We start from the raw sequence: 45531 nt of genomic DNA on the forward strand, positions 1-45531 counted from the left end.
TTGTGAGGCTGAAACGACCTTTGACTACATGCTTTCAACCCGAGCCTACATTGAACAATACGGCAAACCTCTAGCCTTTTATAGTGACAAGCATTCGGTTTTCAGAGTTAATCAGAAATCCAGGCAAGACAGCCAGATTACGCAATTTGGGCGGATTCTGAATAATTTGAACATCGATATTATCTTTGCCAACTCACCCCAAGCCAAAGGTCGTGTGGAACGTGCCAACAGAACCCTTCAGGACCGTCTGATCAAGGAGATGCGCCTGGAAGGCATCGGTTCGATTGCAGAGGCCAATATATGGTTACCCTGCTTTATTGAGCAGTTCAATCAGAAGTTCACCAAATGTGCGCGAAACTCAAAGAACCTGCATCGGCCATTAAGCGAATCTGATCTTGAACTGGATGATATTTTTACCTGGCAGGAACCGCGTAAGGTCACCAAGAATCTGACCCTGACCTATGACAAGTGTATTTATATGCTTGAACCGACAGAGCTGAATCATAAGCTTGTTGGGCAATACATTTCATTTCTGGAGTACCCGGATGGTACTGTGGCAATCATGCATGAAGGACGGAAGATCAACTATAGCGTCTTCAATAAACTGGCTGGACTACAGCAGAATGATGTGGTTGAGAATAAAAGATTAGGTTCGGTCCTGGCCCATATCCAGCAGCAACATGAGGAATTGGAGAAACAGAATAAACGTTCCCGTCTCAAGAAAAGTATGCCGAGTCGTAAAGCTCAGAAAGTTGTTATTGAACAAAGAAATTTAAATCCTGTGCTTGACTCTTGTAGTTAAAAACAGGACATTTTAAATGGTTTATCGCATAGACATTTTAATTGGTGAATAACAGAAAAAACCTAGGCACTGGTCTAGGTCTTAAATTTTAAAAAATACATAAAAATTAATATAATAGTCTCAACATTTGCCTATTGTGACTTGTTTTAACTCTAATGAATCATCAAATTCAAAATGTAAATAGTTATCAAATATTCTGTATTTAAGCCAACTGTCACCTTCTCTTTCGGGGGGGGGGCCAAATAGATTGGCTACAGATTGCTTCGTACTTTTATGATTAATACCTATAATCAGATCTTCTAAAAACGGGTATAAGTAATATTCTTCATTCTCTTTGACTTAGATAAAAATGGTATCTAGTATTTGATGTTCATTAAACCTGAACGTAACCCCTCTCTTAAAAATTGCCAATAGAATAGCTTTTCTCCACCGAAATTAGTCTCTAATGAGTCAAACTCACTTGCAACAAGAATAACTGCTTTCAAAATATCTGAACTTGACTCTTTAGTTCCAAGACAGGATACAAAAATCTCTACATCACCTGAAAAATTCACTTATTACATACCAATCAAAATCTTCTTTATTCTTTGGTTTTATCATATTTAAAGTGAAATCTCTGATTCAAAATTAAAATTTTCAAAAGCTGCATCTATTTAACATAAAATCTCTTATACGAAATGAAGAAGCCTAGACCTAATATCTAGGCTTTAAATTAAAGGACACAAGTTAGATACGACTCTTTGTCCATCTATTTATGAGATTTTGCATCCATAATCATAAGAATATACATCTATCCAACATTCATCTCATCCTCGCGTTTTTTAAATCAATAAAAAAGTACTTTTACAGCATTCACATGCATTTTCTGCTGAATTTAGAGCGTATTAAACCCAATCATCAACATATATTTTTTCAAATCAATCAAAGACAAAACCAAATATTCTCAATATGATAAAAAAATGCGTCAATTAAAGTTGAAGAATATGAATAGCAAGACAACAAGACAGATACTCGTCACAGGCGCGACAGGCTATATTGCCAGTTGGGTCATCAAAAATTTACTCGAATTAGGGCACACGGTACATGCCACAGTTCGTGATCTAAATAAAACATCAGGATTTGCACATCTCGAAAAAATTGCAACTGATACAACTGGCACTTTAAAACTGTTCCAAGCCAATTTATTAGATGAGGGTGCATTTGATTCAGCCATGCAAGGTTGTGACATTGTGATCCACATGGCATCCCCTTTTGTAGTGACCAACTATAAAGACGCAATAAAAGACATTATTGAGCCGGCTATTTTAGGCACTGAAAATGTACTCAACAGTGTCAATATAACAGAATCTGTACAACGTGTTGTCGTGACTTCAAGCATCGCATCAACCTATGGTGATGCCATTGATATTCTACAGACCGAGCATAATGAATTTGATGAATCGCATTGGAATACCTCCAGTTCAGAAACTCATCAGCCTTATCCATATTCAAAAGTGATGGCTGAGCGCAAAGCATGGGATATGCAAAAAGCACAGCAACGCTGGGATTTGGTTTGCGTAAATCCAGCCTTAGTGATGGGCCCTTCATTAACAGCATTGACTCAGTCTGGCAGTGTTGAGGTTTTACAGCAGTTTGCCAATGGTATGACTTTGGCCGGTGTTCCACCAATGTGGAATGGAATTGTCGATGTCCGTGATGTCGCCGAAGCGCACGTACAAGCAGCATTAAACCCTAAAGCATCAGGTCGTTTTATCATTAGCGGTGGTACTTTAAGTTTATTAGAAATGGGGAAAATATTACGCTCGCATTTTGGTAATAAATTTCCTTTTCCACGCAATACCTTACCGAAGTTTGCCTTTAAGGCATTTGGCCCTCTTGCCGGCTTCCCTCGTAAATTTGTTGAACTCAATATGGGCTACCCAATTTACTTTAATGCAGATAAGAGCAAGAAAGAATTAGGGATCGAATACCGTGATATTCAAAACAGTGTGGTTGAGCATTTCCAACAACTCCTCGATGACGGTGTGGTGAAGCAATATATTCCGTGAATCACTCATCAACAAAAAAGCCACCTTGAATAGGTGGCTTTTTATATTAAAAAAACTAATCTAACTTAGAAATCAAAAGTCACACCAACTTTATAGGTACGTGGACCACCCACTAAGGCATAACCTGAGTTGAATGTACCTTCCCAATATTTCTCATCAGTCACGTTATTAACATTGGCTAAGAATGTAGTATTTACACCACCCAAATTGGTTTTATAACGCGCACCTAAATCTAAGATTGTATAGTCTGGTAGTTTAAGTGCATTGGTTTCATTTAAGTACTGTTCACTCACATAGTTTGCACGCGCATTCACATTCAAACCATCCACATACGGTACTGCATAATCTAAGCCAAGCGTTGCGGTAAAGTCAGGAATACCATATACCGAATTACCTTGATTAGTTACACCATTTTTCACCGCTGCTTTGGTATATTCAGCATCGATATAAGCCAAACTACCCATCAGATTTAGACCTGTATAAATCTCTCCTGAAAATGCCCATTCCACGCCACGTGAACGTGTTTCTGCATCATCTGTGGTAATTTGATTGATTGTACTATTGGGTTGACCATCAGAATATGAAGATACCATGGTCGATGGTTTTTCAATTTGATAAAGGGCAAATGTATTTAACCAAGAACCTGCTTGATATTTTGCACCCAATTCATATTGTTTGGTTTGGAATGGCGCAAAGGTGACATTATTGTTGGCATCTGCAACGTTATTCACCGTTACCCCTTCAGAAAGTCCCTCTACATAGTTTGCATAAATAGAAAGATTCTCACCAAAAGGTTTAACCACGACACCTAAGCTTGGCGAAATTTTATCATCTTGATAGCCAGTCTTTCTTTGTAAATTCTTGGTATCGATATCCTGATAGCGTGCACCAACAATCAGCTGCAATTTATCATTTAACATCGAAATCTGATCAGACACCGTATAGCTGACATATTTATTGTCTAAGTTTGGTTGAACCACAGGATAAGCTGAAGGCATACCGATAGTGGTGTTAGGATCATATAAATTGGTTGACTCAATATTCTCTTGCGTCGCTTTCACATGCTGATCTGTTTCTTTGGTCAAGTAGTCAGCTCTTACATTTAAGGCATGTTTTACAGCACCTGTATTAAACTTATATTGGAAACCTGTATTGGCTGATGTAATCGACTCAGATGACCCTGTACGATAGTACTGTGAAGTAGCATGACCATCAGCTTGCCCTACGATAAGACGCGTACCAAAAATGTGTCCGCTATAGGCCTTTTCAATATGCCCTACACCTGCATACACATTTAAATCAGGTGTAAATGCATATTCACCACTTAATCCTACAAACTCACTATCTGTATGACCTTCTAAATTACTAAAATAATTGGTATCGCCTTTAGGCGCATCAAGTACGCCATTATAGATATGACCATGTGCGTCTTTCACGCCGAACGCGACCATTGCAGGTGACCCACCATTACGATCATCACGTACCGCATAGGCATCAAAATTAAGTTTTAACTTATCCGTTGTATAGTCTGCAGCAATTGCACCTGATGCATGTTTATCTTCCATGCCTTCAATAATGTGCTCACCTTGACCATAAGCACCATTCACACGTAGACCAAATTCTTTTTCAGCACCAAAACGTCGCGAAACGTCAAAACCTGATTGGTAAAAACCACCTTCTTCCATTGAAGCTGAAACTTGAGTTTTTTCTTTATCAGCACGCTTTGTTTTAGAAATGACCACACCACCGACCCCACCAGCAGGCGACATACCGGCAACCAGGGCATTCGGGCCTTTCAATACAGTAACCGAATCTAAAAATTCAGTTGGTACACGCCCATAAGGTGCCATACCATACATACCATTCAATGCAATATCATCATGATTGATGTCAAAGCCACGAATATTAAAGTTTTCGTTTAAATGACCTTGGTTAGTTGTAATACGGATACTCGCATCATTTCTCAGCACTTCACCCACGGTGATCGCTTGCTGTTCTTCAATCAGTTTTTCGCTATATGCCGTCACGCTAAATGGCGTATCAACAATTTTTTTATTTCCCAGTGCACCAAGGTCTGTCTGCGCTTTCAATTTTCCATTTGCAAGCTGCTTTTCGGCTGGCACTTCAACTTCAATTGTTTCAAGCACGGTTCGCTCTGCTGCATTTACTACTGCAGATGTACCCACCCCTAAGATCGCGATTGAAATCGCACGGACTAAATGAGTTTTTGGAAAATTGATCATTGTTGAACGCTTAATTTATTTGAATAAGAATCATTATTATATTTATAATAATTCTTAACTGCATTATAAATCCCGATGATTATACTTTTTTAATGAAAAATATAAATATTCATTTTTTATAAATTGTAGATAATACAAATGTAAATAATTGTTTTTTATTGCTTTTATAAAAAAATAAATACAATCTGTGTATGTTCAATTAAAGCTCTTAGGTAAATAAATGATTAATTAATATACAAATAATTTGAATTTTTACATGCTTAATTGCCACATGAATAGATAAATCCTTTTACATTCAAAAGTTAATAACGCATTTTAGTTAGTGCCTGTTAGCCAAATTTAAGTCCCTTTTGCAAATTTAAAAAAAAAGCGACTCAAAAGAGCCGCTTTTTTCTAACCGAAGTTAAACTCAAATTATTGAGCTTGACCAGGTTGAGCCACTACAGTACGGCTACCAGAAATCGTAGCGAATACGCGACGGTTCATAGCACGGCCTTCTTTAGTGTTGTTGTCAGCGATCGGTTGATCCCACGCGAAACCTTGAGTAGATAAACGAGCTGGGTCAACGTTGTATTCGTTAACAAGTGAAGATTTAACAGAGTTAGCACGAGCTAGTGATAAACGTTCGTTTAGAGCACGTGGACCAGTGTTGTCTGTGTGACCTTCGATTTTAGCTGTAGCATTAGGGTATTCGCCTAATTTTTCAGCTACTTTAGCGATTTCAGGTTTGTATTGATCTTTGATGTTTGATTTGTTTGTATCAAAGAACACACGAAGTTCCATGTTAAGATCTTCAGTCAACTCTTGAGGAGCTGGAGCAACTGGAGCAACTGGAGCTACAGGAGCAACTTCAACTACAGGAGCAGCAGGTTTCAAGTGACCGCCAAGAACTACGTTAAGACCAGCTAAAGCTGTGTAGTTCCAGAAATCTTCATCGATGTTGTAAGTAGCACGAGCTTCAGTACGTAGAGATAAAGCATCGTTTAAGCGCCAGAAAGCACCTAGACCAGCATTACCCAAAGTACCTTCTTCAGTAGTACCACGGTCAGCACCTAAACCACGAGCAGCAGCTTCGTCAAATTTGTATTTGTAGTGACCAGCACCCAACAATACATATGGCTTAACTTTGCTGTCATAGTTTTTAGTGATCAAATCAGAAGTAGCATAGAAGTTACCATTGATTTGAGTTTGTTTGTATTCGCTGTCAAGCGGATCAACATCACCTTTAACTTGGTTATATTCAGCTTCGAAACCTAACCATGGAGTTAATTCAACACCAAGTGCTGCACCAACAAACAAGTCGTCTTGTAGCTCAGGACTTTCAGTTAAGTTACCGCGGCTGTTGTTGTGTTGAGAATCTTGGAAAGTGTAACCAAGCATTAATGGAGTAACAGTTACGCCTGCGTTTGCAGCTGCTAAAGGAGCAGCTACGAGCATTGCTAATGCAATACGACTCATTTTCATGGATTTATCCTCCAGAGATAACAATTGTTGTTCAAGCTCAAGCCGAAAAATTGGCTATCCTGAGATAGGCTTTCTTATACCCCAGTTTTTTTTTTAAGCTATTCACGCTGAATCATACAAACACTTTATTCTTTTTCCAAGTGCTTGATTAATCTAATCAAGTAAATTATTGACAAAATTACTTACAATTTCCGTTGTAATTCGGTAAATTTTTACTCAATTTTGAGCAGTGAATCGCCTATTGTCACTTGCTATTTTCATTTTAACAGCTTTATCTAAAATTGAGTAATAAAATTCTATACTCAAAATTAATATCGCCATTAAAAACACATATAACATTAAACATATAAAAACAATATTAAATTTTGGATTAAATCAATGCCTTACAATAAAGAAACCGGCTTTACTCTATTTGAACTTTTGGTCTCAATCGCGATTATGGTCATTATCGTGACGATAGCTTTACCACATTTCAACAATTTAATGGCGCAGCGAGAAGCGAATAACATCAAATCGACTATTCAAAATCACAATGCATTCGCACGGGCTCAGGCCACAATTTATCACTCCAATATTGTGATTTGTCCTAGTCTTGACTTTAAACTTTGCCAACCTAACAACTGGAACAGTGGACTGATCATATTTATTGACAGTAATAAAAACCGTCAAGTCGATGCAAATGAAAAAATATTGCTGCAAGATAAACTCAACTTAAAATATGGCGATCTGTCTTGGCGTGGGACTTTACACATTCCGAGCCTAACCTTTCAGGCTAGCTCCGGTTTACCCAATGGTTCAAATGGTAGTTTCTACTACTGTTCGAAATCAAGACTTCAACCGATCCGAGCGGTCTTAAGTCGAATGGGACATATCCGATTTGAAAACCCAGCCAGTTGCTAATTTGAGAACCGGCGAGTCCAAAACAGCCTTTTAAATTTGCTTTATTCCTGTTCAATTTTACTTATACTGCTGACGTATTCAAAAATTAATGTATAAGAAAATGGAGATATGTAATGACTGATATCGTCATCGTGAATGGTGCCCGTACAGCAATGGGTGGTTTTCAAGGGAGTTTAGCCGCTGTCACTGCACCAGAATTAGGCGCAGTTACGATTAAAGCAGCCATCGAACGCGCGGGTATACAACCGACAGATGTTGAAGAAGTCATTATGGGCTGTGTGCTTCCGGCTGGTCTGAAACAAGGTCCTGCCCGTCAAGCGATGCGTAAAGCCGGTCTTCCAGATTCAACTGGTGCCGTAACCATCAACAAGCTGTGTGGTTCAGGTATGAAGGCCGTGATGCAAGCGGCAGATATGATTAAGGCAGGTTCGGCTCAAGTCGTGGTTGCAGGTGGTATGGAGTCAATGACCAATGCCCCTTATGTTTTAACCAAAGCACGAGCTGGCTACCGTATGGGCCACGGTGACGTTAAAGATCATATGTTCTTAGATGGTTTAGAAGATGCAGAAACGGGCCGACTCATGGGTTCTTTTGCGCAAGATATGGCAAATACAAAAGGCTATACACGTGAACAAATGGATGACTTCGCCATTCGCTCGCTTAAACGTGCTCAAACTGCAATTACTGAGGGTTATTTTGCTGACGAAATCGTGCCTGTCACTGTTTCGAGTCGTAAAGGCGATGTGATTATCGATAAAGATGAACAGCCTTTTAACGCCAATATCGAAAAAATTCCAACGCTGCGCCCTGCTTTTGCTAAAGATGGAACGATTACCGCTGCCAATGCCAGTTCTATTTCTGATGGCGCATCTGCTTTAGTTTTAACATCAGCAGATCAAGCTTCAGCAAAAGGTTTAAATCCGCTCGCAAAAATTGTGGCTTATGCATCAAATTCACAGCATCCTTCAGAATTTACTATTGCACCTGTAGGCGCAATTCAAAAAGTTCTAGATAAATCGGGTTGGAATGTTGCTGATGTCGATTTATGGGAAATTAATGAAGCTTTTGCCATGGTCACGATGTGCCCTATTGATGAATTTAAATTAGATGCTGAAAAAGTAAATATCAACGGGGGTGCTTGTGCGCTTGGACATCCTGTTGGTTCTACAGGTTCACGCATTATCTTAACGCTGATCCATGCATTAAAACGTACAGGCGGTAAACGTGGTATTGCAGCGCTGTGTATTGGCGGTGGTGAAGCGACTGCTGTGGCGATTGAATTGCTTTAATCCTCTGCTGACTCCCTTCACAAAGGGCGATTTAGAGGGAATATTCTTTAATCCTCCCCTACCCCCTCCTTTAATAAAGGAGGGAGACTGAAAATCCCTCTGTAAGAGGGATTTTTTATGCTTACATTTTAGACATAAATTGTTCACATACAACTCAGCCAAGGCTCTTAAAATAAATGTCGACATAATAAAAATGGATGACCTTTATGCAGCTCAATCACTACTTGAATTTTCAAGGCAATACCGAGGCAGCCTTTAATTTTTATCGTTCTGTATTTGGTGGAGAGTTCCTCAATGTGATGCGTTATGGTGATATGCCTGCTGAGGAAGGCATTTCACTATCCGATGCAGATCAGCAAAAGATTATGCATATTTCCCTACCGATCAATGAATTTACCGTGCTGATGGCCTCAGATGTCAACGAACAATTCTGTGCGCAATCCAATCAACCCTTTACCTTAGGCAGCAATCACTATATTTCGATTAATTTAGAAAGCAGTGAACAAGCTGAAGCCAAACGATTGTTTGATGCATTGTCCAAAAGTGGCTCTATAGAAATGCCTCTCGAAAAGACCTTTTGGGGTGCACTCTATGGCGCATTTACCGATCAGTTTGGCATTAAATGGATGGTCAATTGCCAGCTTAAAAATGAATAATCACTCATTAAAAGTATTTCGATCAATAAAAAAGCCTCCGAACGGAGGCTTTTTTAATCAATCATGGCACTTAAGCACCAGTTTGATAATGCGCTTGCGGCACTGCAGTTGAAGCTTGATATGGATTGGTAAAATCACCTAAGCCAGCAGCAGCTTCAGCAATATCTTTACCTTCTTTCACTACAAAAGTATCGAAACCTGAACGCTTCATGTAGTTCAACACATCTTTGAATACATCACCTGTTGCACGTAGCTCGCCTTGAAAACCTTGGCGACGTAACAACGCAGCAAATGAATAGCCACGACCATCGTTAAAACCAGCAAACTCGATAAAGATTGCATCTAACTGATCAAGCGGGAATTCATTGGTTTCAGGTGAAGCATCTACCGTTACGAAAAGTGCTTTTTTTCCAGACACATTCGCAAGTTGATCTAACTGCTCAACTGTTAAAACCACGTCACCTTGTGGCAACACACCATCTTCACCAATGACTTGGTAAGTATTGTCTGCAATCGAGCCATCTTTAGAGAGGACTTGTAGTGCTGTATTAAGCATATGCACGCTCCTTAAATGGTTGGATGCCAACACGGCGGTAAGTATCAATAAACTCTTCGCCTTCTGCACGAAGGTCTAGATAAGTATTTAAGATTTCTTCAATGATGTCTGGTACAACTTCGGCTGCAAATGATGGGCCTAAGATGTCACCAATTGATGCATCATGGTCGGCATTACCACCCAAAGTGATTTGATAGAACTCAGCACCCTTTTTATCTACACCTAAAATACCGATATTACCGACATGGTGGTGACCACACGCATTCATACAACCAGAGATGTTCAGATCCAATTTACCTAAATTGTAAATGGTATCTAAGTCATCAAAACGACGTGTAATGGCTTCAGAAATTGGAATCGATTTCGCATTTGCCAATGAACAGAAATCACCACCTGGGCAGCAAATGATATCGGTTAAGAACCCAATATGCGCACGTGCAAGATTATGTTGATCAAGGATTTTCCATAGATCAAACAAATCTTTTTGCGGTACATCTACAAGCGCAATGTTTTGCTCATGTGTGGTACGGAACTCACCAAAGGTATATTTGTCAGCCAAGTCAGCAATCAGGTTCATTTCTTCAACGGTCATATCACCCGGTGCAATACCTGCACGTTTCAAAGAAATCGTAACGATGCGATAACCTTTGACTTTATGTGCATTGGTGTTGATGTTGAACCATTGTTTAAATTTCGGCTCTGCTGCAAATTGCTCTGCAAAATCTTCATCCGCATAATCTTGGTAATCAAATGGTGTGAAGTTCTCATCCATTTTCGCCAAGGTATCAGCATCAATTTTTAACGTTTTGATGGTATGTGCAAATTCAGCTTCCACTTTCTCTGCAAATACTTCTGGTGTTAATGCTTTCACCAAAATTTTGATACGCGCTTTATATTTGTTATCACGACGACCGTGTAAGTTGTATACACGAAGTACCGCTTCTAAATAAGCAATCAAATCTTCACGTGGCAAGAAGTCACGAATAAAGCTACCAATCACTGGGGTACGGCCTAAACCACCACCCACTTTGATTTTATAGCCAATCTCGCCTGCTTCATTTTTCACGATATATACACCGATATCATGGAAAGACGTTGCCGCACGATCAGTTTCTTCCAGTGCTGAAACTGCAATCTTGAACTTACGTGGCAAGAAAGCAAATTCTGGGTGGAAAGTTGACCATTGACGAATCAATTCACACGTTGGGCGTGGGTCAGCAATTTCACCTGCAACCACACCTGCATATTGGTCAGTGGTTGTGTTACGAATACAGTTACCCGAAGTTTGAATCGCATGCATTTGAACAGATGCGAGCTCTTGTAACATATCAGGCACATTTTCTAGTGCAGGCCAGTTAAACTGAATGTTTTGACGAGTAGATACGTGCGCATAACCACGGTCATAGTCCTGAGCCAATGACGCAATTTTACGTAATTGTTTAGAATTCATCAGGCCATAAGGTACTGCAATACGTAGCATCGGTGCATAACGTTGTACATAAAGGCCGTTTTGAAGACGCAGTGGACGGTATTCATCTTCCGTCAATTTACCTGCTAAATAACGTTCCGTTTGATCACGGAACTGTGCAACACGTTCATTAACCAGTTGCTGGTCAAAATCAGTATATAAATACATGGCGTACAGCTAGTAATTTCTATTATAACAATGCACAGCATAACGAGATTTTATCTATCAAGAAAATGCGTTTTTTACATATTTAATAGCGATTTTATTGATAAGACTGTCGCAATTTCACTGATATAGCGGATTCCGGTCATTTACTTTTTATTTATTAATATATTGAATTATTTCTCCATTACTTAGCATAAATTTACATAAAGAATTTAAGCCAATAAAAAGCCCGATAAATCGGGCTTTTTATTTAGCGATGTAAAATCACTTATTTTTTATCTGGTAAAGCATACGCAACAAGGTAATCACCAAGTTTTGTACCAAATGAACCATGACCACCAGCCATGATCACAACATATTGTTTACCATTTGCTTCATAAGTCATTGGAGTCGCTTGACCACCTGCTGGTAGACGACCTTCCCACAAAGTATCACCATTCGTTACATTGATTGCACGGATATAGTTATCTTGTGTTGCGCCTACAAACATGACATTACCAGCAGTCGAGATTGATCCACCAAGACCCGGTACACCAATTTTCACAGCAGGTAATTGGAACAATTTCGGTAAACTGTCACGAATTGTACCAATACGTTTTTTCCAGACCACTTCATGTGTATTTAAATCTACACCCGCAGTAAAGCCCCATGAAGGTTGTTTACAAGGTAAGCCAAGTGGTGACAAGAAGGCTTTGATTTCCACACCATAAGGTACGCCATACATCGGTTGCACGCCTTGTTCAGTACCCGCACCTTTCGCAGTTTGTTCACGGTTTGGATCGGTAGGAATCAACTTAGTGACAAATGGCAAGCCAATTGGATTCATCACAGCAACTTGACGGTCTTGGTTCACCGACATACCACCCCATTCGAATACCCCAAGGTTACCTGGGAATACCAATGTGCCATTTTCAGAAGGTGGTGTATAAATACCGTCGTAGTTTAATGATTTGAAATACACACGACACATCAACTGGTCAAACATAGTGGCACCCCACATTTGTTTATCAGTCAATTTATCTTTTGGTGCTAAATCAAAATCAGAGAATGGTTGAGTTGCAGAATAATGCTCACCTTTAGTTTGTGGACCACGTTTTACAGTTTGTGGAACCGCTTTTTCAGTGATTGGCACAATCGCTTTACCGGTACGACGGTCAAGGACGAATGCATTACCTGTTTTGGTTAAGACATAGATCGCAGGAACAGTATTACCTGATTTATCTTTGATATCTGCCAATGAAGGTTGTGATGGTACATCCATATCCCACAAATCATGATGCGTGGTTTGGAAATTCCAAATTAATTTACCTGTTGATGCATTTAATGCCAACATTGAGTTTGCATAGCGTTCATCTAATGGCGTACGGTGACCACCAAAAATGTCTGGTGTGCCTACACCTGTTGGCACATAAACGATGTCAAGTTTTTCGTCATATGCTAAAGGTGCCCATGCATTCGGTGAGGCTACAGAGTATTTTTGACCTTCGTCTGGCATGGCATTTGGATCTTCCGCCCCTGTATCAAAGATCCACAATAATTCACCGGTATTGACATCATAACCACGGATGACACCAGATGGCTCTTTAGTCGAGAAGTTATCGGTAGTTGAACCGCCAATCACAATGGTTGTGCCAGTAACCACTGGAGGTGAAGTTGGGATATAACCGCCCGGATACGGATAAGGCATATCTTTTTGTAGATCGACTTCGCCGTTATGACCAAAATCACTACATGCTTTACCTGTGTCAGCATTGACTGCAACCAAACGACCATCATTTACAGGCAAGATCACTTTGCGCGGACATTCAGTTGAAGTCGAGCGTTTGTTCTCTAAGCTTTTTGCAAACTGAGTGGTATTTGCTGCGTCAAAATAAGACACACCACGACATGTTAAATGTTGATAGGTATTGTCCGCTTTAAGTTTAGGATCGAATGCCCATTTTTGTTTACCTGTCGCAGGATCAAGTGCAATTAAACGTTGGTGAGTTGTACACATAAACATGTCATTGCCGACTTTAATCGGAGTGACTTGGTTTGTGGTTTCACCTGAGTCATTTTCTGTTGGTAACTCACCTGTACGGAAAGTCCACGCTACTTCTAAATCTTTAACGTTGTCGCTATTGATTTGGGTGAGTGGAGAATAACGTACACCACCTTGTGTACGACCATAGGCAGGCCAATCTTCAGGAGCAATACCCTCAATCGCTTTAGCTGTTTGAGGTTGTGCATTTTTAATTTCACCGTGAATTTCTTGCGGATCATTAAAAATTGAATAGATCATCACGATAATCGCAATCACCAGTGTGCCTGATAATGTAATTTTCGCAGTTTTGCCATTTTCCATACCGCGTGTCACGGCAGGAATCAGTAACCAAAGGCCCAATAAGCCTAAAATATCAAAACGCGGTGCAAGTGCCCAAAAGTCAGAACCTGCCTCCCAAAGTCCCCAAATCACTGTACCCAGCATCAACGCTGCATAAATGTATAAAGAACTGTTTTGAATTTTTCTTAAGTATATTGCTGAAGCCAGCATTAACAGGCCGGCGATAATGTAGTACCAAGAACCGCCAAGGACTGCCAGCCAGATACCACCAATCAATAGAACTAAGGCGAAAATTGCCATCACAACGACGGTAAATGTTCGCATCCCATTTCCAGTAGATGGGTTGCTCATGTTGACCACCTCTATTGTCGAATGTTGTATTTGGTGCGTGAAACACATTCAACACACCACCGTTTTTATGTCGCAAAGAGAAGTTGTTACAAAAACAATTCAAGGGAAAATATCGTAATTTTTCTCAGAATTACCGAATTGCTTTTATAAGAACTCTAATTTGACATCAATTAAAATGCTGTTTGAAATTTGATACCGCCGACCCACGCATTCTCACCATTTTTGTAAGCACCGACGTGACGGATATATTGAATATTTGGACGAATAGTCAGCCAGTTTGCTGCATGAATACCGTAGTAAATTTCTGCGTCATACTCTTCACTTTGTAGACCGCGTGCATCAACGCTGTTATTGGCAATATTGGCATCATTCACATCATCATTGATACTGATACGACCCAAACCAATCGCAATTTCATCCTGAGGACGTGCATCGAATGCACCTTTGTAGACCAAGCCAATGTTTTGCATATCACTCACATTATTGGTGTCTGAGTCATGCACGGTGACATTCACAAAACCACTTAAGCCACGTGAAGCATCGTCTTTGTGTGCTGTCAGTTGTTGTTTCGCCACAATCCAACCACCTTGATGGTGATCTTTTTCATTTATTGGGCTATCAATGACATCGGCATCAGCGGTACTGTAGTAGTAACCTGCACGGTATTCACCCGGAAGCTTTTGTGTCCCCACTTTTGGAGTCCACACTACTTCAGCAGGAATAATCGCACCTTTTGAACCATCGGTACTCAAGTTCCAACCTTTACCACGTTTTAGATTTTCAGGGTTGTATTCATAAACCCCGACTTGTGCGTAGAGTTCAGGCTGAATGTTATATTTCACGCGAGCAGCCCATTGGCTGACTGGCCAGTTGTACCATTGGTCACCGACCCAGTTACCCACTTGTGAGCCACAAAGTGCTAAGTTTTGAAAGTCACAGTCAAAGCTGTTGAAATCTTCACCTTCACCGAAACGACCGACTTTAATATCTAATTTTTGGTCTAAGAATTTTTTCTTGATCCAAAAATCAGTCAAACGCCAAGTTTGACCACGACCCCACACTTCTTGTGTTGCACTTAAATGACCATTTAATGCATCTGAAGTTTGAGACAATGAACGGCCATTACGTTCAGTGATATTGATTTGCGCTTCGGTATCTTTCCAACCCGCAATTTTTTCTAAATCGAGATGTGCCCCGATCGTGAATTGGTCCGCATATTCAGTGCCATGACCAGAAGCATGCTTTGCATCTAACAAAGTGGCTAATTCGCCACCATAACTAAAACTAAAATCGTAACCTTTCTGTTGAAGCGCTGTTCGTTGACCGTTCCAATCACCGAACATCCATGGGCTTTCAGAACTGAAAGCATCTGCAGTAGTTGCCGCTTGGGTTGCTGAACCCGCAAGCATTATTCCGAGGCTAAGATATAAAGATCCAAGTTTACTCACAGCTATTTTCATTTGGAGACCTATATACCAATTGTGTTAATAGTTCATATAATACTCTCACATTTGTATAATTTATTTATTTTTTTGTTAACAACTCTCAATATCTACATAGATGTTTATCTAATTAAGAGATTTTAAAGGTTTTATTGCTTAACTTATCACCTTTTTTTATACCATTCATAACCAATTATCCGCACCTAAAGTTTTACCCACATGGGTATAAATCAATGCTGATCTAGAAAATTTAATCGGACATGCCAGTTGAGTTTGTGTCATTGTGTCGCCTTCTTGTAGCGGAACTTCAACACACCAATGCCGCTCTTGGGCCAATTGTGAATTTAGAGCTTCGTCCAAACTTAAAACTGGTTCCACACAGACATCTTGAGAAGCAAAAATCTTTTTCCACTCAGCCCATGTTTTGGTCAGTATCTTGCTGGCAATTGCATGCTTAATTTCAGTCTGGTCTTGCGGATCAAATGACATGCCTTGCGTCGCTAAAGCGGGTAAATCGAGAATTTGCGCCAATCCATGTAAAAACTGTGGCTCCAAACCACCTATAGACAGATAACGACCATCTTGGGTTCGATAATAGTCATAGAAACTTCCGCCATTCAGATGTGCCGTCTCTGCCGCGGTTACCGCATTGGCAGCCAATACGCCAGCTGCAGCCATATTGTTCAATGCTACGGCACAATCGGTCATGGAAATATCAATATATTGTCCTAAACCACTACGGTAACGCTCAATCACCGCAGCTAAGATGCCAGTAAGCGCATGCATTGATCCACCTGCTACATCAGCGATTTGAATCCCCATCGGTGGCGGGCCACTATCTTGGCGTCCGCTATGACCTGAAATGCCCGATAATGCCAAGTAATTGATGTCATGCCCTGCACGGTCTTTGTAATGTCCGGTTTGACCATAACCCGTAATCGAGCAGTAAATAAGTCGCGGATTAATTTCGGCCAAAACTGCATAATCCAAACCCAAGCGTTGCATGACACCTGGACGAAATTGTTCTACCACGATATCAAAATCTGAAATTTTGGCTTTGATCAATTCAATACTTTTCGGATCTTTTAAATCTAATGCGATGGATTGTTTATTGCGATTTAAATAACTATGCGCGGTGGCTTGCCCATTGGCATAAGGTGGCATCAAACGAACCAGATCGGGACGCGTCGGTGACTCAATATGCACAACTTCCGCACCCATGTCAGCCAAATACAAGGTCGCAAATGGCCCTGGGAGTAATGTCGAAAAGTCGAGTACTTTCAATCCTTTTAAAGCAGCTTCCATGGATATTTTTCTCTAATTGTGTAGATTTTTTATCCATGGTAGAAATATAAAATGATTAAAACAATGTCATGTTCAGCCATTTACCTTGATAGTTTCGGCAATTTACCATGTAAAAATGGCAAAACCGCTGTTGTAAATTGCCATGATTTCTTTTTTTAGCGTCATTTAGGTCAAACATTTGTGAACATTAAAGAGACTGAAGGATTAAACATGAGTCGTGATACGATCAGTATCCATTTCGTCAACGCAGCCTTAACTGGTGTGAGACGTCTCGGCATGGATGTCGAAACTTTATTGTCTCATGTTGGCATTGAGGCTGAACTTCTACGCCAACCCAAAGCCCGTATTTCACCTGAACAATACACACGTTTTATTAAAATGTTGTGGATGGTGACTCAAGACGAACATGTCGGTTTTGATATTCAACCGCGCCGCCTGGGTACTTTTGCCATTATGTGCCAATTGATTATTCATGCAAAAACCCTCGGTGATGCACTCGAATTGTCTTCGCAGTTCTACAAACTGTTTGGTGATGAATGGTCAGTGACACTAGAACGTGATAAACACGAAGCACGTTTAGTTCCTCAAATTCCAAAATCTATGGACCCAGACCATTTCATTACAGAAAGTATGCTGATGATTTGGCATGGTCTCGCTTCTTGGTTGATTGAACGTCGTCTGCCTTTAGAGCGTGTTCACTTCGGTTATGAACGTCCTGAACATGCTGACGAATATGATGCCTTGTTTTTTGCACCTGTCATGCAGTTTGATACACCACGAACTGAAATTACATTTGCAGCGGATTATTTAGATTTACCTATTCGTCAAAACGAAGAAACGCTTGAAGAATTCTTAAAAGCGGCTCCTGCACAGTTATTGGTTAAATTTAAAAATACCAATTCATTAACATCTCGTATCCGTGATGTGCTGAAGAGTCAAATTGGCGAAGAAATGCCAACCTTGAACGATGTTGCTTCAATGCTGTATCTATCGCCGCAAACATTACGTCGTCGTTTAGCCGCTGAAGGTAAGAGCTACCAAGGTGTGAAAGATGCCTTACGTCGTGATGCTGCAATTCACTTATTGCTTAATCCAGACTTAACGCTTGAAGATGTTGCACAGCAAGTCGGCTTTAGTGAAACCAGTACTTTCCACCGTGCCTTTAAAAAGTGGACCGGTGTAACACCAGGCCTATATCGCCAATTACATGGTTATCACTAAGCAATATTCAAAAATAGCATTCTCTAAAACCTGATCTCGATCAGGTTTTTTTATTTCGGAAAATCTGCACGTTGTTTTTGACAAAGCAATGGATCGACGGGCGTGATCACGCGTTTGCCATCCTGTATCCGATACATTTCTGCCTTGGTCACATGATCATTTCGATCATACTCACAGGCTAAACCGCCCGTCCCCTCATCTGAGGGATGAATGCCATAGATCATATAAATATAAAAACCGATCAAGCATACAAAACCTAAGCAGCCTGCAAAAACAAGCCAAGCCAGACCTTTCAACACTCGCTTCACATTTTTATGCATAAGCAGATCTTCAATATGTACTGAATCGATAGCAACTGATCTTAACCGATCCTCGCTTTCAATATGCAGGTTGATTTTTATCTTATTCAGCAGCAAGCGTTGACCAAAAATATCAAACGACTCGCCCGTTCTCATCATTGCACTGGCTTGATTAATCCGTACACTCAAAAAACCAATAAAAATTTATAGATCATAGGGACAGGATTATGAGCGAGGCTTACATCATTGATGCCATTCGCACACCGCGCGGCAAAGGAAAAAAAGACGGTTCACTACATGCCATTAAACCGATTAGCCTACTGACCGGTTTATTGAACGAATTACAAAACCGACATCAATTTGACACCGCTGCAGTTGACGACATTGTACTGGGCTGTGTAACCCCCATTGGTGACCAAGGCGCAGACATTGCCAAAACCGCAGCCATTGCAGCAGGTTGGGACAATGATGTGGCAGGCGTTCAAATCAACCGTTTTTGTGCATCAGGTTTAGAAGCCGTCAATATGGCAGCGCAAAAAGTCCGCTCTGGCTGGGAAGACCTTGTAGTGGCTGGCGGTGTTGAGTCGATGTCTCGTGTGCCAATGGGCTCAGATGGTGGTCCTTGGGCGCTTGACCCTGAAACCAATATGGCTTGTGATTTTATTCCGCAAGGCATTGGGGCCGATTTAATTGCCACCATTGACGGTTATAGCCGAGCAGATGTGGATGCCTTTGCAGCCAACTCTCAGCAAAAAGCCGCAGCAGCTCAAGCCAAGGGTTATTTTGACCAATCTGTCGTTCCTGTTAAAGACAAAGCAGGCGTGACAGTTTTAGCCAAAGATGAATTTATTAAACCAACGACCACAGCAGAAGGCTTAGGCAAGCTCAACCCAAGTTTTGCCATGATGGGGCAAATGGGCTTTGATGCCATTGCCTTGCAAAAATATCCTGAAGTCGGCGCAGTCAACCATGTACACCATGCAGGGAACTCATCGGGCATCGTTGATGGTGCTGCCGTAGTATTGCTTGCCTCTGAAAAAGCGATCAAAGAACAAGGCCTAAAACCGCGTGCCAAAGTGCTTGCCACTGCATTGGTGGGTGCAGACCCAACCATTATGCTGACTGGCCCTGTACCTGCTGCACGTAAAGCCTTAGCTAAAGCTGGCTTAACCATTGATGATATTGACCTATTTGAAGTGAACGAAGCTTTTGCAGCAGTCGTGATGCGTTTTATCACCGAACTCAAGGTGGACCCTGCCAAAGTCAATGTGAATGGCGGCGCAATTGCATTAGGACATCCGCTAGGTGCAACAGGTGCCATGATTTTAGGCACACTGATGGATGAACTGGAACGCCAAGGTAAAAAACGCGGTTTAGCGACTTTGTGCGTAGGCGGCGGTATGGGCATCGCAACGATTATTGAGTTGGTATAAGGAGAATAAAAATGAGCGCAATTCAATTTGAAAAAAATGCCGACAATATCGTCATTTTAACTTTAGATTCTCCAAACCAATCTGCCAACACCATGAATGCAGATTTCCGTGCTGCACTGGCTGAAACGGTAGACAAACTGCAAGCAGATGAAAATATTGCAGGGATTATTTTCCGTTCCGCAAAAAAAACCTTCTTTGCCGGCGGCGACTTAGACGAACTGATTCAAGCTACACCTGAGCATGCGACAGAATTCTTCAATATGATTGAAGAGATGAAAGCCAAACTGCGTTATATCGAAACCCGTGGCATTCCTGTTGTAGCAGCCTTAAATGGTACAGCGCTTGGCGGTGGCTGGGAGTTAGCTCTTGGCTGTCATTATCGAATCGCACTGAATGATGCTAAGGCAAAATTTGGCTTACCTGAAGTAACTTTAGGCTTACTGCCAGGCGGTGGCGGTATTGTACGCATGGTCCGTTTATTGGGTCTGCAAAATGCATTTCCGCTCTTGATGGAAGGCAAACAAATTGGTGTCGAAAAAGCCAAATCATTGGGACTGATTCAAGACACTGCAGATAGCCTTGAAGAATTGATGGACAAAGCCATTGCGTGGGTCAAAGCCAATCCAAAATCACAGCAGCCCTATGATGTAAAAGGCTATAAAATTCCGGGCGGCACACCATCGACTCCAGCGGTGGCGCAAATGCTTGCCATTGCCCCCGCTATGCTACGTGACAAAACCAAGGGCTGTTACCCTGCGCCTGAAGCCATTATGTCGGCTGCTGTTGAAGGCGCTCAGGTCGATGTTGATACGGCGCTCACGATTGAATCACGTTACTTTACTTACCTTGCAACCGGTCAAATTTCTAAAAATATGATCGGCACCTTCTGGCATGGTCTCAACGCTATTAAGTCTGGTGCAAGTCGTCCAAAAGACGTCGCGAAATGGCAAGCCACCAAAGTCGGCATTTTGGGTGCAGGCATGATGGGTGCAGGCATTGCTTATGCCACAGCATCAAAAGGCATTGCAGTTGTACTCAAAGATGTTTCTGTTGAAGCTGCTGAAAAAGGCAAAGCCTATAGCCAAAAACTGCTAGATAAAAAAGTATCTCAAGGCCGTTTAAGTGCAGAAAAACGTGATCATGTTTTAGGCCTGATTCATGCCACTGCAGATGCTGCCGACCTACAAGGCTGTGACTTGATCATTGAAGCTGTGTTTGAAAATGTCGAACTGAAAGCCAAAGTGACGCAAGAAACAGAAACCTATTTGGCAGAGGGCGGTATTTTTGCATCCAACACCTCAACCTTGCCGATTTCAGGCTTAGCCAATGCATCTCAAGATCAAGCTAAATTTATCGGTCTACATTTCTTTAGTCCTGTCGACAAAATGCAATTGGTCGAAATTATTAAAGGTAAAAACACATCGGCTGAAACCTTAGCCAAAGCCTATGACTATGTACAGCAAATTGGCAAAACACCAATTGTGGTGAATGACAGCCGTGGCTTCTTTACCAGCCGTGTCTTTGGCACCTTTGTGCAAGAAGGTTTACGTCTACTGTCTGAAGGCGTACACCCTGCCCGCATTGAAATGGCTGCACTAAAAGCTGGCATGCCTGTAGGCCCATTGGCGATTCAAGATGAAGTGTCTTTAACACTCTCTGAGCATGTTGCGGCCGAGACACGTAAAGCCCTACAAACCGAAGGCAAAGACCTGCCTCGCTCAGGAGCGGATGACGTTATTCAAACGATGATTCATGAGTTTGGCCGTAAAGGTAAAGCTGCGGGTGCAGGTTTTTATGAATATCCTGAAGGCGGTAAAAAGCACCTCTGGGATGGCTTGAGCAAATGGCAGAAAGATAATGCTATTTCTGAACAGGAAATGATAGACCGCTTCCTGTTTGTACAGTCACTTGATACCTTACGCTGCCTAGAAGAAGGTGTTTTGGAGTCGACTGTCGATGGCAATGTCGGATCAATCTTCGGGATTGGTTTTGCCCCTTGGACAGGTGGTGCACTTCAATTTTTAAATCAATATGGTTTGGAAAAAGCGCTCTTGCGTGCCAATACACTAGAAGCAAAATATGGCGAACGCTTCAAAGCACCGAAATTACTGAAAGACAAAGTGGCGAAAGCTGAGCAGATTTAATTATTCATTTTGAGCATGCAAATTTTGCTGTTCAATCACATCAAAAGGAGCTTCGGCTCCTTTTTATTTTCCTTCTCAGTCGCGTGTTTGCAAACAAGCCTAGAATTTACGCGAACTCTCATCAGTTTTATGTTATAAAGTAACAAGTTTTTTGATTTCTTTTTATCCGATTGAGTAGCTTGTTATGACTGATCATACTTCTCCTGAAAAATCACCGTGGGGCTGGAAAGCACTGATTATCTTCTGTATTTTAGGTGCGCTATTCATGGGTATTTTCTGGCTTGCTGTGACCAATGAACCAGATTATATGCCGAGCCAACAGAAAAAAGACAATACTCAACAGCATGCATTTAAAAATGCCCCTGTGATGTCAGAAGAAGCGTTGAAAAAGGCGCAAGCTGATCAAGCAGCGCGTGAAGCTTCTGCGCCGACTGCAGCAGATATGCAGATGACTGAAGAACAACATGCACATATGGATGACATGAGCCCTGAACCTACTGCATCGAATGATCATGGCCACTAAGCTTTGACCTCATCTATATAAAAAAAACGCTTAAAATATTAAGCGTTTTTTTATTTATAGCTGTCCAATTTTACGTATTTAAGCCAAAGCTATATACATATCTTGATGCGGAATACCACAATCTAAATATTCATCACCTTCAACAACAAAACCTAAAGTTGCATAAAACGGTATAGCATGCACTTGTGATGATAGTTTTAAATATTCACGTTGCTCTAATTTCGCTTGTTCGATAATGGCTTGCATCAAGATTTTACCAATACCCTGACCGCGATAGGCCTTTAAAACAGCAACACGACCTATACTGTTATTTTTCAACAAACGAGCAGTTGCAACAGCTTTCATCCCATCATGAACAATAAAATGCAGTGAAATCGCATCTTCTGCATCCCACTCATCCGCGGGCGATATCTGCTGTTCTAAAATAAAGACCTGTTCACGTATCGGTCGAGCTGCAGATGCCAGTTGCTCCCACGGTCCGAATTGAATATTTAACTGCTGCATCCCTTCATCCTTTAGCATTTACAGCCAATATCTTGCTGGTCCCATTGATCATTTAACAATAATTCCAATGAATGCTTTTGAATGCCATACATGTCTTTTAAAGCTTGAATCTGTGCCAATACCGCTTGATCAGGTTCGACATAGTCTGCACGTTTGGTTGCCAAGATCATTTTATTTTTACTGGTATGTTCAAGTGCCACAAATTCAAAGACTTTGGTTTCATAACCATATGCTTTTAATAAAAGTGCACGAATCGTGTCAGTAAGCATCTCTGCTTGCTGGCCTGCATGAATACCAAATTGCAACATCGGTGCAAGTACTTGCGGCGCTTTCAATTGCGGACGCAGTTCTTTATGACAACACGGCGCACACATGATCATTTGCGCATTTAATCGAATGCCGGTATGAATCGCAAAGTCCGTTGCCACATCACAGGCGTGCAGCGCAATCATGACATCTAAGCGCTCAGGCGCATAGGTACGAACATCGCCTTGGAAAAAATCCAGTTGGCTGAAATTCGACTGCTGCGCAACGCTTTGGCAAAATTCCACCATTTTCGGATTCAGCTCAACCCCTGTCACTTTAGGCACTTGTTGGTGTTTTGCTAAATAATCATATAATGCAAAAGTCAGATAGCCTTTACCTGAACCAAAATCTACAACATGCAGAGATTGATCGGTTTCTTTGATCTGGCTTAAAGCACCTGAAAAAATTTCTACAAATTTATTAATTTGTTTCCATTTACGTGCCATGCTCGGAATAATTTGTGCTTTTGCATCCGTAATACCGAGTGGCTGTAAGAAATAACTGTTTTGATCGACATAGCGGTGTTTCGCTCGATCATGTCCTTGCTGCTCCATAGGATTTTTCCCTAAGGCTGGCTGCTTTTTGCTGATGCTTAGCATGGCTTTCTTTTTATTTTTCTTAAGCTGAATTTCTTCATCTAAGGTCATCAGGTTGGCTTGCTTACAACAACTCAATAAACTTTCGACTTGTTGATATGCAGCTGCCATTGGATAGTTTTTGGTGATGTCTTGGGTTTTATAACGATATAAACAACTGAGAAATGACTCACCTTGCAGCGAAATGACTCGCAAGGTCATTTTTTCTAATTTGTCTAATTCACCTTTATACTGACTCAAGATCATGCGATCAAAACGCTGTGTTTCAATGGCTTGCTGAAAGGCTGCTAAAAATTGCTGCTCTTGCGTAGAGGAAGAAGCCAATGATGACATAATATAAACCTAGATAAATTTGCAAAACAATTTTAAATCTTCTTACACCAAAAGCAAAATTGAATTACTATACACTTGTATATTTAAATTATTATAAAAGATACGTTATGAATGCTCCCCACCTTTTAGCTTATGACCCAGCTGAAGAAAGACTGAATTTCTATACCCATGCTTTCGGTGCAGCGTTGTCGGCCATCGCAGGTATCCTACTGATTTTAAAAGGATCATATCTTCCAACTGGAAAATGGCTTGCACTTTGGGTGTATGCATTCAGTATGCTGTTATTGTTTTCAGCGTCGAGTCTATATCACTTCGCAGAATCTCCTGAGCGCCGTGGTTGGTACAAAAAACTCGACCATACCGCAATCTATTATTTAATTGCAGGCACTTATACCCCGTTTCTGGCAATCGCACTGCCTACCGCAAAAGCGCATTATTTACTCATTGCACTGTGGGTTATTGCCGCTATTGGAACACTATTCAAATTAATTTTCATTCATCGTTTTCAAAAGATTTCGTTGATTGCCTATTTGGTGATGGGATGGCTTGCAGTACTGGTAATGGATGATATGCAACGCTTTTTATCTGATCAAGCTTTAACCTACCTGATCATTGGCGGGCTATCTTATACAATCGGTGCATTGTTTTATGCCTTAAAAAAGGTAAGATATACACACGCTATCTGGCATATTTTTGTATTGATAGGTGCAGGATCACATTTCCTGTCGATTTATCTCTACGTGATATAACCCACTGACACTGCATTCTTTAGTGACCCTAATTCCGCAGTCCGTAAGTTGGTATTTCGTATTTTTTTAAGAAATTACGCCTTTTTTAAAAAGATTACGCTTTTAAAACTAAGTTCAATTATTTTTAGTAAGTGTAAGGTCCACCATGGCGTCTTCAAGTGCTGCTGCCACTGAACAGCAACCAACAAATTCAAAATTCCGCGTACTTACAGCAAGTCTTGTAGGTACCACAATCGAATTCTTCGATTTCTACATCTATGCAACTGCGGCTGTAATTATCTTCCCGCATCTGTTCTTCCCTGCAAGTACAGATCCAACAACCGCAACAATTCAATCTTTAGCAACGTTTGCGATTGCCTTTATTGCTCGCCCGATTGGTGCAACATTCTTTGGCCATTTAGGTGACCGTATCGGTCGTAAAGCCACATTAGTTGCCGCTCTCCTCACCATGGGGATTTCTACAGTATGTATCGGCTTGCTTCCAACCTATGCTCAAATTGGTATCGCTGCTCCGCTCATGCTTGCACTTTGTCGCTTAGGTCAAGGTCTGGGTTTAGGTGGTGAATGGTCAGGTGCCGTGCTACTTGCAACTGAAAATGCGCCAGAAGGCAAACGTGCTTGGTATGGTATGTTCCCTCAATTGGGTGCGCCAATCGGCTTTATTCTTGCAACAGGCTCATTCTTGACCTTAGGTCACTTCATGTCTGAAGCTGAGTTTATGCAATGGGGTTGGCGTATTCCATTCATTGCAAGTGCGCTATTGGTTATTGTCGGTCTGTGGATTCGTTTAAAATTACATGAAACACCAGCGTTCCAAAAAGTTTTGGATAAGCAAAAAGAAGTAAATATTCCGTTCAAAGAAGTGATCACTAAGCACTGGGGAATGTTAATTCTCGGTACGATTGCTGCGATTTGTACATTCGTTGTGTTCTACTTAACCACAGTATTCGCTTTACAATGGGGTACAACCCAGCTTGGTTACACACGTGAAGAATTTTTAAAACTTCAACTGGTTGCCACACTTTGTTTCGCTGCCTTCATTCCACTTTCTGCTGTATTTGCTGAAAAATTTGGTCGTAAAACGACTTCGATTGCGGTATGTGTTGTATCTGCATTGTTTGGCTTAGTCTTCTCAAGCATGCTTGAGTCTGGCAGTACTGCGATGGTGTTCTTATTCCTATGTATCGGTCTTGCGATCATGGGTTTAACCTATGGTCCAATTGGTACGGTATTGTCTGAAATCTTCCCAACGTCTGTACGTTACACAGGTTCAGCTTTAACCTTTAACATGGCTGGTATTTTTGGTGCATCTTTCGCGCCATTGATCGCAACTAAACTTGCAACTGGCTATGGTTTATATGCAGTAGGTTACTACCTAACTGCAGCATCAATCCTTTCATTGATCGCATTCTTAATGATTCGCGAAACTAAAAATGATGATGTGAATAATCAGGTTTAATCTGCACATAATAAAAAAGCCAGCACATATTGCTGGCTTTTTTATGTCTCAAATGGAGTCAATGAACTGATGAATACTCTGTAGTTGACAGCATTTTAAATAATTAAATTCATGCATGCAGCTTAGATCCCACTGAGTAGCAATACACATCATCTGTTCCAAAACACTGTCATTCACTCAACTTCAAACTACAAATGTTTCATGGCACGATTCAATTTTATTAACAAAACAAGGTTTGTAGCTCTTCATCAAGAGGAACAGTCACCAAACCGTTTAGCGATAATAAACGGTAGTTTTTGATTAAACCAGCTCGATAATATCAATGGTCGGTGGCACAAGAAAACGGAAAGGTACCCCAACCATGCCCGTACCAACAGTGACAAAGACATCTGCATTGTCATGCTGATATAGCCCTTTTTTGTGGCCTAAAATGGACACTTTTTTCATTACATAATCAGTCAACCATGGCAGTTGTACCTGCCCGCCATGCGTATGACCCGACAACATCAATGGTCGTCCCGGAAGTTTAGGTACCATATCTACGGTATCAGGATTATGCGACAAAATGATCCAAGGCTTATCCTGTGGCAATTCTGGCAAATAGCGCATATCGGCTTTACCAGCCCATAAGTCCCCAACACCTAATAAACGAAACTCATTAAACTCGACCACTTGCCCTTCGATATCCACCACATGATTACTTTCTAATGCATGTTTTAACAGCGCTTGAATAGGCGGACCGGGATATTGCTCATCATGATTACCATTCACCGAATAAATCGGAGCAATAATTTTTTTCAGTACAGCCAGTTCTTCAGCTAACTTATTTTCTGGCTCATAAGTCCAATCCCCTGCAACCACTACCAAATCAGGATTTTGCGCATTGATTTTATCGACGATCATTTTTAACTGACGTTCATGACCCGAAAATAAACCAATGTGTAAATCACCAATTAAAGCAATGCGTACAGGCTTTAATAACTGTCGTGTTTCATGCAATTGATATTGACATTTTTTCACCTGAATCATGTGCGGCTCGATAAATCGGGCATAGCACAAAAGCCCCGTAACAGCACCGACAAAAATCGCTTCATGTAGTGAATAATAGCCACTCCAGCCTGCATAAAAGCTAAAGAAGAATAAAGGGATAAGTAAATACGAAAGATAGAATGCCAACAAATGTACGAAGGCTTTAAACGGATGAATCGTTTCCGTACGCGACTGACTTAACCAAGCTTGAGATATTGCCCAAACGCCCAGCACAGCCAACCCGATATAAAAATACATCACTACGGAATCTAATTCCCACATACATTTGCTCTACAATTTGCCTAACGAGAAAACTCGGTCACTATATTTATCTTTTCACAGCTGACACTTATACTCAAATCAAATTTTTTAGTATGTCTAACAGTATGAACTCAGCTACACCGAAACAGCAAAATTTGCCCTTCATACACAACCACACTAAGGCGGTTTTGCTGAGTTGTAGCCTTGTTTTGACTTTATCTGCATGTAGTACCTTGCCTAAACAGCAAACTCAACCTGTGGAATATGCTTTTAATACCCCGACAGACGATACTAGCCTTGCGAAAATTGTGTTGCCGCTACGGGAACAAAATCCTAACTTAACTGGTTACCATGTTCTATATGACCCATTAGAAGCCTTAGCAGCTCGAATCGAGCTGATCAATAAGGCCGAAAAAAGTTTAGATCTACAATACTATATTTGGGATAACGACAAAATTGGTGCTTTGGCCCTACATGCCATGATCAAAGCTGCTGATCGTGGGGTGAAAATTCGTTTATTGGTCGATGACAACAATGCCAAAAAAATGGAAGGCATTTATATGGCACTCGACCAACATGCCAATATTGATGTCAAACTGTATAACCCGTACCGCTTCCGACATTTCCGCCCTGTCGATATGGTGCTGGATCTAAAACGCATCAACCGCCGTATGCACAACAAAAGCTTTATTGCAGACAATCAAATCGCATTGATTGGTGGCCGCAATATGAGTAACCAATACTATAACGTCAGTGATAATTATCAATTTTCCGATGTCGACGTCATGTTGGTCGGTGCGGCATCCGATGAAATCATCCATTCTTTTGACGAATATTGGAATGATGACTATGCCTTTCCAGTACGCCAATTGGTCAATCCACGCCACTATAGCTTGCGCTTTGACAGTCTCAAACAACAACTCGATGACTATAACCAAGAAGCCACTGTGGTCAATTATTTGGATTTAGCCAACCGTTCACATGCCTTTGATGACTGGCTCAACAATAAAATCCAATTTGACTGGGTTAAAGCCGAAGTGGTCAAAGATTCCCCAAGCAAAATCAAATCTAAGGCTAAAAAAGAAGAGCATCTCAACTTTCAGCTGCTCAACCGTTTAGATAAACCTGAACAAAGTGTCGATATCGTTTCAGCCTACTTTGTCCCAGAAAAAAAAGGGGCTGAACGCCTAAAAAACCTCAGTGCCGATGGCGTGAAAGTCAGAGTTTTGACTAACTCATTCCAGGCCAATGACGTGCCATTGGTTCATGCTTTTTATAGTAAATATCGCCAAGATCTATTGGAACACGATGTTCAACTCTATGAGTTTCTGTCTAGACCTGATGCAGAAAATCTCAATACCAATACCAAAGAGCTCGCTGAAAAAGCTAAAGTCAGTCTGAAGGGCTTAAGCCGTTCGAGCTTACATGCCAAACTGATGGCAATTGATGAAAAACAAGTCTTTATCGGCTCATTTAACTTTGACCCTCGCTCAGCATATTTAAATACTGAAATTGGGGTATTACTGAATAGCCCACGCTTAGCCAAAGCAGTCCACTACACCATGGATGAAAATTTGAGTAAATATGCCTATAAGTTAGTGCTCAATGCAGACCAACAGATCAATTGGAAAATTAAGCTGTCAAATGGTCAAACGCGTATTTATCCACGTGAACCGAAAATCAAGTGGTGGCAAAAAGCAGGGGTGAAATTTATCTCTTGGTTGCCGCTCGAAGGCTTTATGTAAGGATTATGCTGCAAAGGCATCCCCTTGCAGCCTGAATCATTAATTCATTAAGCTTCAACTGGAACTGGTGCTTTAAGGACTTTGGCTTGAAGTTCTGCCAATCCTTGATTCATTTTTTGCTGCACTTCTTGTGTCAGACTGTCAACAGTATGACCTGCCGAATCAATTGCGGGCAATGTCATCAGATGCGCTGTGACTTTCGGCATTTCTAAGACATTTTTGACATGTCGATCAAAGCTAATGTCTCCGACATAGGGCGCAATATTATCGAGTTCACCGTCCTGATTCACATAGCAAATTAAGCAAATTTGGACTGGACGTTCGGCTTCAATTGCCGCACCTAAAATACGACCATGAATTTTTTTAATTTTGCTGCCATCTGAAGTGGTGGCTTCTGGGAAAAAGAGTACCGGCGTATCTTGTTTTAAGAAGCCTGTAATTTGTTCTTTAATTTTAATCGAGTCGCCAGAGCCACGCTTAATAAATAAGGTGCCACCGCCTTTCGCCAATTTACCCAGCACTGGCCATTTTTCAATTTCAGCTTTCGCCAAAAAGAAAACACGTGCTCCAGAACCCAAAACTGCCACATCTAACCATGAAATATGATTACTTACCCAAAGGGCTGGTTGACGTGGAATTTCGCCATGCACTTTGACTTCAAGGTTGAATACTTTGCATAACTTGCGACAAAAATACTGCACATAGCGGGTATTTTGCGGGTTATTCGGGTCTTTATACAATTGATGACGATAAACCAAATAAAAACCCTGCGTCACGGCAACAGCTGCTGCACCGACTTTTTTACAATACAAATAAAATTTTGAAAACACATTAATTTGCGGTGTATTGACGATTTGAGGTTGATTCATAAACGGTTCACTAAAAGGACACGGTGCCACAATTTGGCGTAAATTTTCATCATCATATACCGAAGACAGTTTTTTTGCATTGATCATAAAAACCGAAGTCGAAGATAATATTTTCCCATTTTAATCGTTTTTAAAAATCAAATATTATTTTTATATCGGTTTTAAAGGTTAAAATTATGAATCATTCATATTCAGACAATCCCCCTATTTCTTCATGGCAAGCGTTAAAAGCCATTGCTTGTTTTTCATTGATATATGTGAGTGTGCTTTTCTTATTGGCGCTGAGCTTTCGAAGCTTTCTCTAATTGAATAGCACTACATACAGAACTTAGCCATTAATCCCTCACTTAGATTAACCCTCGCACTGCATTTTCGCCTAAAATGAATCTTTAAACAGGAGTGTGTGCTGAGTGGAAAATTTAAATCAACATCAAGCGAGCGGTGAACGCGTAATTTTAGTCAGTGTGGCAGTACAAATGCTCGCAGACCTTGATGCCGAAGAATTCCACTTACTAGCTCAATCTGCAGGTGCCAATATTCTGCAACATGTGCATGCACAGCGTATCAAGCCTGATGCCAAATTATTTATCGGCTCAGGGAAAGCTGAAGAAATTGCAGAAGTAGTCGCAGAATATGAAGCCGAATTGGTCATCTTTGACCATGCCCTCACCCCTGCCCAAGCACGTAATCTTGAACGCATCATGCGTTGTCGTGTGGTCGATCGTACAGAATTAATTTTAGATATTTTTGCCCAACGCGCACGTACCTATGAAGGTAAATTGCAAGTTGAATTGGCCCAATTACAACATATGGCTTCACGACTGATTCGTAGTCGTGGCGATCTCGATAGCCAAAAAGGTGGGATCGGCCTACGTGGACCGGGTGAAACGCTGCTGGAAACTGACCGTCGGCTACTCAAGCTCCGTATGGGACAACTCAAAGCGAAACTTGAGAAAGTCCGCCAAACACGTATGCAAGGTCGTGTGGCACGTCAAAAAGCTGCTGTTCCAACCGTGTCATTGGTGGGTTATACCAATGCGGGTAAATCGACCTTATTTAATAATTTAGCAAAAAGTGATGTCTATGCAGCAGACCAACTTTTTGCGACACTTGACCCAACTTTACGCCGTCTACATTGGGATGGCATCGGCAACTTAGTTCTCGCAGATACTGTAGGTTTTGTGCGTAATTTATCGCACTCACTGGTCGAGTCGTTTAAAGCCACCTTAGAAGAAACGTTGGAGGCGACCTTATTGTTACATGTCATTGACTCCAGCAGTCCTGACATGATGGAACAAATCGAGGCTGTCGAAAAAGTACTGAAAGAAATTGGTGTCGATGTTCCGATTCTGCGCGTTTATAACAAAATTGATGTCAGTGGCGAAGATCCTAAAATCATCTATGGCAAGCCACATCAGCCGGAACGTGTCTATGTCTCAGCACATAGTGGTAAAGGTCTTCCCTTATTACGCCAAGCGGTTCAAGAATGCTTAATGGGACAGATTCAAAGCTTTGAAGTCCGTCTAAAACCGGCTTATGGCAAATTAAGAACACAACTGTATGCGCTCAATGTGATCCAAAATGAAAGTTATGATGAACAAGGCAACTTAATTTTGCACGTCATCATTGCCCCGCATAAGTTAGAACAACTGATTAAACAGGCGCATTTACCCATCGAAGAAATCTTGGGAACGCGTGCGCAACAATTTCAACGTCCACTTGAAGAATTTGAAATTAAAGACTAAATCGGTTAAAACTTGATTAGTATAATTTTAACGAAAGACAAAAATGGACTGGATCAAGCGCATCGACTGGAAAGCCTGGATAGGCACTATTGCATTAATTATTATTTTCCGTGAAGGCGCGGTCTGGGTCATGAAGCAATTCAATCACCCAGAATTAGGCAATCTAGTCGGTTTGATTAGCCTCTTGATCGTGCTTTCATTTTGGAGAAAATTCAACAAAATTCCAGCCAGTTTGGTCGATACCAATAATAAAATCATGAAAGAAAGTGCCTTTGCCTTCCTACCCATTAGTGCAGGCTCATTGCTAATGATGATGCATTTAGGCGATGAAATTCCGATGTTTTTGATTGTTCTCTTTGTCAGTACCCTCATACCGCTATGGGTCTACGCAAAAATGTCTAAGAAATGGCTATAGGAGAATCAACATGCTTTCAATCATCTCTGGATTCATCATTACCCTGATCGCCTATCTTGTCGCAAAACCTATTAATAAAAAATTACCGCAAATCCCCGTGATTGTGATTGGGATGTTTTTCGTCATTGGTATGCTCTATCTTTTTGGCATTTCCTATGAAAGTTATATGGCACACGTGAATCCACTGTTCAATAACTTACTCGGCTATGTCACAGTGGCCTTGGCCATTCCTTTAGCAGCGATGCGCTACGATGACTTGCCATTAAAAGCCGTGGGCGGGATTTTAGTCTTTGCCAGTATCAGTGCCGTTGCCCTCCCTATGGGGCTGGCTTATTTGCTGCATTTGTCAGATCCAACCATTATGGCTTTTGCTACACGGGCAGTGACCACCCCTATTGCCATCAACATTGCCACGCTGCTGCATTCCCCGATTCCTTTGGTTATTTTGATTGTGATTTTATCAGGGGTGATTGGTGCAGCATTTTCACCCATCATACTTAAAAATATTCATGATGAACGTGCATCAGGACTCGCCTTAGGACTTGCTGCACATGCGATTGGCACAGCTCAAGCTTGGCAGCGCGGCAGCATTGCTGGGCGCTATGCGGCATTTGGCATGGCGGTAAATGCAGTCTTCACAGCAATCTGGTTGCCAACTTTCATACTCTATCTACAAAATATGTGACTGAGCAATCACTTTTAAATGATTGTTTTGTATAAAAAATAAACTTAATATAAATTCTAGGGTACACCACAACACATTGAACGATGTGCTGTGGATGTTACATTTTTGGTAAAGGCACTTTTGTGCAACATGTCAACTTTCCCGAATAAAATGTAAATATTTATGCTTAGAGTAGTTGCTCTAAGTTCAGATATTACCTAGTATGATCAATAAACCCTCACAAAGTGTATTGATAAAGGATTATTAATATGATCGAAAAAAGTTTGAAATGGGCTGCATTATTCGGTGCTGTAGTAACAAGCTCTGCACTCTATGCTCAAGATCTTACAGGGACTTGGCAACAAATTGACGATAAAACCGGTTCGCCTAAAGCACTGATCGAAATTCGAAAAGATGCCAAAGACACCTATACCGGCAAAATTGTCAAAGTGACGCCACGTCCGGGTTATACACCAAAGGAAAAATGTGTGAATTGCCCTGCACCTTATACCAACCAGCCTATTTTAGGGATGGATGTATTTAAGGGGCTGAAACTTGAAAGTGAAAATACCTACTCTCAAGGAAAAATTATTGATCCTTTAGCAGGCAAAATTTACAGCTTAAAAGGCAAAATTTCTGCCAATGGTAAGCGCTTACATTTACGTGGATATCTGGGGATTTCCGCGATTGGTCGTACACAGACATGGATTCGCGTTGAATAAATTTTAAATTTATTCAGTAAATTGATTTGATATAGGTGAACCACCTACAGGGAATATCTGATGAAAAAATTAAAAGTGAGCCTCTTATTCTTAGCTGCTGTAATGAGTGGTTCAGCTTTTGCTCAAGACCTTTCAGGGACTTGGCAACAAATTGATGATAAAACAGGTTCACAAAAAGCCATTATTGAAATCCGTAAAGAAACTAATGGTACATTCGTGGGTAAAATCATCAAAGTGACGCCGCGTCCGGGTTATACGCCACGTGACACCTGCGTAAACTGTCCTGCACCTTATAAAAACAAACCGATTTTAGGCCTTGATGTGTTAACTGGTTTAAAACATGTTGAAGGGACCAATAATTACGACAAAGGCCGTATTATTGACCCACTATCTGGCAAAATTTACGACACAAAAGTTCGCTTAAATGCCAGTGGAAAACGTCTCACGCTACGTGGCTATATGGGTGTTTCAGCACTCGGTCGTAGCCAAACTTGGATTCGCCAAGAATAAGCTCAGTGTCATAAAAACCGCCATGTTGGCGGTTTTTTTATGCCTAAGATATTCAAATTATTTTAAAAATAAAGTTGACTATTCTCGTAAACTTTCTAACATACGTGCTCATAAATCACGCTTCTAGGGGAAAAGCGATTATGTTTAAAAAAATATTATTCAGCCTATGCACATTCGGTTTGATGAATGGCGCATTTGCAAATGACATTGCTGGCACGTGGCAACAAATTGACGATAAAACAGGAGCGGCCAAAGCGATTATTTCGATTCACAAAGAATCCAATAATACCTATACCGGTAAAATTATTAAAATTACACCACGTCCTGGCTATACACCACAAAAAAACTGTAATAAGTGCCCTGCGCCTTATACCAACCAACCGATTCTCGGCATGGAAATTGTTAAAGGTTTAAAGCAAATTAATAATACGAATAATTATGAAAAAGGTCGTATTATCGACCCTCTTTCTGGCAAGGTTTATGATGCTAAAGTGCGCTTAAACAGCACAGGAAAACGTATTTCGATCCGTGCAAGTATTGGCGTTTCAGTCTTGGGCCGTAACCAAACTTGGATTCGTTTAGACTAATCCTCACACCAATAAAAAGCCGCATCAATGCGGCTTTTTTATTTTTAAATACTTACATCACAGGATTATCGACAGCAAACATGGTTTGATCTTCCAGACGATAGGCCATCAACTGATTACCCCAGACACATCCGCCATCCACATTTTGGATTTTTGCTGAAATGCTTTTTCCTTGCAAAGCCGCCCAATGACCAAAAAGAATTTGATGGGTCTGCGCTGCTTGTGACTCAAACTCAAACCATGGCTTAAAACCCTTCGGCATAGGGTCATCGAGTGAGTCTTTAAAACTAAACTCTAAACGGCCTTCAGCATCGGTTAAGCGCATGCGGGTCAGATAGTTGGTAATACAGCGTAAGCGCGCATGACCCGACAAATCATCCGACCATAGGTTTGGCTCTTTACCGTACATCACTTGAAGAAACGCATCAACCACATCAAAGTCGTCATGACCAATCACCGCCTCCACCTCTTTTGCCAAGTCTACGGTTTGCTGCGCAGTCCAATTCAAAGGAATACCCGCATGAGTCAAAATGGTTTGCTCATTCGGAAATAGACACAGCGGCTGCTTGCGTAACCAATCAATCAAATCATCACTTTCTAAAGCGTGAATCACATCATCGATATTGTCTTTAGGATTGATATCCTTAATACCACGAGCGCATGCCAGCAAAGTCAGATCATGATTGCCCAGTACCGTCGCCGCAACTTCACTATCCACTAATTTTTTGATGAACCGCAAAGCGCCTACCGAGTTTTCACCCCGTGCGACGAGATCACCGGCAAACCATATAAAATCTTGGTCTGCATCAAACTTGATCTCTTTCAGTAAAGCTTTTAATGCTTCAAAACAGCCTTGAACATCACCAATGACATAGTTATAGCGAATAGTGCGAGTCATAATTATTAAGCCACCATTTGATCTGCTAATGCGACAAATTCTGCAAGTGTTAGGGTTTCTGGACGCGCCATTGGATCAACCCCTGCATTTTCAAAACCATCTTCAACCAACATGCCTTTTAAGCTGTTACGCAAGGTCTTGCGGCGCTGAGTAAAGACATGTGAAACCAAACGCGCAAGCGCTTTTTCATCTTTCGCCACAATCGGTTTAACAGCATAAGGCTCTAAACGGAATACCGCAGAGGTGACTTTTGGCGGCGGATTAAATGAGCCCGGCGGCACCTCAAATAAAAACGTCGGTTTGCAGAAGTATTGGATCATCACCGATAAACGACCATATTCTTTAGTATTCGGTGAAGCGGTAATACGGTCCACAACTTCTTTTTGCAGCATGAAGTGCATGTCTTTGACTTTGTCGCCAAACTCCAAGAGATGGAACAGCAGCGGTGTTGAGATGTTATACGGCAAGTTACCAACCACACGCAGAGGACGGCCTTCGGTAAACAGCTCGGTAAAGTCATATTTCAGCGCGTCGGTTTCAACAATGGTCAAGCGCTCAGGATGCGGCACACGGCCCGGCAAACCTGCGGCTAAGTCACGGTCCAGCTCAACCACAGTTAAAGCATCACATTCACCAATTAAAGGCGATGTAAGCGCAGCAAGACCGGGACCAATTTCGACAATATTGTCACCAGTACGCGGATTTACCGAACGTACAATTTTGGCAATAACACGTTGATCATGTAAGAAATTCTGTCCAAACCGCTTACGCGTGTGATGCCCTTCATCTTTTGGGTTTAGGGCATTAATTTGATACATAAAATTCTCCGCATAGGTTTATTACAACGATTACTGACTTGATTCAAATTCACTCAAGCGAGCAAAAATTTCTTCGGACTTGGTCACATTATCCCGAGCCGCTTTAATTACACTGAGCAATGGCTCTCTTTGTTGCAACAAAGCCATTGTTTCAGATTTCATCATTTCTTCAGTTTCAGCCTGAATGGAGAGCAAACTTTCACGCATTTCAGCATTGTTTACGCGCTCTACACCCAGTTCGGGATTACCATTCAGTTGAGCCTTCAAATAAATATTGAAAGTTTCAAAATCTGCTAAAAAGTCATCTAAATCGTCTGGATGAATAGAATTCACATCAGTTAACTTCAGCAAAGAACTCAACATTCGTCCCGCAATATAGACTTGATTTTTGGCAATCATTGCTTGAATAGCTGAATTGTTTCCTCTAGCCATCATATCAGCCAGAATGTTATATTCAGCTTGAATACCCGGAATGGTTTCACTTACAAGAAGTTGAGATTCATATAGCGCACTCAGGCTATTTTGATGCTGTACAAGCAGATCAATATTAGCATTGATTGCCTGTCCATCTTGAAGCATTTTATCAGCACCATCACGATTCGCATATTTTTTATGCACCGCAGTCAGCGCTTGATTAAATTTTTGCTGATTATGTTTAAAGCCATCCACGGCAGCCGGTGATGCAAAACGTATAAATCCTTCCGTCTGTTTTGGAATTTGCAGCGATAATACTTTTAATTCACAAGAATGATGATCTGTAGCGAGCGTTGAGCATGCTGACAGCATCAACGCTAACGCAATCCCAAAAAATGGGCGAATGATCGATTTCACCCTAAGCATCTTGTTATTTTCCTGTTTTATTTTTGATATTTTTTTACTATTATTCATATAAAATTCAAACCTTTATTATTAAGTTTCGTTATTTTTCGCACGTGCTAATTCTAAAGCCAAATCAACCGCCACCTGTAAACTCGAACTTTTAGCAAGACCAGTTCCAGCCAGTGACAGTGCTGTGCCGTGATCCACTGAAGTCCGAATAAACGGTAAGCCCAAAGTGATATTAATGGCTTCGCCAAAGCCCTGCGACTTTAACACAGGTAAGCCCTGATCGTGATACATCGCCAAAACCGCATCGGCATCTTTTAAATTTTCAGGGGTAAATAAGGTATCAGCAGGTAAGCTCAGGCTCATATTCACTCCTTGAGCGCGATAACACTCTAGCACCGGATTGATCACTTCAATCTCCTCCATGCCCAAATAGCCATCTTCACCCGCATGCGGATTTAAACCGCAGACTAAAATATGCGGATGATCTTTTTTAAATTTGGTTTTTAAATCATGAATTAAAATATCGATGACTTGATGCAATCGTTCTTGAGTAATGGCATCGGCTACATCACGAAGCGGTAAATGTGTAGTTGCCAATGCGACACGGAGCGTTTTGGTCGCAAGCATCATCACGACACGATCAACGCCTGCAAATTCTTGATAAAACTCCGTATGTCCGCTGAAATGGATACCGGCATCATTAATAATCGACTTTTGCACAGGTGCAGTTGCAACACCTACACTTTTGCCAGACATCGCATAATCTGCAGAACGACGTAATTGTTCCAACACATAGGCTGCATTATTCACATCTAACTGACCTGCAATAACAGGTGTAGTTACAGGTACATGTTCCACATAAAGCTGACCTAGAGCTGCCGAACCCTCCTGCCCAACATAGTCAATCAGTTCAACTTCGAGCTTTAACTGTTGAGCACGCTTGAGCAGCAAATCTTTATCAATAAGAACCACAAGTGGCCTTTCATCTATTCGATTGGCTAAGCTCAAACAAATATCAGGTCCGATACCTGCGGGTTCACCGCTCGTGATATATAAAGGCAGCATGGGTCTATCCTGTGTGTGCAATAGCATTATTATACTGTGTGATGCACATGACAGACCTAATTTTATTGACTAAAAATATCGGACTAAAACTCAAAAATAAGCGCGTTGTGCGACATTGTATGGGATGAAATCGAAAGCAAAACCTGAAATGCCAATGATCCAAATCAATGCAATAAGAATTACAATGCCGTGCTGAACGGCTGACACATGTTGCGGGTACTTCGTTATCAGCCAAAAAGACATACCACCCACAAGCAATAATCCAATCAACAGATAAACCAATAAATAACTAAGGAAAAATAAAGTGAGCATCATTAACCAAACGATGATCGCACCATCCGCCCCGTGCAAATACACCAAATACAAAAAAGTTGGGCTTAAAACCAAGGCGCTACATAAGCCCATTAATTGCAACCATTGCCGCCAAAATGAGGGTTCAGATGTGTTTTTTAACAGATTAGAATTCGACATGATTTACTTTCATCCGCTTTTTTTATAATTTCTGGATTATCTGCTGTTTATTGCTGAAGAAATACACTACAATACAGCGCTTGAAATTTTATATTTTCATTTGTGATTCTTCACGTATTCGTATAGAATCGCGTCTCCTTTTGTTTGGACAGCTTCCATAGTCCAAACCAACTATAATAGGTAGTGGTTTAATGAAAACTCTCAGCGCTAAGCCAGCTGAAGTTCAACACGACTGGTACGTTGTTGATGCTTCTGGCAAAACTTTAGGTCGCCTTGCGACTGAAATCGCTCGTCGTTTACGCGGTAAGCACAAAACTTCTTATACTCCTCACGTTGACACTGGTGACTACATCGTTGTTATCAATGCTGAGCAAGTTCAAGTGACTGGTAAAAAATCACTTGATAAGAAATATTATCGCCACACTGGTTTCCCTGGTGGTATTCGTGAAACTAATTTCGAAAAATTAGTTGCTCACAAACCAGAAGAAATCTTCGAACGTGCTGTAAAAGGCATGTTGCCAAAAGGTCCTCTTGGTTATGCAATGATCAAGAAAATGAAAGTGTACGCTGGTACTGAGCATCCACATACTGCTCAACAGCCACAAGTTTTGGACATCTAAGGGATACAGCACATGGCTACTAACTATGGTACAGGTCGCCGTAAGACCGCAACTGCACGTGTTTTCCTATCAGCTGGTACTGGTAAACTCGTAATCAACAACCGTTCTTTAGAACAATATTTCGGTCGTGAAACTGCTCGTATGGTTGTTAATCAACCACTTGAGCTTTTAGAAGCTACTGAGAAATATGACCTTTACATCACTGTTGCTGGTGGTGGTATCGGTGGTCAAGCAGGCGCTATCCGTCACGGTATTACTCGTGCATTGATTGCTTCTGACGAAACTCTTAAACCTGCTCTTCGTCAAGCTGGTTTCGTTACTCGTGATGCTCGTGAAGTTGAACGTAAGAAACTTGGTTTACGTAAAGCTCGTAAACGTCCTCAATTCTCTAAACGTTAATTCGTTTACCGAATCGGACAAAAAACCTTGGCTTATGCCAAGGTTTTTTTATGTTTAATTTTTATGAAGATGATGCAAATAGAATAACGATCCGATAAACAAAAAGACTCAAACTCGCAATAAAGCATATAACCGACAGTGTTAGTGTAATTGTACAAATGGTCATTTTGCTTTTTTGTTCAGGGCTATCATCCTCTGCTCCATAATCAGAGGCATAACCTCCAGCGAATGCCGTATAAAAGCCAATGCCCATAAAAAAAAAACAGCAGCGAAAAATAATAATTTTTGTACAAGTGCAACGGTCATCATGCGGTGATGATCAGGTAAATGAATGACATGAAAATCTATCAGATAAAATCAAATAAAACAAAACTGTAATTTTCACTGTAGCGGCATTGATATTGCTAAAGTCTCCGTGATTTTACTGTCTAATTTTAGTATCCTATCTTATTCATTTCTCATCGTCTCGGATTATGTCAGTCGAAAATGCACCTCTCCAAGGGATTACGCTTTACAGTCATGCGGATGACTTTCGCTCACACTGGATACGCTATGTACTTGCAGAGAAGCAAATCAAACATAATTTAATTATTGCTGATGATGAAGACGAAGATCTTGCGAGTTTAAATCCCTACAATCAACTTCCGATGATGATTGAAAATGGCCTAAAACTCTATAACAGCAGTATTATTGCCGAATATCTGGATGACCGATATCGTCAAAATAAACTGTATGCAGATGCACCCATGCCTCGTGCAGAGCAACGTCAATATGTATGGCGCTTCGAACAAGATTGGTTAAGACTGGCGGATATTATGCTTCGCCATCCCGATACCCTCGATGAAAAAGCCAAGCAAAGAGCACAAAAACAATTACGTGATACTCTCATTTCACTAACCCCCTTGTTTCAGCATTATCCTTATTTTATGTCTGAACAATTTAGCATGTTAGACTGTATGCTCGCGCCTATATTTCTGCGCCTAAAAGCTATGGGGATTGAGCTTCCCAAACAGCAATGCCGCCCTATATTTCTCTATTGCCAACGCATCTTTAGCCGTCCAGCATTTATCAAATCAATGACATTGCAGGAAAAAAATCGCTATAGCGATTTTTTAGCAAAAAATTAATTTTTCATAAATATTTCGAGTAAGCATTATGTCTGAACAGGAACTACAACTCACTCCAACGCGTCCATACTTAACACGGGCACTTTATGAATGGATTTGTGACAATCAACTTACGCCCTATCTACTTGTCGATGCGACACAGAAAGATACGATGGTGCCAGTTCAATATATTCAAGATGGCCAAATTGTCCTGAATATTGCACCTCATGCAACGCATGCGCTGCATATGAGCAATGAGACGATTACTTTCTCTGCACGCTTTGGTGGCGTTTCGCAAAACCTCTATATCCCCTTTTCTGCTGTTCTAGGTATCTATGCACGTGAAAATGGTCAAGGCATGTTCTTCGATCCTCAAGAATATGAAGGTATTCAGAATGATCAAAATGCTTTAAAATCAAACGACCAAGAACAACAAGAGCAGCCGAAGAAAAAACCAGGTTTAAGGTTGCTCGATTAAAGAATAAGGAAGCGAATAATGGCTTTTGATTTAGTACAATATTTTGTCGAACAAATAGAATCTCAAAAGCCTATGCTTTTAAGTCATTTAAATCGTGAAGAAAAACGTCAACATATACGTGAAATCAATGCATTAACTTTAGGTGAATTGATTCATCAGCTCCGCAATAATGCTCAAAAGGTTTATCAAGAAATTACTCAGCCTGATGAACTCTATATCCAAGAAGTTTCACGCCATCTGACCACCAATTCATCGAATGGATCAATATTAGAACGCTCTGAACTTGAACACCTAACAACTGAAATTTTTCAATTACAATTAAATGAATTAAAGCAACTTCATGATACCGGCTCACACTCACCACAAAGCATTCAAGAATTACTTAATGGACAAATTGAACACCTTTCTGGTCAAGCGGATGATTGGGTTTGGTCAACAAACAACCTAACAGAGCTTCTTGGTTCTAAACCAAATCTGCAAGAAGAGATATCATTAGAAGCATCAATGAAGGAGTTCAATCAAATGGTTAATCAACAACATACGCAAGATGACGTGACAACTGAAGTACAAGTGCCAACATGGTCAAAAATTGTAGAGCCTATCGTTGCAGTGGTGATTTTATGGATTTTGGCATCTGCAGCTTGTAATATTTTTGCTTAAGTGACTTCATTTTTCTAAATCAATGACCTGCTTTTTAAGCAGGTTTTTTTAATCGAATATTTTAAATTACACGCCTTTAGATCACTTTTTGTTTTCTTTATGTAAATCAGTCAGCTTTATTCTGCAAAAATCGAGTTTTATCACAATATTTACAAAATTTTACATTTGAATTTTTGGTAAATTTTACATCAAAAATGAAGTCCGAAAACACATAAAAAAATATATACAGCAAATTAAATCACATTTTTTTAATCCAAAAACTAAACAATATAATTAGAAAATATTATCCTTTTAAAGCAAAAAATTAATTTGATTGCAAAGCAATACTTGCTTCCTATAATTAAATTAAGTAGTTAAAAACGCTAGTTTAATTACCTAAATATCTACAAATAATAATCATGTATAACCTAAAAGAGGGGCATAAAAATGGCTAAAGTTTCATTAGAATCACTCACAACAATCGACGGTTTTCATGCAGCGGCACTGGTAGACGGTGAAAGTGGCCTAGCTATGGCGACACAAGGCGGTGGAGATATTGATTTAGAATTAGCAGCTGCTGGAAATACTGAAGTGGTTCGCTCCAAAAGACGTGTTGCTCAGTCACTCAATTTAGACGATCACATTGTCGATATTTTAATTACTCTAGGAAAGCAGTATCACTTGATTCGTCCACTGGAAAATAATGAATCCGTATTCTTATATTTAGTACTTGATCGTGCCAAAGCAAACCTAGCCATGGCTCGACACGAATTAAAAACCTATGAAAAAAATTTAGATTTTGCTTAATTTCACCCAACCCTCTTATGCCAATAAGAGGGTTTTTTATTCCCAAAATGTTTTACAGGTTTGAATAAAATTAGTCGAGGAACACCATGAATAAGCAATATATCAATATCGGCATTGCTGGATTAAGTATTCATGATTCAGATCAACTCAAACATCAGCTTTACGCAATTTTTCCACAGCACTTTAATATCCAATGGAAAAGTGCATCTGATGTGAATCTCGATTGCTTATTTATTCATGAGCGTTTTTTTGACACCGAAGGAATTCAAAAAATATTAACGCGCCGCGCTTTACCTTGGCTCAAGATCTCGAAAGACTACCAACAATCTGGGCGTGTCAGAAATAATACGCTGTTCCTACCCGTGGATGACAATCAAGAGCTCAATCAATGGATTGATAAACATCTCGTCAGCCATAATGGCCTTAATGAATCCATAGAGCATGCACAAAAATGTCAAACTCAAAGCTTTAGCGATTTTAATTTGGAAGATGATTACTTCAAAAAAATGTATGCAGAAGATAACCATGAAAAATTACACCTATATGATGATCTAGGTACAATAGCAGTAATCGATACCGCGCAAAATATAGCTTGGCTCAACCTCGAGCGTCAACTTCAACACACAGATGCTAGTTTTAAATATGATTTCGCATCAATTGAAGATATGACCCATGTAAGTCGAAAGCATCCCGTCATCCTTCAAGACTGGATATGGAATCTATTTTGGCAAACTCCGAATTTTTACCAAACAGTTCCTGAAGATGGTCATTTTCGAATTTTAAGCTGGCCAAAACCTGCTGAACATTTATCTCATAAACAAATTTTTCAACTTTCTGCATGCTTTATCCAGGGCGCAAAGATATCAACGATTGCAGAACAATATGATATACCCCTCAGCACCGTTCGACAGTTCATTGCTGCGAATATGGCATCACTGAATATTAAAAAAATAAATCTTTGGGATAAACATTACACGCCACCTGAAAAGCATGAAACAACAGAACAAAAGAACTTTGTGCAAAACTTCTTTCGTAAATTACGCCGTAAATTTGGATTTTAGAATAGGACATCAAACATGATTCTTCAGCAATATAAAATTGTTTTTGCTGGTTCTATGGGTGCTGGAAAAACTGAAGCGATCCGCTCACTTTCGGATATCCCTGTTTTACTTACTGAAGCGCTTAACACTGACCAAACCAGCCATCAAAAACTCGAAACTACAGTGGGTATCGACTACGGAGAAGTGACCTTAGAAGATGGTTTAAAAATAGGTTTATATGGTACCCCTGGACAAAGTCGTTTTGATTTTATTTGGCCAGTGATTTGTCAAGGCGCAATCGGGACGATTATTCTGATTGATCATAATGTTAATGACCCCTTAAGTGAACTCGAAAGCTACTTAGAAACCTTCCAAAACTATACAGATAACATAGCCATTGGAATTACCCATACAGATGAAATCACAAGTTCGACAAATACCGCTATCTATAAGGATTGGTTAATTAGTCAGGACTTATATTCGCCCCTATTCTTTATCGACTGTCGCAAAAAATCTGACGTTTTACTGCTTCTTGAAGCTTTAATTACCTCAATCGAAGTAAATCACTATATCACTGCATAAGGAGCTACTAATGTTTAATGTCACAAAACGCACCGCTTCGAATGAGTTAATACAACATGCCCGTGAACAAATAAATAATATTATTAACAATGCACGAGGCGTTCATTTCATCATGGTGTGTTCAACAGATGGATTTGAGCTAACGAGTGTTTACAAACGTGGGCAATATAACAATAGCAAGTTAGCTGCGGTTAGCAGCTCTATCCTTGCAATGGTGTCAGCATTTATTAAAGAAATTCATTTGGTCGGTTGTCAAAATATAACCTTAGATGCCGAAAATGGAAAAGCGATACTTGCATCTGTTGCTGCACAAAATCATCCCATGATTATTGTGGCATTGACAGATAAGGACATTTTATTAGGCCAAGTCTTATATATGCTTAAAGCTGCAACGCAATCAATTATTTCAGCGGATCAATAAACTTTATAGAAATATTGAAGACTATTAACTTTATATTTGAGGCAGAAATATTCATTTATTCGTCACTTTAACTTATTCATTTTCCTATTCTATTCTTCTATTCTTCTTTTCCCTTTTTCCCTTTTTCCCCGCATAAAAAAACACCCCCTGACATATCAGGGGGTGTTTCGAATAATGAGCTGGCGATGACTTACTCTCACATGGGTAACCCCACACTACCATCAGCGCTAAGA

General features: G+C 40.6%; 45 protein-coding genes. 27 read left to right on the plus strand and 18 right to left on the minus strand.

The window, feature by feature from the left end; all coding sequences use genetic code 11:
• On the plus strand, positions 1–802 hold an 802-nt coding region (locus AC25JC_RS15500), incomplete at its 5' end, for an ISNCY family transposase (protein ID WP_486924375.1).
• Positions 803–1158: 356 nt separating this feature from the next.
• On the opposite strand, the gene AC25JC_RS15505 is transcribed toward AC25JC_RS15500, so the two are convergent.
• Positions 1159–1356, minus strand: a complete 198-nt coding sequence (locus AC25JC_RS15505; RefSeq protein ID WP_257228798.1) for a hypothetical protein — start codon at positions 1354–1356, stop codon at positions 1159–1161.
• Between the two features lie 405 nt (positions 1357–1761).
• Between AC25JC_RS15505 and AC25JC_RS15510 the strand changes: the two genes are divergently transcribed.
• On the plus strand, positions 1762–2850 hold the full coding sequence (locus AC25JC_RS15510) for an SDR family oxidoreductase (RefSeq protein ID WP_486924376.1): 1089 nt from the start codon (positions 1762–1764) through the stop codon (positions 2848–2850).
• A 65-nt stretch (positions 2851–2915) separates the two neighbouring features.
• On the opposite strand, the gene AC25JC_RS15515 is transcribed toward AC25JC_RS15510, so the two are convergent.
• Both AC25JC_RS15515 and omp38 read right to left on the minus strand, forming a co-directional pair.
• On the minus strand, positions 2916–5093 hold the full coding sequence (locus AC25JC_RS15515; RefSeq protein ID WP_486924377.1) for a TonB-dependent receptor: 2178 nt from the start codon (positions 5091–5093) through the stop codon (positions 2916–2918).
• Between the two features lie 414 nt (positions 5094–5507).
• Complete coding sequence (gene omp38 / locus AC25JC_RS15520) at positions 5508–6557, minus strand: outer membrane protein Omp38 (RefSeq protein WP_486924378.1); 1050 nt, start codon at positions 6555–6557, stop codon at positions 5508–5510.
• 378 nt (positions 6558–6935) lie between these two features.
• On the opposite strand from omp38, the gene AC25JC_RS15525 reads away from it, so the two are divergent.
• The 3 genes from AC25JC_RS15525 to AC25JC_RS15535 all read left to right on the plus strand — a co-directional run bounded on the left by AC25JC_RS15525 (position 6936) and on the right by AC25JC_RS15535 (position 9402).
• Positions 6936–7457 carry a GspH/FimT family pseudopilin gene (locus tag AC25JC_RS15525; protein WP_486924379.1) on the plus strand — a complete coding sequence of 174 codons (522 nt, stop codon included), beginning with the start codon at positions 6936–6938 and terminating at the stop codon, positions 7455–7457.
• Between the two features lie 113 nt (positions 7458–7570).
• Positions 7571–8746, plus strand: a complete 1176-nt coding sequence (locus tag AC25JC_RS15530; protein WP_180133919.1) for a thiolase family protein — start codon at positions 7571–7573, stop codon at positions 8744–8746.
• 206 nt (positions 8747–8952) lie between these two features.
• Entirely contained in the window at positions 8953–9402 is a 450-nt protein-coding gene (locus tag AC25JC_RS15535; protein ID WP_180063849.1) for a VOC family protein, read from the plus strand.
• Positions 9403–9472: 70 nt separating this feature from the next.
• Here the strand turns inward: AC25JC_RS15535 and AC25JC_RS15540 are convergent, their stop codons facing one another.
• The 5 genes from AC25JC_RS15540 to AC25JC_RS15560 form a co-directional block, all read right to left on the minus strand.
• Entirely contained in the window at positions 9473–9958 is a 486-nt protein-coding gene (locus AC25JC_RS15540; RefSeq protein ID WP_168379542.1) for a DUF934 domain-containing protein, read from the minus strand.
• Positions 9951–11594: a nitrite/sulfite reductase gene (locus tag AC25JC_RS15545; protein ID WP_078194255.1), complete on the minus strand. Its 1644-nt coding sequence runs from the start codon at positions 11592–11594 to the stop codon at positions 9951–9953. The genes AC25JC_RS15540 and AC25JC_RS15545 overlap by 8 nt, the downstream gene beginning before the upstream one ends.
• Before the next feature lie 265 nt (positions 11595–11859).
• Positions 11860–14265: a glucose/quinate/shikimate family membrane-bound PQQ-dependent dehydrogenase gene (locus AC25JC_RS15550; protein WP_486924380.1), complete on the minus strand. Its 2406-nt coding sequence runs from the start codon at positions 14263–14265 to the stop codon at positions 11860–11862.
• Between the two features lie 170 nt (positions 14266–14435).
• A complete protein-coding gene (locus AC25JC_RS15555; protein WP_486924393.1) occupies positions 14436–15674 on the minus strand; it encodes a carbohydrate porin in 1239 nt (412 codons plus the stop codon).
• A gap of 216 nt (positions 15675–15890) precedes the next feature.
• Entirely contained in the window at positions 15891–17012 is a 1122-nt protein-coding gene (locus AC25JC_RS15560; protein ID WP_486924381.1) for a CaiB/BaiF CoA transferase family protein, read from the minus strand.
• A 210-nt stretch (positions 17013–17222) separates the two neighbouring features.
• Here AC25JC_RS15560 and AC25JC_RS15565 point away from each other — a divergent pair, with 210 nt between their 5' ends.
• Positions 17223–18233 (plus strand): AraC family transcriptional regulator, encoded by a 1011-nt coding sequence (locus AC25JC_RS15565; protein WP_180005120.1) that lies wholly within the window; start codon positions 17223–17225, stop codon positions 18231–18233.
• Positions 18234–18283: 50 nt separating this feature from the next.
• Here the strand turns inward: AC25JC_RS15565 and AC25JC_RS15570 are convergent, their stop codons facing one another.
• Entirely contained in the window at positions 18284–18691 is a 408-nt protein-coding gene (locus tag AC25JC_RS15570) for a hypothetical protein (protein WP_257224515.1), read from the minus strand.
• Positions 18692–18759: 68 nt separating this feature from the next.
• On the opposite strand from AC25JC_RS15570, the gene AC25JC_RS15575 reads away from it, so the two are divergent.
• The 3 genes from AC25JC_RS15575 (at position 18760) to AC25JC_RS15585 (ending at position 22632) form a co-directional block, all read left to right on the plus strand.
• A complete protein-coding gene (locus AC25JC_RS15575; RefSeq protein WP_486924382.1) occupies positions 18760–19965 on the plus strand; it encodes an acetyl-CoA C-acetyltransferase in 1206 nt (401 codons plus the stop codon).
• 11 nt (positions 19966–19976) lie between these two features.
• A complete protein-coding gene (locus AC25JC_RS15580) occupies positions 19977–22109 on the plus strand; it encodes a 3-hydroxyacyl-CoA dehydrogenase NAD-binding domain-containing protein (RefSeq protein ID WP_486924383.1) in 2133 nt (710 codons plus the stop codon).
• A 184-nt stretch (positions 22110–22293) separates the two neighbouring features.
• Positions 22294–22632, plus strand: coding sequence for a hypothetical protein (locus AC25JC_RS15585; RefSeq protein WP_078194261.1), 339 nt, complete (start codon positions 22294–22296; stop codon positions 22630–22632).
• A gap of 78 nt (positions 22633–22710) precedes the next feature.
• On the opposite strand, the gene AC25JC_RS15590 is transcribed toward AC25JC_RS15585, so the two are convergent.
• Together AC25JC_RS15590 and AC25JC_RS15595 are read right to left on the minus strand one after the other, a co-directional pair.
• Positions 22711–23136: a GNAT family N-acetyltransferase gene (locus AC25JC_RS15590; protein ID WP_486924384.1), complete on the minus strand. Its 426-nt coding sequence runs from the start codon at positions 23134–23136 to the stop codon at positions 22711–22713.
• 11 nt (positions 23137–23147) lie between these two features.
• A complete protein-coding gene (locus AC25JC_RS15595; protein ID WP_486924385.1) occupies positions 23148–24371 on the minus strand; it encodes a class I SAM-dependent methyltransferase in 1224 nt (407 codons plus the stop codon).
• A 107-nt stretch (positions 24372–24478) separates the two neighbouring features.
• Here AC25JC_RS15595 and trhA point away from each other — a divergent pair, with 107 nt between their 5' ends.
• Both trhA and AC25JC_RS15605 read left to right on the plus strand, forming a co-directional pair.
• Positions 24479–25120, plus strand: a complete 642-nt coding sequence (gene trhA, locus AC25JC_RS15600; protein WP_486924386.1) for a PAQR family membrane homeostasis protein TrhA — start codon at positions 24479–24481, stop codon at positions 25118–25120.
• 145 nt (positions 25121–25265) lie between these two features.
• A complete protein-coding gene (locus AC25JC_RS15605) occupies positions 25266–26579 on the plus strand; it encodes an MFS transporter (protein WP_078194265.1) in 1314 nt (437 codons plus the stop codon).
• Positions 26580–26879: 300 nt separating this feature from the next.
• On the opposite strand, the gene AC25JC_RS15610 is transcribed toward AC25JC_RS15605, so the two are convergent.
• Positions 26880–27890, minus strand: a complete 1011-nt coding sequence (locus AC25JC_RS15610; protein ID WP_180050311.1) for a metallophosphoesterase — start codon at positions 27888–27890, stop codon at positions 26880–26882.
• A gap of 104 nt (positions 27891–27994) precedes the next feature.
• Here AC25JC_RS15610 and AC25JC_RS15615 point away from each other — a divergent pair, with 104 nt between their 5' ends.
• The gene (locus AC25JC_RS15615; protein ID WP_257223821.1) at positions 27995–29614 is read left to right on the plus strand and encodes a phospholipase D family protein; all 1620 of its coding nucleotides are present in this window, start codon (positions 27995–27997) and stop codon (positions 29612–29614) included.
• Positions 29615–29661: 47 nt separating this feature from the next.
• On the opposite strand, the gene AC25JC_RS15620 is transcribed toward AC25JC_RS15615, so the two are convergent.
• Positions 29662–30483 (minus strand): lysophospholipid acyltransferase family protein, encoded by an 822-nt coding sequence (locus AC25JC_RS15620; protein WP_486924394.1) that lies wholly within the window; start codon positions 30481–30483, stop codon positions 29662–29664.
• Positions 30484–30893: 410 nt separating this feature from the next.
• Here AC25JC_RS15620 and hflX point away from each other — a divergent pair, with 410 nt between their 5' ends.
• The 6 genes from hflX (at position 30894) to AC25JC_RS15650 (ending at position 35126) form a co-directional block, all read left to right on the plus strand.
• Positions 30894–32228 (plus strand): ribosome rescue GTPase HflX, encoded by a 1335-nt coding sequence (gene hflX, locus AC25JC_RS15625; RefSeq protein ID WP_111885001.1) that lies wholly within the window; start codon positions 30894–30896, stop codon positions 32226–32228.
• A gap of 43 nt (positions 32229–32271) precedes the next feature.
• A complete protein-coding gene (locus AC25JC_RS15630) occupies positions 32272–32643 on the plus strand; it encodes a hypothetical protein (protein ID WP_078190105.1) in 372 nt (123 codons plus the stop codon).
• 10 nt (positions 32644–32653) lie between these two features.
• Entirely contained in the window at positions 32654–33328 is a 675-nt protein-coding gene (locus AC25JC_RS15635; protein WP_180077471.1) for an LrgB family protein, read from the plus strand.
• A 248-nt stretch (positions 33329–33576) separates the two neighbouring features.
• Complete coding sequence (locus tag AC25JC_RS15640; protein WP_180024995.1) at positions 33577–34029, plus strand: DUF2147 domain-containing protein; 453 nt, start codon at positions 33577–33579, stop codon at positions 34027–34029.
• Positions 34030–34089: 60 nt separating this feature from the next.
• The gene (locus AC25JC_RS15645) at positions 34090–34539 is read left to right on the plus strand and encodes a DUF2147 domain-containing protein (protein WP_180102447.1); all 450 of its coding nucleotides are present in this window, start codon (positions 34090–34092) and stop codon (positions 34537–34539) included.
• 140 nt (positions 34540–34679) lie between these two features.
• Entirely contained in the window at positions 34680–35126 is a 447-nt protein-coding gene (locus tag AC25JC_RS15650) for a DUF2147 domain-containing protein (RefSeq protein WP_078194271.1), read from the plus strand.
• Positions 35127–35178: 52 nt separating this feature from the next.
• Here the strand turns inward: AC25JC_RS15650 and AC25JC_RS15655 are convergent, their stop codons facing one another.
• The 5 genes from AC25JC_RS15655 to AC25JC_RS15675 form a co-directional block, all read right to left on the minus strand.
• A complete protein-coding gene (locus AC25JC_RS15655; RefSeq protein ID WP_486924387.1) occupies positions 35179–36024 on the minus strand; it encodes a symmetrical bis(5'-nucleosyl)-tetraphosphatase in 846 nt (281 codons plus the stop codon).
• A 5-nt stretch (positions 36025–36029) separates the two neighbouring features.
• Positions 36030–36842, minus strand: a complete 813-nt coding sequence (rsmA, locus tag AC25JC_RS15660) for a 16S rRNA (adenine(1518)-N(6)/adenine(1519)-N(6))-dimethyltransferase RsmA (protein WP_180133907.1) — start codon at positions 36840–36842, stop codon at positions 36030–36032.
• Positions 36843–36872: 30 nt separating this feature from the next.
• Positions 36873–37730, minus strand: coding sequence for a pilus assembly protein PilJ (locus AC25JC_RS15665; protein ID WP_486924388.1), 858 nt, complete (start codon positions 37728–37730; stop codon positions 36873–36875).
• Between the two features lie 21 nt (positions 37731–37751).
• Complete coding sequence (pdxA, locus tag AC25JC_RS15670; RefSeq protein ID WP_180133905.1) at positions 37752–38735, minus strand: 4-hydroxythreonine-4-phosphate dehydrogenase PdxA; 984 nt, start codon at positions 38733–38735, stop codon at positions 37752–37754.
• A 90-nt stretch (positions 38736–38825) separates the two neighbouring features.
• Positions 38826–39206, minus strand: coding sequence for a hypothetical protein (locus tag AC25JC_RS15675; RefSeq protein ID WP_486924389.1), 381 nt, complete (start codon positions 39204–39206; stop codon positions 38826–38828).
• A gap of 191 nt (positions 39207–39397) precedes the next feature.
• Between AC25JC_RS15675 and rplM the strand changes: the two genes are divergently transcribed.
• The 9 genes from rplM to AC25JC_RS15720 all read left to right on the plus strand — a co-directional run bounded on the left by rplM (position 39398) and on the right by AC25JC_RS15720 (position 45298).
• Positions 39398–39826, plus strand: coding sequence for a 50S ribosomal protein L13 (gene rplM, locus AC25JC_RS15680; protein WP_004722943.1), 429 nt, complete (start codon positions 39398–39400; stop codon positions 39824–39826).
• Positions 39827–39838: 12 nt separating this feature from the next.
• Complete coding sequence (gene rpsI, locus AC25JC_RS15685) at positions 39839–40225, plus strand: 30S ribosomal protein S9 (RefSeq protein ID WP_078190115.1); 387 nt, start codon at positions 39839–39841, stop codon at positions 40223–40225.
• A gap of 473 nt (positions 40226–40698) precedes the next feature.
• A complete protein-coding gene (locus AC25JC_RS15690; protein WP_486924390.1) occupies positions 40699–41352 on the plus strand; it encodes a glutathione S-transferase N-terminal domain-containing protein in 654 nt (217 codons plus the stop codon).
• A gap of 28 nt (positions 41353–41380) precedes the next feature.
• Positions 41381–41809 (plus strand): ClpXP protease specificity-enhancing factor, encoded by a 429-nt coding sequence (locus AC25JC_RS15695; protein ID WP_486924391.1) that lies wholly within the window; start codon positions 41381–41383, stop codon positions 41807–41809.
• A gap of 18 nt (positions 41810–41827) precedes the next feature.
• Positions 41828–42469, plus strand: a complete 642-nt coding sequence (locus AC25JC_RS15700; RefSeq protein ID WP_486924392.1) for a hypothetical protein — start codon at positions 41828–41830, stop codon at positions 42467–42469.
• 426 nt (positions 42470–42895) lie between these two features.
• Positions 42896–43255: a roadblock/LC7 domain-containing protein gene (locus tag AC25JC_RS15705; RefSeq protein ID WP_180022868.1), complete on the plus strand. Its 360-nt coding sequence runs from the start codon at positions 42896–42898 to the stop codon at positions 43253–43255.
• An 86-nt stretch (positions 43256–43341) separates the two neighbouring features.
• Complete coding sequence (locus AC25JC_RS15710; RefSeq protein ID WP_180128804.1) at positions 43342–44316, plus strand: hypothetical protein; 975 nt, start codon at positions 43342–43344, stop codon at positions 44314–44316.
• Between the two features lie 15 nt (positions 44317–44331).
• Positions 44332–44877 carry a GTP-binding protein gene (locus AC25JC_RS15715; RefSeq protein ID WP_249683247.1) on the plus strand — a complete coding sequence of 182 codons (546 nt, stop codon included), beginning with the start codon at positions 44332–44334 and terminating at the stop codon, positions 44875–44877.
• A 10-nt stretch (positions 44878–44887) separates the two neighbouring features.
• The gene (locus AC25JC_RS15720) at positions 44888–45298 is read left to right on the plus strand and encodes a roadblock/LC7 domain-containing protein (RefSeq protein ID WP_078194283.1); all 411 of its coding nucleotides are present in this window, start codon (positions 44888–44890) and stop codon (positions 45296–45298) included.
• Positions 45299–45531: the final 233 nt, after the last annotated feature.

The organism is Acinetobacter sp. P37 (assembly GCF_057480965.1).

Coding starts and splice junctions, on each gene's coding strand:
- AC25JC_RS15690 (WP_486924390.1), top strand. CDS start 40,699: ATGTCAGTCGAAAATGCACCTCTCCAAGGGATTACGCTTTACAGTCAT.
- AC25JC_RS15545 (WP_078194255.1), bottom strand. CDS start 11,594: ATGTATTTATATACTGATTTTGACCAGCAACTGGTTAATGAACGTGTT.
- AC25JC_RS15675 (WP_486924389.1), bottom strand. CDS start 39,206: ATGTCGAATTCTAATCTGTTAAAAAACACATCTGAACCCTCATTTTGG.
- AC25JC_RS15580 (WP_486924383.1), top strand. CDS start 19,977: ATGAGCGCAATTCAATTTGAAAAAAATGCCGACAATATCGTCATTTTA.
- AC25JC_RS15575 (WP_486924382.1), top strand. CDS start 18,760: ATGAGCGAGGCTTACATCATTGATGCCATTCGCACACCGCGCGGCAAA.
- AC25JC_RS15710 (WP_180128804.1), top strand. CDS start 43,342: ATGAATAAGCAATATATCAATATCGGCATTGCTGGATTAAGTATTCAT.
- AC25JC_RS15515 (WP_486924377.1), bottom strand. CDS start 5,093: ATGATCAATTTTCCAAAAACTCATTTAGTCCGTGCGATTTCAATCGCG.
- pdxA (WP_180133905.1), bottom strand. CDS start 38,735: ATGCTGCCTTTATATATCACGAGCGGTGAACCCGCAGGTATCGGACCT.
- AC25JC_RS15705 (WP_180022868.1), top strand. CDS start 42,896: ATGGCTAAAGTTTCATTAGAATCACTCACAACAATCGACGGTTTTCAT.
- AC25JC_RS15615 (WP_257223821.1), top strand. CDS start 27,995: ATGAACTCAGCTACACCGAAACAGCAAAATTTGCCCTTCATACACAAC.
- AC25JC_RS15510 (WP_486924376.1), top strand. CDS start 1,762: ATGCGTCAATTAAAGTTGAAGAATATGAATAGCAAGACAACAAGACAG.
- AC25JC_RS15655 (WP_486924387.1), bottom strand. CDS start 36,024: ATGACTCGCACTATTCGCTATAACTATGTCATTGGTGATGTTCAAGGC.
- AC25JC_RS15535 (WP_180063849.1), top strand. CDS start 8,953: ATGCAGCTCAATCACTACTTGAATTTTCAAGGCAATACCGAGGCAGCC.
- AC25JC_RS15630 (WP_078190105.1), top strand. CDS start 32,272: ATGGACTGGATCAAGCGCATCGACTGGAAAGCCTGGATAGGCACTATT.
- AC25JC_RS15565 (WP_180005120.1), top strand. CDS start 17,223: ATGAGTCGTGATACGATCAGTATCCATTTCGTCAACGCAGCCTTAACT.
- AC25JC_RS15540 (WP_168379542.1), bottom strand. CDS start 9,958: ATGCTTAATACAGCACTACAAGTCCTCTCTAAAGATGGCTCGATTGCA.
- AC25JC_RS15610 (WP_180050311.1), bottom strand. CDS start 27,890: ATGTGGGAATTAGATTCCGTAGTGATGTATTTTTATATCGGGTTGGCT.
- AC25JC_RS15560 (WP_486924381.1), bottom strand. CDS start 17,012: ATGGAAGCTGCTTTAAAAGGATTGAAAGTACTCGACTTTTCGACATTA.
- AC25JC_RS15595 (WP_486924385.1), bottom strand. CDS start 24,371: ATGTCATCATTGGCTTCTTCCTCTACGCAAGAGCAGCAATTTTTAGCA.
- AC25JC_RS15585 (WP_078194261.1), top strand. CDS start 22,294: ATGACTGATCATACTTCTCCTGAAAAATCACCGTGGGGCTGGAAAGCA.
- rsmA (WP_180133907.1), bottom strand. CDS start 36,842: ATGTATCAAATTAATGCCCTAAACCCAAAAGATGAAGGGCATCACACG.
- trhA (WP_486924386.1), top strand. CDS start 24,479: ATGAATGCTCCCCACCTTTTAGCTTATGACCCAGCTGAAGAAAGACTG.
- AC25JC_RS15645 (WP_180102447.1), top strand. CDS start 34,090: ATGAAAAAATTAAAAGTGAGCCTCTTATTCTTAGCTGCTGTAATGAGT.
- rplM (WP_004722943.1), top strand. CDS start 39,398: ATGAAAACTCTCAGCGCTAAGCCAGCTGAAGTTCAACACGACTGGTAC.
- AC25JC_RS15700 (WP_486924392.1), top strand. CDS start 41,828: ATGGCTTTTGATTTAGTACAATATTTTGTCGAACAAATAGAATCTCAA.
- AC25JC_RS15640 (WP_180024995.1), top strand. CDS start 33,577: ATGATCGAAAAAAGTTTGAAATGGGCTGCATTATTCGGTGCTGTAGTA.
- rpsI (WP_078190115.1), top strand. CDS start 39,839: ATGGCTACTAACTATGGTACAGGTCGCCGTAAGACCGCAACTGCACGT.
- AC25JC_RS15530 (WP_180133919.1), top strand. CDS start 7,571: ATGACTGATATCGTCATCGTGAATGGTGCCCGTACAGCAATGGGTGGT.
- AC25JC_RS15590 (WP_486924384.1), bottom strand. CDS start 23,136: ATGCAGCAGTTAAATATTCAATTCGGACCGTGGGAGCAACTGGCATCT.
- AC25JC_RS15650 (WP_078194271.1), top strand. CDS start 34,680: ATGTTTAAAAAAATATTATTCAGCCTATGCACATTCGGTTTGATGAAT.
- AC25JC_RS15550 (WP_486924380.1), bottom strand. CDS start 14,265: ATGAGCAACCCATCTACTGGAAATGGGATGCGAACATTTACCGTCGTT.
- AC25JC_RS15695 (WP_486924391.1), top strand. CDS start 41,381: ATGTCTGAACAGGAACTACAACTCACTCCAACGCGTCCATACTTAACA.
- omp38 (WP_486924378.1), bottom strand. CDS start 6,557: ATGAAAATGAGTCGTATTGCATTAGCAATGCTCGTAGCTGCTCCTTTA.
- AC25JC_RS15555 (WP_486924393.1), bottom strand. CDS start 15,674: ATGCTTGCGGGTTCAGCAACCCAAGCGGCAACTACTGCAGATGCTTTC.
- AC25JC_RS15635 (WP_180077471.1), top strand. CDS start 32,654: ATGCTTTCAATCATCTCTGGATTCATCATTACCCTGATCGCCTATCTT.
- AC25JC_RS15570 (WP_257224515.1), bottom strand. CDS start 18,691: ATGATGAGAACGGGCGAGTCGTTTGATATTTTTGGTCAACGCTTGCTG.
- AC25JC_RS15720 (WP_078194283.1), top strand. CDS start 44,888: ATGTTTAATGTCACAAAACGCACCGCTTCGAATGAGTTAATACAACAT.
- AC25JC_RS15620 (WP_486924394.1), bottom strand. CDS start 30,483: ATGAATCAACCTCAAATCGTCAATACACCGCAAATTAATGTGTTTTCA.
- AC25JC_RS15605 (WP_078194265.1), top strand. CDS start 25,266: ATGGCGTCTTCAAGTGCTGCTGCCACTGAACAGCAACCAACAAATTCA.
- AC25JC_RS15715 (WP_249683247.1), top strand. CDS start 44,332: ATGATTCTTCAGCAATATAAAATTGTTTTTGCTGGTTCTATGGGTGCT.
- AC25JC_RS15665 (WP_486924388.1), bottom strand. CDS start 37,730: ATGAATAATAGTAAAAAAATATCAAAAATAAAACAGGAAAATAACAAG.
- AC25JC_RS15525 (WP_486924379.1), top strand. CDS start 6,936: ATGCCTTACAATAAAGAAACCGGCTTTACTCTATTTGAACTTTTGGTC.